50 protein-coding genes and 1 pseudogene (1 of these 51 cut by a window edge) are annotated in these 57,034 nt (G+C 66.5%); 22 read left to right on the top strand and 29 right to left on the bottom strand.

The genetic code is table 11. From position 1 onward, the window contains the following. Together ACSFCA_RS26155 and ACSFCA_RS26150 are read left to right on the top strand one after the other, a co-directional pair. Positions 1-510, top strand: partial view of an aminopeptidase gene (locus ACSFCA_RS26155; protein WP_435461625.1) — the final stretch only. It extends 624 nt beyond the left edge of the window; the window shows 510 of its 1,134 coding nt (coding positions 625-1,134); the start codon falls outside the window, past its left edge; the stop codon is at positions 508-510. Continuing rightward, positions 503-820: a polyhydroxyalkanoic acid system family protein gene (locus tag ACSFCA_RS26150; RefSeq protein WP_093053707.1), complete on the top strand. Its 318-nt coding sequence runs from the start codon at positions 503-505 to the stop codon at positions 818-820. The genes ACSFCA_RS26155 and ACSFCA_RS26150 overlap by 8 nt, the downstream gene beginning before the upstream one ends. Before the next feature lie 12 nt (positions 821-832). On the opposite strand, the gene ACSFCA_RS26145 is transcribed toward ACSFCA_RS26150, so the two are convergent. The 7 genes from ACSFCA_RS26145 to ACSFCA_RS26115 form a co-directional block, all read right to left on the bottom strand. Next, the gene (locus ACSFCA_RS26145; protein ID WP_435461626.1) at positions 833-1,570 is read right to left on the bottom strand and encodes an SDR family oxidoreductase; all 738 of its coding nucleotides are present in this window, start codon (positions 1,568-1,570) and stop codon (positions 833-835) included. Between the two features lie 286 nt (positions 1,571-1,856). Next, the gene (locus ACSFCA_RS26140) at positions 1,857-3,383 is read right to left on the bottom strand and encodes an FGGY-family carbohydrate kinase (RefSeq protein WP_435461627.1); all 1,527 of its coding nucleotides are present in this window, start codon (positions 3,381-3,383) and stop codon (positions 1,857-1,859) included. Positions 3,384-3,396: 13 nt separating this feature from the next. After that, a complete protein-coding gene (locus ACSFCA_RS26135) occupies positions 3,397-4,524 on the bottom strand; it encodes an alcohol dehydrogenase catalytic domain-containing protein (protein ID WP_435461628.1) in 1,128 nt (375 codons plus the stop codon). A 37-nt stretch (positions 4,525-4,561) separates the two neighbouring features. Further along, positions 4,562-5,542: an ABC transporter permease gene (locus tag ACSFCA_RS26130; RefSeq protein ID WP_435461629.1), complete on the bottom strand. Its 981-nt coding sequence runs from the start codon at positions 5,540-5,542 to the stop codon at positions 4,562-4,564. A 96-nt stretch (positions 5,543-5,638) separates the two neighbouring features. Further along, entirely contained in the window at positions 5,639-7,150 is a 1,512-nt protein-coding gene (locus tag ACSFCA_RS26125) for a sugar ABC transporter ATP-binding protein (RefSeq protein WP_435461630.1), read from the bottom strand. 25 nt (positions 7,151-7,175) lie between these two features. Then, entirely contained in the window at positions 7,176-8,096 is a 921-nt protein-coding gene (locus tag ACSFCA_RS26120; protein WP_258351704.1) for an ABC transporter substrate-binding protein, read from the bottom strand. 110 nt (positions 8,097-8,206) lie between these two features. Continuing rightward, complete coding sequence (locus tag ACSFCA_RS26115; RefSeq protein ID WP_435461631.1) at positions 8,207-9,097, bottom strand: helix-turn-helix domain-containing protein; 891 nt, start codon at positions 9,095-9,097, stop codon at positions 8,207-8,209. A 252-nt stretch (positions 9,098-9,349) separates the two neighbouring features. Between ACSFCA_RS26115 and ACSFCA_RS26110 the strand changes: the two genes are divergently transcribed. The 4 genes from ACSFCA_RS26110 to ACSFCA_RS26095 all read left to right on the top strand — a co-directional run bounded on the left by ACSFCA_RS26110 (position 9,350) and on the right by ACSFCA_RS26095 (position 13,522). Beyond that, positions 9,350-10,588 carry a CaiB/BaiF CoA transferase family protein gene (locus tag ACSFCA_RS26110; protein WP_435461632.1) on the top strand — a complete coding sequence of 413 codons (1,239 nt, stop codon included), beginning with the start codon at positions 9,350-9,352 and terminating at the stop codon, positions 10,586-10,588. A gap of 66 nt (positions 10,589-10,654) precedes the next feature. Further along, the gene (locus tag ACSFCA_RS26105) at positions 10,655-12,304 is read left to right on the top strand and encodes a S8 family peptidase (protein WP_435461633.1); all 1,650 of its coding nucleotides are present in this window, start codon (positions 10,655-10,657) and stop codon (positions 12,302-12,304) included. Next, positions 12,301-12,552 carry a hypothetical protein gene (locus ACSFCA_RS26100; protein WP_258351699.1) on the top strand — a complete coding sequence of 84 codons (252 nt, stop codon included), beginning with the start codon at positions 12,301-12,303 and terminating at the stop codon, positions 12,550-12,552. The genes ACSFCA_RS26105 and ACSFCA_RS26100 overlap by 4 nt, the downstream gene beginning before the upstream one ends. 55 nt (positions 12,553-12,607) lie before the next feature. Next, positions 12,608-13,522, top strand: coding sequence for a DNA/RNA non-specific endonuclease (locus ACSFCA_RS26095; protein ID WP_435461634.1), 915 nt, complete (start codon positions 12,608-12,610; stop codon positions 13,520-13,522). Between the two features lie 21 nt (positions 13,523-13,543). On the opposite strand, the gene ACSFCA_RS26090 is transcribed toward ACSFCA_RS26095, so the two are convergent. From ACSFCA_RS26090 to ACSFCA_RS26065, 6 genes are all read right to left on the bottom strand, one after another. Then, complete coding sequence (locus tag ACSFCA_RS26090; RefSeq protein WP_007835415.1) at positions 13,544-13,801, bottom strand: acyl-CoA-binding protein; 258 nt, start codon at positions 13,799-13,801, stop codon at positions 13,544-13,546. 66 nt (positions 13,802-13,867) lie between these two features. Further along, complete coding sequence (locus tag ACSFCA_RS26085; protein ID WP_435461635.1) at positions 13,868-14,707, bottom strand: tetratricopeptide repeat protein; 840 nt, start codon at positions 14,705-14,707, stop codon at positions 13,868-13,870. A gap of 5 nt (positions 14,708-14,712) precedes the next feature. Next, on the bottom strand, positions 14,713-15,435 hold the full coding sequence (locus ACSFCA_RS26080) for a TetR/AcrR family transcriptional regulator (RefSeq protein ID WP_435461636.1): 723 nt from the start codon (positions 15,433-15,435) through the stop codon (positions 14,713-14,715). A 146-nt stretch (positions 15,436-15,581) separates the two neighbouring features. Continuing rightward, positions 15,582-16,061, bottom strand: a complete 480-nt coding sequence (locus ACSFCA_RS26075; RefSeq protein ID WP_435461637.1) for a phasin family protein — start codon at positions 16,059-16,061, stop codon at positions 15,582-15,584. Positions 16,062-16,159: 98 nt separating this feature from the next. Beyond that, positions 16,160-16,609: an acyl-CoA thioesterase gene (locus tag ACSFCA_RS26070; protein ID WP_435461638.1), complete on the bottom strand. Its 450-nt coding sequence runs from the start codon at positions 16,607-16,609 to the stop codon at positions 16,160-16,162. Positions 16,610-16,710: 101 nt separating this feature from the next. After that, on the bottom strand, positions 16,711-17,607 hold the full coding sequence (locus tag ACSFCA_RS26065) for a LysR family transcriptional regulator (protein ID WP_093053751.1): 897 nt from the start codon (positions 17,605-17,607) through the stop codon (positions 16,711-16,713). Positions 17,608-17,728: 121 nt separating this feature from the next. Between ACSFCA_RS26065 and gtdA the strand changes: the two genes are divergently transcribed. From gtdA to ACSFCA_RS26005, 12 genes are all read left to right on the top strand, one after another. Further along, positions 17,729-18,790 carry a gentisate 1,2-dioxygenase gene (gtdA, locus tag ACSFCA_RS26060; protein WP_435461639.1) on the top strand — a complete coding sequence of 354 codons (1,062 nt, stop codon included), beginning with the start codon at positions 17,729-17,731 and terminating at the stop codon, positions 18,788-18,790. A gap of 66 nt (positions 18,791-18,856) precedes the next feature. After that, the gene (locus tag ACSFCA_RS26055; RefSeq protein WP_435461640.1) at positions 18,857-19,561 is read left to right on the top strand and encodes a fumarylacetoacetate hydrolase family protein; all 705 of its coding nucleotides are present in this window, start codon (positions 18,857-18,859) and stop codon (positions 19,559-19,561) included. Between the two features lie 31 nt (positions 19,562-19,592). Beyond that, positions 19,593-20,846, top strand: coding sequence for a 3-hydroxybenzoate 6-monooxygenase (locus tag ACSFCA_RS26050; protein WP_435461641.1), 1,254 nt, complete (start codon positions 19,593-19,595; stop codon positions 20,844-20,846). A 56-nt stretch (positions 20,847-20,902) separates the two neighbouring features. After that, positions 20,903-21,880 carry a Bug family tripartite tricarboxylate transporter substrate binding protein gene (locus ACSFCA_RS26045; RefSeq protein ID WP_435461642.1) on the top strand — a complete coding sequence of 326 codons (978 nt, stop codon included), beginning with the start codon at positions 20,903-20,905 and terminating at the stop codon, positions 21,878-21,880. Between the two features lie 83 nt (positions 21,881-21,963). Beyond that, complete coding sequence (locus ACSFCA_RS26040; protein WP_258351688.1) at positions 21,964-22,944, top strand: Bug family tripartite tricarboxylate transporter substrate binding protein; 981 nt, start codon at positions 21,964-21,966, stop codon at positions 22,942-22,944. Further along, a complete protein-coding gene (locus tag ACSFCA_RS26035) occupies positions 22,944-24,299 on the top strand; it encodes an FAD-dependent oxidoreductase (protein WP_435461643.1) in 1,356 nt (451 codons plus the stop codon). The genes ACSFCA_RS26040 and ACSFCA_RS26035 overlap by 1 nt, the downstream gene beginning before the upstream one ends. Before the next feature lie 30 nt (positions 24,300-24,329). Next, on the top strand, positions 24,330-25,043 hold the full coding sequence (locus ACSFCA_RS26030; RefSeq protein ID WP_435477455.1) for a hypothetical protein: 714 nt from the start codon (positions 24,330-24,332) through the stop codon (positions 25,041-25,043). Positions 25,044-25,133: 90 nt separating this feature from the next. Next, positions 25,134-26,024 carry an acyl-CoA thioesterase gene (locus tag ACSFCA_RS26025; protein ID WP_435461645.1) on the top strand — a complete coding sequence of 297 codons (891 nt, stop codon included), beginning with the start codon at positions 25,134-25,136 and terminating at the stop codon, positions 26,022-26,024. Between the two features lie 36 nt (positions 26,025-26,060). Next, positions 26,061-26,669: a glutathione S-transferase gene (locus ACSFCA_RS26020; RefSeq protein ID WP_435461646.1), complete on the top strand. Its 609-nt coding sequence runs from the start codon at positions 26,061-26,063 to the stop codon at positions 26,667-26,669. A gap of 304 nt (positions 26,670-26,973) precedes the next feature. Beyond that, a complete protein-coding gene (locus ACSFCA_RS26015) occupies positions 26,974-27,426 on the top strand; it encodes a lysozyme inhibitor LprI family protein (protein ID WP_435461647.1) in 453 nt (150 codons plus the stop codon). Positions 27,427-27,625: 199 nt separating this feature from the next. Continuing rightward, a complete protein-coding gene (locus tag ACSFCA_RS26010) occupies positions 27,626-28,339 on the top strand; it encodes an SDR family oxidoreductase (protein WP_258351682.1) in 714 nt (237 codons plus the stop codon). Between the two features lie 150 nt (positions 28,340-28,489). Further along, complete coding sequence (locus tag ACSFCA_RS26005; protein ID WP_435461648.1) at positions 28,490-29,101, top strand: class I SAM-dependent DNA methyltransferase; 612 nt, start codon at positions 28,490-28,492, stop codon at positions 29,099-29,101. A 46-nt stretch (positions 29,102-29,147) separates the two neighbouring features. Here ACSFCA_RS26005 and ACSFCA_RS26000 read toward each other — a convergent pair. The 13 genes and pseudogenes from ACSFCA_RS26000 to ACSFCA_RS25940 form a co-directional block, all read right to left on the bottom strand. After that, positions 29,148-29,798, bottom strand: a pseudogene (locus ACSFCA_RS26000) (ABC transporter ATP-binding protein); the annotation flags it as partial. A gap of 77 nt (positions 29,799-29,875) precedes the next feature. Further along, positions 29,876-30,631 (bottom strand): ABC transporter ATP-binding protein, encoded by a 756-nt coding sequence (locus ACSFCA_RS25995; protein WP_093053796.1) that lies wholly within the window; start codon positions 30,629-30,631, stop codon positions 29,876-29,878. After that, on the bottom strand, positions 30,628-31,605 hold the full coding sequence (locus ACSFCA_RS25990) for a branched-chain amino acid ABC transporter permease (RefSeq protein ID WP_435461649.1): 978 nt from the start codon (positions 31,603-31,605) through the stop codon (positions 30,628-30,630). The genes ACSFCA_RS25995 and ACSFCA_RS25990 overlap by 4 nt, the downstream gene beginning before the upstream one ends. Continuing rightward, a complete protein-coding gene (locus tag ACSFCA_RS25985; protein WP_258351677.1) occupies positions 31,602-32,522 on the bottom strand; it encodes a branched-chain amino acid ABC transporter permease in 921 nt (306 codons plus the stop codon). The genes ACSFCA_RS25990 and ACSFCA_RS25985 overlap by 4 nt, the downstream gene beginning before the upstream one ends. Positions 32,523-32,650: 128 nt before the next feature. After that, positions 32,651-33,856, bottom strand: coding sequence for an ABC transporter substrate-binding protein (locus tag ACSFCA_RS25980; RefSeq protein ID WP_093053805.1), 1,206 nt, complete (start codon positions 33,854-33,856; stop codon positions 32,651-32,653). A gap of 155 nt (positions 33,857-34,011) precedes the next feature. Further along, the gene (gene atpE, locus ACSFCA_RS25975) at positions 34,012-34,251 is read right to left on the bottom strand and encodes a F0F1 ATP synthase subunit C (protein WP_012745530.1); all 240 of its coding nucleotides are present in this window, start codon (positions 34,249-34,251) and stop codon (positions 34,012-34,014) included. A gap of 450 nt (positions 34,252-34,701) precedes the next feature. Next, positions 34,702-35,817: a serine hydrolase domain-containing protein gene (locus tag ACSFCA_RS25970; RefSeq protein ID WP_435461650.1), complete on the bottom strand. Its 1,116-nt coding sequence runs from the start codon at positions 35,815-35,817 to the stop codon at positions 34,702-34,704. Between the two features lie 468 nt (positions 35,818-36,285). Then, positions 36,286-40,998: an Ig-like domain-containing protein gene (locus ACSFCA_RS25965; protein WP_435461651.1), complete on the bottom strand. Its 4,713-nt coding sequence runs from the start codon at positions 40,996-40,998 to the stop codon at positions 36,286-36,288. A 183-nt stretch (positions 40,999-41,181) separates the two neighbouring features. Continuing rightward, positions 41,182-42,033: a class I fructose-bisphosphate aldolase gene (locus ACSFCA_RS25960; RefSeq protein ID WP_258351673.1), complete on the bottom strand. Its 852-nt coding sequence runs from the start codon at positions 42,031-42,033 to the stop codon at positions 41,182-41,184. A 46-nt stretch (positions 42,034-42,079) separates the two neighbouring features. Next, on the bottom strand, positions 42,080-43,060 hold the full coding sequence (locus ACSFCA_RS25955) for an aldo/keto reductase (RefSeq protein WP_258355383.1): 981 nt from the start codon (positions 43,058-43,060) through the stop codon (positions 42,080-42,082). A gap of 14 nt (positions 43,061-43,074) precedes the next feature. Beyond that, a complete protein-coding gene (locus tag ACSFCA_RS25950) occupies positions 43,075-44,109 on the bottom strand; it encodes an ABC transporter permease (protein WP_258351672.1) in 1,035 nt (344 codons plus the stop codon). Further along, positions 44,106-45,629 carry a sugar ABC transporter ATP-binding protein gene (locus tag ACSFCA_RS25945; RefSeq protein ID WP_435461652.1) on the bottom strand — a complete coding sequence of 508 codons (1,524 nt, stop codon included), beginning with the start codon at positions 45,627-45,629 and terminating at the stop codon, positions 44,106-44,108. The genes ACSFCA_RS25950 and ACSFCA_RS25945 overlap by 4 nt, the downstream gene beginning before the upstream one ends. Next, entirely contained in the window at positions 45,626-46,672 is a 1,047-nt protein-coding gene (locus ACSFCA_RS25940; protein ID WP_093076861.1) for a substrate-binding domain-containing protein, read from the bottom strand. The genes ACSFCA_RS25945 and ACSFCA_RS25940 overlap by 4 nt, the downstream gene beginning before the upstream one ends. Before the next feature lie 181 nt (positions 46,673-46,853). On the opposite strand from ACSFCA_RS25940, the gene ACSFCA_RS25935 reads away from it, so the two are divergent. From ACSFCA_RS25935 to ACSFCA_RS25925, 3 genes are read left to right on the top strand one after another with little or no spacing between them, the layout of a single operon-like run. After that, entirely contained in the window at positions 46,854-48,341 is a 1,488-nt protein-coding gene (locus ACSFCA_RS25935) for an FGGY family carbohydrate kinase (protein ID WP_435461653.1), read from the top strand. After that, positions 48,338-50,107 carry a glycerol-3-phosphate dehydrogenase/oxidase gene (locus tag ACSFCA_RS25930; protein WP_435461654.1) on the top strand — a complete coding sequence of 590 codons (1,770 nt, stop codon included), beginning with the start codon at positions 48,338-48,340 and terminating at the stop codon, positions 50,105-50,107. Before ACSFCA_RS25935 ends, ACSFCA_RS25930 begins: the two co-directional genes overlap by 4 nt. Next, positions 50,104-50,859, top strand: a complete 756-nt coding sequence (locus ACSFCA_RS25925; RefSeq protein WP_093053825.1) for a GntR family transcriptional regulator — start codon at positions 50,104-50,106, stop codon at positions 50,857-50,859. The genes ACSFCA_RS25930 and ACSFCA_RS25925 overlap by 4 nt, the downstream gene beginning before the upstream one ends. Before the next feature lie 19 nt (positions 50,860-50,878). Here ACSFCA_RS25925 and uvrA read toward each other — a convergent pair whose 3' ends face one another. Then, positions 50,879-53,995 carry an excinuclease ABC subunit UvrA gene (gene uvrA, locus ACSFCA_RS25920; RefSeq protein WP_435461655.1) on the bottom strand — a complete coding sequence of 1,039 codons (3,117 nt, stop codon included), beginning with the start codon at positions 53,993-53,995 and terminating at the stop codon, positions 50,879-50,881. Between the two features lie 18 nt (positions 53,996-54,013). After that, positions 54,014-55,402 (bottom strand): chloride channel protein, encoded by a 1,389-nt coding sequence (locus ACSFCA_RS25915; protein ID WP_435461656.1) that lies wholly within the window; start codon positions 55,400-55,402, stop codon positions 54,014-54,016. Between the two features lie 108 nt (positions 55,403-55,510). On the opposite strand from ACSFCA_RS25915, the gene ssb reads away from it, so the two are divergent. Continuing rightward, entirely contained in the window at positions 55,511-56,068 is a 558-nt protein-coding gene (gene ssb / locus ACSFCA_RS25910; RefSeq protein WP_093076866.1) for a single-stranded DNA-binding protein, read from the top strand. Between the two features lie 75 nt (positions 56,069-56,143). Here the strand turns inward: ssb and ACSFCA_RS25905 are convergent, their stop codons facing one another. Beyond that, positions 56,144-56,908: a FadR/GntR family transcriptional regulator gene (locus ACSFCA_RS25905; protein ID WP_435477458.1), complete on the bottom strand. Its 765-nt coding sequence runs from the start codon at positions 56,906-56,908 to the stop codon at positions 56,144-56,146. Positions 56,909-57,034 lie beyond the last annotated feature (126 nt).

The raw sequence follows: 57,034 nt of genomic DNA, 5'->3' as shown, positions 1-57,034 counted from the left end.
CGCATCGGCGGGGCGATGTGGCTGCAGCGCGAAGCCGGCGAGCAGGCCCGCCGCGAGTACGCCCAGTTCGATGGGCAGCGCCAGGACTTCCGGGCGTTGGCGCTCAACACGCGCCGCGCGCTGACGCAGGTCTACGAATCGCCCGAAGCCAAGGCCAAGGACTGGGCCAAGGTCGAGGTCATGAAGCAGGCGGCCATGGCCGATTTCCGCGAGCGCTACGCGAAGCTGAAGGAGGGCTGGTCCGGCCCCCGCCGCAACGCCTACGACGCCTGGGTGGCGCGCGCCAACAACGCGGCCTTCGGCGCGCAGGGCGCCTACGACGATCTCGTGCCCAGCTTCGAGAAACTCTTCGAACACGAAGGTCACGACTGGCCGCGCTTTTACACTGAGGTCCGGCGCATCGCCGCGCTGCCGACCACGGAAGAACGCCGCAGTGCCTTGCAGGCGGCGACCGGCATCATGCAAACCCATTCCAGCCCGGAACAAAAAAACGGAGATCACGGTGCCTGACATCCATATCGAACGCAACCACACGCTGGGCATCGCCGGGGCGCGCGTCGCCGCACGCCAGTGGATCAAGCAGGCCGAGCAGGAGTTCGGCCTCGAATGCGTCTACACCAAGGGCGAAGACCGCGACGTGGCAACCTTCACGCGCGCTGGCATCGACGGCACCGTCGAGGTCACGGCCAGCACCTTCACGCTCGATGCGACGCTGGGTTTCCTGTTCAGCAGCTTCAGCGAAATGATCGAGCAGAAGATCACGCGCAACCTCGACGCGTTGCTCGAATCCCCCCGGGGTGGCGGCACCCGTCTCGCCTGAGAGCCTTCGGCTTCAGACGATGGTGTAGCCGCCGTCCACCGGCAGCGCCACGCCGCTCACCATTGACGCGCCATCGCTCAGCAGAAAGAGGATCGGCGCCACCACTTCTTCCACCTGCGCGAAGCGGCCCAGCGGAATGTTCCTGAGGGCAGCAGCGCTCTTGTTCGCGTCGGCCCAGGCCTGTTCGGCCATTGGCGTGAGCGTGACGGTTGGGTTCACGCTGTTCACGCGGATGCCGTGCGGCCCGAACTCCAGGCACAGTGAGCGCGTGATGGCGTCCATCGCGGCCTTCGAGGCGCAGTAGCAGAGGTGCGCGTCGAGTGCGACCAGCGAGGCCTGGCTCGACACGTTGACGATGCTGCCGCGTATGCCGGCCGCGATCATGGCCTTGCCGCAGCGTGAGGCCACGAGTGCTGCGGCACGTGCGTTGACGGCCATGACGGTGTCGAAGCTCTCGGCCTTCATTTCGGCGGCAGATTCGAGCAGCGCGATGCCGGCGCAATTCACTACGAGGTCGAATGCTCGCAACGCAGCTAGCGCGTGCTCCAGTGCGGGAGCGTCGGCTACGTCGAGCACCAGTGGCGTGCAGCCGGCTTCGGCGTGCAGCGTCTTCAGCGCCGCGGCGTTGCGTCCCACCGCTGTGACCATTGCGCCCGACTGCGCGAGTCGCATTGCCACTGCGCGGCCTATACCGCTGCTCGCGCCGGTCACCAGTGCGCGTTGGCTGGAGAAGTTGAAGGAGGTTGTCATGTCAGTTGCTTCAGTGTTCGTCCGGGGTGCGTGCGAATGACACCGGGTACTCCCCTCCGCGAATGTCCCCCGCCTTCGGCTCCTCCTTTATTTCGCTGCGGGGAGCACCCGGTGCCATTCGCACATGGGCGCAGCGCTTATGCCGGCCGATCAACGAGTGCTCTGGGCGATCACGTCGATGGTGTGCTCTGCGCAGCGAAATAAAGGAGGAGGCCGCAGGCCGGGGGACATTCGCGGAGCAGAGCACGCCGTCGGCGTGATCGCACCCCCCGATCGCATCGAGCAGTCACGTCAGCCGATGCATCGCATCACGCAATGCTGGATAAAGAGATTTGTAGATCTCGAAGCGCTCTCGATACACAGCCTGTGCCGCAGGCTCGGGCCGCGCCCGCTCCACCAGCGTGACCCAGCCACGTTCAGCCGTTGCAGCATCGACCAGCTCAGCACCGAGTGCCGCGAGCATCGCCGCACCGAGCGCTGCCTCGACCTCCTGCTCGATGGTGAACACCGGATAGCCCGTGATGTCCGCCACGATCTGCATCCACAGGTCCGAGTGTGCCGCGCCGCCGACCACGATCAGCCGGTCGTCCAGCGGTTGCCCGCTTTGGCGTCCCGCCTCGATGTTGTGCTGCAGCGCGAAGCTCACGCCTTCGAGCACCGCGCGGTACAGGTGCGCCCGGCTGTGCGCGAGCGAGAGGCCGATGAAGGCGCCCTTGGCCTGCGCGTCCCAGATCGGGCTGCGCTCGCCCATGAGATAGGGCAGGAACACGAGGCCTTCCGCGCCGGGTGGTACGTCGACGGCCTTGCGTTCGATCAGCGCGTGCGCGTCTTCGCCGGTGCGCGCCGCCTCGGCCACTTCGGCCTGGCAGAAGGCTTCGCGGAACCACGTGATGGCCGCACCCGCCGTGATCGCGCCGCCGAACACATAGCTGCGGTCCGCACCGCGATACACGTGCGGCATGGTGATGAGCTTGTGCCTCGCATCGACCGTGGGGCTCACGAAGCCCCAGCACATGCTGGTGCCGATCATCGCCACGTGGTCGCCGCTGCCGGTAACGCCCGCGCAGAAGGTGGCCACCGCCGCATCGACACCGCCCGCCATCAGCGGCATGCCCTCGGCAAGGCCGAGCTTCGCGGCCCATTCGGTGCTCAGCCCGCCGACCACCTCGCTCGACTCGACCAGGCGCGACGGCATCATGCGCGACGGAATGCCGAGCATCTGCATCGCCTCTTCGGACCATTGGCGGCGCGCCGCGTCGTACACACCGCCGATGTTGCCGGCCGAACTGTGATCGACCGCCAGCTCGCCCGTGAGCCGCCAGTTGATGTAACTGTTGGGCGGCAGGAAATGGCGCGTCTTCGCCCATACCTCGGGCAGGTGCTCGCGCACCCACAGGATCTTGGTGAAGCCGTAGTAGCTGTCCACGCCGTTGCCGGTGATGGCTTCGAGGCGCGGCACGTCCACGTTCGCGTTCACCCATGCGACCTCAGCCGTGGCGCGGCGGTCCATCCAGATCAGGCAGGGGTGCAGCGGCTGCATCTGCTCGTCGACCGGAATGCCCGCGCCGCCATACAGGCTGCTCACGCACATTGCCGCGATGTCCGACGGCGCAACGCCGCTGCCGGCCACGCAGGCGCGCACGCTCTCACACACCGCGTCGAACCACACGGCGCAGTCCTGCTGCGCCCACAGCGGCTTCGGCGTCTCGGGCTGGTAGGCCACGCTCGCCTGTGCATGCACCTTGCCGTCGATGCCGACCAGCAGGCACTTGGTGCTCTGCGTGCCGATATCGACGCCGATCACGTATTTCATGATGTGTTGTCTCTCAGGATCGGGGCTGCGGCTTGAGCAGCACCTTGATGGAATCCAGCGAGTTTGCCAGCGCGAAGGCGCGCTCCCATTCGGTCAACGGAAAATCGTGCGTGACGATGCCCTTCGAGGTGACGAGGCCGCGCGCCAGCAGGTCGATGGCAACGGGGTAGCAGTACGGGCCCAGGTGCGCGCCGCGCACGTCGAGCTCCTTGCGGTCGCCGATGATCGACCAGTCGGCGCTGGTTTCCGAGCCGAACACGCTGAACTCGACGAAGCGGCCGAGCTTGCGAATCATCTCCAGCCCCTGCGTCACGCCGATGGGCGCGCCGGTGGTCTCGATGTACACGTCGCAGCCGTAGCCTTCGGTCAGGCCCTTGACGATGGCGTCTGCGTTCTCGGTCTTCGGGTTGATGACGACGTTGGCGCCGTATTGCTTAGCGAGCGCCAGGCGTTCCGGCACGGGGTCGATCACGATGAGTTTCTTCGGCGTCTTCAGCGCAGCGACCTGCACCATCATCAGCCCCAGCGGGCCGGCGCCTGCGATCACCACCACGTCGTCGAGCTGGATGTCGCCGCGGTTCACCGTGTGGATCGCGCACGACAGCGGCTCGATGATGGCCGCGTCTTCCAGCGAGATGCCGTCGGGGATCTTGTGCACGCGCGAGGTCGGCGGCAGGCGCATGTAGTCGGCCATGCCGCCATCGGCCACGATGCGCTGGAAGCCGAAGATGTTGTGCACTTCGCACATCCAGTATTTGCCCGAAGTGCAGAAGCGGCACTTGCCGCAGGGCACGATCTGCTCGGCGATCACGCGGTCGCCTTTCTCCACGCCGAAGTGTTCGCCCGCGCCTTCGCCAAGGGCCTCGACGTACCCGAAGAATTCATGGCCGGGGATGACCGGCGCCTTGACCCATGAGGGCTGGCCGTCGCCGCCCCAGAACATCTTCGCGCCCGAGTGGCACTTGCAGTCGGAGGCGCAGATGCCGCAGGCGGCGATGGAGATCAGCAACTCGTTGGGGCCGATGGCCGGCATGTCGACGGTTTCGAGGCGGTAGTCCTTGGGGCCGTGGCAGACGACGGCCTGCATGGCGAGCTGGGCGATGGCGCCGGACATACCGGGCTGGAGCTTTTGATAAGACATGAGGTTGGGGGAGTGGGGGAATGTGTCTGTTGCGAAGTCAGCGCTTGGCTTCGCGGCTGATGAAGATGGCGAGCAGGACGATCCCGCCCTTGATGATCAATTGCAGGTACGGCGACACGCCGATCATGTTGAGGCCGTTGTTCAGCACGCCCAGCAGCAGCGCACCGACCAGCGTGCCGACGATGGCGCCGCGTCCACCGGCGATGGATGTGCCGCCCATCACCACCGCCGCGATGGCGTCGAGCTCGAAGCCCACGCCCACGCCGGGCTGTCCGCTGGTCACACGCGCCGCCTGCACGATGCCGGCGATGGCGGCGGTGAATCCGCTCAGCGCATACACCAGCAGCTTGTAGCGCGACACGCGCACGCCAGACAGCCGGGTGGCTTCCTCATTGCCACCGATGGCATACACGTAGCGGCCGAACGGCGCCATGTTCAGCAGCACATACGCCACGAGGTAGGTCGCCAGCATGATGAGGATCGGCACCTTGATGCCGGCCAGCACGCCGCCGCCGAGAAAGGCGAAAGAATCGGGTAGCCCGTCGATGGGATAGCCGCCCGTGTAGATCAGTGCAATGCCGCGCGCAATGCCCATGGTGGCCAGCGTCACGATGATCGGCGGCATGCGCAGGTAGGCCACGCAGTAGCCGTTGAACAGGCCGATCACCACGCCAACGGCCAGGCCGAGCGGCACGGCCAGCATCGGCGGCAGGCCGAATTGCACCATCATTCCCGAGGCCAGCGTGCCCGACAGCGCCACCACCGCGCCAACCGAAAGGTCGATGCCACCGGTGAGGATCGCGGCCGTCATGCCCACCGCGATGATCGCGTTGATCGACGACTGCAGCGCGATGTTCTGCAGGTTGCCCCAGGAGAGAAAGTTGTCGGTCGCGACGATCATGAAGACCGAGATCGCGACCAGGCCTACCAGTGGGAGGAAGGCTGTGGAGCGGCGCAGTTGGGTGAAGAAGCCGCCTGCAGGTGCCGGTGGTGTGGGGTGGGTTGCGGTTGCGTTCATTTCATGTGCTCCACTGGGTATTGCGCGAAGACGGGATGCCCTGTGCACAGTGGGCGCTGTCGGCGTGATCGCACCCCGAACAAATCTCTGCCGCAGTCATTGAGCGCTCCCGGATGAAGTAGCGTGACGCATGATGTCGCCCGAGTTGATTGCGTCGCCTTCGAGCGTCGCCACGATGGCCCCGCCCGAGAACACGGCAACACGGTCACACATGCCGACGATCTCAGGCAGCTCGCTGGAGATCATCACGATCGATTTGCCCTGCCGAGTGAGCTCGCGCATCAGGCCGTAGATCTCGGCCTTGGCGCCCACGTCGATACCGCGCGTGGGTTCGTCGAAGATCAGCACTTCAGAGGCGTGGCCGAGCCAGCGCGCGATCACCACCTTCTGCTGGTTGCCACCCGACAGCGTCGCCACGCGCGTCTCGATGTTCGGCGCCTTCACACCTACGCGGCGCGAGAGTTCACCGGCCGCCTGCTTCTCCGACGCCTGGCTGACCAGCCCCGCGCTGCGGTGCCTGCCGAGGTTGTTCAGCGAGATGTTGAAGCGGATCGTGAAATCGGTGATCAGCCCTTCGACCTTGCGGCTTTCGGGCAGCAGGCCGATACCGTTCTCCAGCGCCTGCGTCGGGTCGTTCAGTCGCACGGGCTTGCCGTTGCGCAGCACCGTCTTGCGATGCACGCGGTCGGCACCCATCATGCCCAGCGCCAGTTCGGTGCGGCCCGAGCCGACTAGCCCTGCAAAGCCGAGGATCTCGCCTTCATGCAGTTCGAAGGCGTTGATGGGCCCGCCCTTCGCTAGCTGGATGTGCGGCACTTCGAGCACCTTGCGCCCGCGCGGCGCAGGCACCGGCTTCGGCGGAAAGTTGTGTTCGATGCGGCGGCCCACCATCATTTCGACCAGCGCATTCACATCGGTCGCGCCCACCTCGGCATGCCCTGCGTTGGCACCATCGCGCAGCACGCTGATGCGGTCGCACACCTCGAAGATCTCGTCGAGGTGATGCGAGATGAAGATCATCGCCACACCCCTGGCGCGCAGCTCCCTCATGATCTTGAACAGGTGCCCGGCCTCGTTCGGCGTGAGCGTGGCAGTCGGTTCGTCGAGCACCAGCAGGCGCGCCTTCAGCGACAGCGCCTTGCCGATTTCCACGAACTGCTGCTGCGCTACCGAGAGCCGGCAGATCGGCACGCCGAGGTCGATCTGTACACCCAGCTCGTCGAACAAGGCCTGCGCGGATCGCTTCATCGCCGCCTTGTCCATCAGCCCGAAACGGTTCTTCAGGTAGCGTCCGAGGAAGATGTTCTCCACCGCGTTCAGGTACGGGATGAGGCTGAACTCCTGGAAGATGATGCCAATGCCGGCAGCAATCGCATCGTTGTAGCCCGCGAACTTCCGCTCGCTGCCTTCGATGAAGATGCGCCCCTCGTCGGCCTGGTAGATGCCGCCGAGGATCTTCATCAGCGTCGACTTGCCCGCGCCGTTCTCGCCGAGCAGCGCGTGCACTTCGCCCTTGCGGATCGAGAGGTCGATGCCCGCGAGCGCCTTCACGCCCGGAAAGCTCTTCGAGACGCCTTCGAGCCTCAGCATTTCGGCGGTGTCGTTCATGGCCGTGCGCTGCTTCCGGCGTCGGTTACCAGGTGAAGGTCTTCGCGCCGTCGGCGTCGATCAGCTTCACGTCGACCGGCACCGCAGCGGGCACGTTGGCACCCCACTTCTTCGCCAGCGCGATGCCGATGGCCAGGCGGATCTGGTCGCGCGGGTACTGCGCGGTGGTGGCGATGAACTTCGAGCCGGGCTTCTGCATGGCCTTGATGGCCTCGGGGGCGCCGTCCACGCTGGTGAGCTTCACGTCCTTGCCGCTGGCTTCGATGGCGGCGAGCGCGCCCATCGAGCCGCCGTCGTTCACGCTGAAGATGCCCTTGAGGTTGCCGTTGGCCTGCAGGATGTTCTCGGTCACGGTGAGCGCGGTGGCGCGTTCCTGCTTGCCGTTCTGCGTGCTCACGACCTTGATGCCGGGGTACTTGGCGAGCGCTTCGCGGCAGCCCTTCACGCGCTCCAGGATAGGCACGACCGGAATGCCGTCGAGGATGGCCACGTCGCCTTTCTCGCCGATGCTCTTTGCCAGGTACTCACAGGCCAGGCGTCCGGCGTCGGTGTTCTTCGAGCCGACGAAGGAATCGACCGGGCCCTGCGCATTGGCATCAACCGCGACCACCACGAGGCCGGCCTTCTTGGCCGAGCGCACGGCCGATTGCACGCCGGTGGAGTCGGTCGGGTTCAGCAGCAGGATGTCGACCTTCTTCTGGATCATGTCTTCCACGTCGCCGATCTGCTTGGCCACGTCGTGCCGCGCGTCGGTGGTGACCACGGTGGCGCCGATGCTGGCGGCGGCCTCTTCGAGCGCCTGCTTCATCGTCACGAAGTAGGGGTTGTTGAGCTCCTGGAAGGTCATGCCGATGCGCAGCGGCTGCTTCGAGGCTTGCGCCTGTGCGGCGGATGCGCCGCAGATCAGCGCGGCGGTAAGGGCGGTGGCTTTGAGGATGTTCTTCATGGTGGCTGTCTCCTTGGGTTTGTGACTGTCGAAAAACGCGGACAAAGGCTCGCCCCACGCGGCGCCCGAAGGGCCGCGTCGGTGACGACACGGGGAACACGGAAGCCCGGCTACGGCGGGTTGGCGGCACGCGAGGCCGCGGCCTGCATGCGATGGAAATTGCGGAACTTGGTCGGCGGCATGCGCTTGTGCAGCAGGAATTGCCGGTTGAAGTTCGACACGTTGTTGAAGCCCACGTCCATGCAGACGTCGAGCACCGGCTTCTCGCTGTTGGTGAGAAGCTCGCAGGCGCGGCTGATGCGCAGCCGGTTCACGTAGCGCACGAACGATTGGCCCGTGTGCTTGCGGAAGGATCGCGAGAACGCGCTCGGGCTCTGGCCCACCAGCTCGGCCAGCATCGGCTCGCGCAGGTCGTCGCCGAGGTTGGCCGCGATGTGGGCCAGCACGTTGTTGATCGCGTGCGACATGAAAGCCTTGGGGTCGGGCTTGAATGCGGGGCTGGCCAGGCGCTGGCGGTCGCTGCCGTCGGCCAGCAGTTCGAGCAGCGAGAGCAGCAGGATCACGCGGCGCAGGCCGCGCGCCTCCAGCAGCGATTCCATGATCGGCTTGGCCGCGGCGGCGGTCTCCACCGAAAACAGCAGACCCGAGCCCGATTCGGCCAGCAGCGGCGCGATGCGCTCGAACTCCGGAAAAGTGCCGGCCATGTTCTGCACCAGCCCGGCCGGAAACTGGATCACGATGCCGCGCCGCTCGACGCTCTGGCCTGCGGGCACGTCGCTGATCCAGTTGTGCGGCAGGTCGGGGCCCATCATCACGAGGTTGCCCGGCTCGAAGTGGCCGACGTGGTCGCCCACGAAATACACGCCCTGGGTCTCGACGATCAGCTGGATCTCGTACTCGGGATGGAAGTGCCAGCGCACCGTGCGGTACGGGTAGCCGTGCGCCCAGCAGGTGAACGATTCGTCACCGCGGACTTCAACGATTTCCAGGTCGGGTTGCATGGGGCGGACTGTACGAACCGCTCCCGATGCCAACAACCAGAGAAGGCGTCCTGGATCGATACTTTTTTGACTTCCGGGGAGGCCTGAACGACCGATGCGGCGGCTTGCATTGCGCCGCAGCAAACCCCTTTCTCCTCGGGGAGAGCAGGGCAGCGGGCGGTATTTGCTGCGCTGCGGAAAGCGCCGGAATTGCGGAGTCAAGAATTCATAGGTGTTTTCCCGCCCCGGCAGGCCCGGGCACACTCTGGCGTCATGACGACAACAAGCTCCTCCCCTCCGGCAGCGGGCCCGCTGGCCGGCCTCAAGGTCATCGAGCTCGGGCAGCTCATCGCCGGGCCCTTTGCTGCGCGCACGCTGGGCGACTTCGGCGCCGAGGTCATCAAGATCGAGCCGCCCGGCGCGGGCGATCCGCTGCGCACCTGGCGGCTGCTGAAAGACGGCACCTCGGTCTGGTGGCAGGTGCAGTCGCGCAACAAGCGCTCGCTGGCGCTGGACCTGCGCGAACCCGAGGCGCAGGCCGTCGTGCGCAAGCTCGCGGCCGAGGCCGACGTGCTGATCGAGAACTTCCGCCCCGGCGCGATGGAAGGCTGGGGCCTCGGCCCTGACGAACTGCTGGCCGCCAACCCCGCGCTCGTGATGCTGCGCATCAGCGGCTACGGCCAGACCGGCCCGTATCGCGATCGCCCCGGCTTCGGCGTGGTGGCGGAGGCCATGGGTGGGCTGCGCCATCTCACGGGCGAGCCGGGACGTGTGCCGGTGCGTGTGGGCGTGTCGATAGGCGACACGCTGGCCTCGCTGCATGGCGTGATCGGCGTGCTGATGGCGATGCAGCACCGGCATGCGACGGTGTGTGCCGAATATCCGAAGGGCCGCGGACAGGTGATCGACGTGGCGCTCTACGAGGCCGTCTTCAACTGCATGGAAAGCCTGCTGCCCGAGTACGGCGAATTCGGCGCGGTGCGCGAGGCGGCCGGAAGCGCGCTGCCGGGCATTGCGCCGACCAATGCGTACCGATGTTCGGACGGTGGCTACGCGATCGTCGCGGGCAACGGCGACAGCATCTTTCGCCGGCTCATGGCGTGCATCGGCCGGCCGGACCTCGCGGCGGATCCTTCATTGGCCGGCAACACGGGCCGCGTGGCGCAGGTCGAAATGCTCGACGCCGCCATCGGCGACTGGGCCGCGCAACGCACGGTCGACGAAGTACTGGCCGCGCTCGACGCGGCGCATGTGCCAGGCGGCCGGATCTACACCATCGCCGACATCGCGGCCGATCCGCACTACGCCGCGCGCGGCATGCTGCAGCAGGTGCAGATGGCTGACGGCAGCGCGCTCGCGGTGCCTGGTTTCGTGCCCAAGCTCTCGCTCACGCCGGCCAGCCATCGGCACAACGCGCCGGCGCTGGGCGCGGACACCGATGCGGTGCTGAAGGAAATCGGCCTGAGCGCCGAGCAGATCACCGCGCTGCACGAGCGCGGAATAGTGGGCTAGCCGATACGGGCCATTCATGGGCCTGCAATGGCCCCCGTGCGATAAACCGGGCAACAAGGAGAGTCCATGGCAGCAGCGAACAGGCGACAGGAAGCCCCGAGGCGGAACAGCAGCACCCCTGCGCGTGAAACCGAACGCGTCTACGGGACTGCGAAATGGGACTTGTCGAAATCGGACTGCGAGAAGGTGGAGCACCTGCTGCAGCAACTGCGTCTGCGCCGCGTGGCTGTGGAGCCCAAATTCTCCGACGACGTCATCGTGTGGCCCTCCAGGAGCGCCGTGGCTGGTGGTGCAGAGATGGCGACACTGAGCGCAATCAATCTCGGCAACGCGGCGGAGGCGCTCGGCCAAAGAGTGGAAGGTCGCGGCATTCCCCGAATGAAGCTCATCAAGCAGCTCGACGACGTGTCCGTGATGCAGGCCAACTCGTCCGCCCTGCTGGCGATGCGCCGCAACACGCCGGGGCTGCGGGTGGCACCCGCCGCATGGGCTTACCTCCAGTACATCCGGCCGCTGGGCGATGAGATGGATTCCAGCGCGATCCAGGTTGCGCCGGGGGCCAAGGTCAAGAGCTTCGAGCTGCATCTTGCGGACCCGCAGGGCAAGCCCGTGCCGGGCGTCCGGGTCAAGGCGCTCGTGGATTGGGACGGCGCGCACGTGCCCGCGGTGACCGACAGCAAGGGAATCGCGAGCCTGGGAATTCCGGTGCTCTATCCGCGGGTGGAAATGATCCTGGTCGAGCCGGAACACACGCACTGGTCGGTCTTCATCAAGGGGTTCGACCGGGTCGCGGCACCGAAGCGATTGAACGTGCAAGCCACGCCGCTGGTGCCCGACAGCTTCCAGCTGCTGGCGAACTACGCGCCTTACGACCCCCAGGCGGGGGCGGGCGTGACGGTCGGCGTGATCGACAACGGCGTCGGGCCGCATGCGGACATCGCCGTGGCGGGCGGCGGCTGTTTCGTCACTGGCGAGAATGCCGCGGATTTTCTCGACAACGGCATCGGCCACGGGACCCACGTCGCCGGGATCATCGCGGGCAAGAAGGCTGCGGCCACCGGTATTTACGGCCTGGCGCCGGCCTGCCGCCTGCTGGCCTATCGCGTCTGCCCGAAGACCGGCGAGCGTGGACGCGCGAAATCGACCGACATTGCCAGCGCGCTCGAACGCGCCATCAGCGACGGCTGCAACATCGTGAACATCAGCATGGGCAGCCTGGAGCCGATGCCGGAGATGCCGGACATCCTCCAGAAGGCGCGCGATGCCGGCGTCGTGGTGTTCGCGGCCACCGGCAACGACGGCCAGCCCCTGCTGCGCTATCCGGCCCGCTACAGCCACACCCTGGCCGTTGGCGCGCTGGGGCGCGACGGAACATTTCCGGCCGACTGCCCCGAGAGCTTTCAGGAGAGCGAGATCCGCCGCAAGAAGGAGTTTGTCGCCGAGTTCTCGAACTACGGGCTTTCGACCGATTTCATCGGCCCCGGCGTGGCGGTGCTGTCGACGTTTCCGGGTGAAAAGTACGCAATGATGTCCGGCACCTCGATGGCCACGCCGTACTCCTCGGGCATGGCGGCCCGTCTGTTGTCAGGGAATTCGAAGCTGCTTAACATGCCTGACGGTCCTGAAAAGGCCGACGCCATCGTCAAGATGCTGTCTCAGACAGCGCAAAAGGTGGGTTGGCCAGCCGAATATGAAGGTTTTGGAGTTCTGAAGTGACAAGCGTCGTGTTGACCTACACAGGCAGCCCCGGCAAGAAATTGTCGGCGCAAGCACGGCTGCGTCGCAGCGTGCCGGGCGCGGTGCTCACGCCGAAGACGAGCACCCTGGTGGAAGCCCAGCTCGACGAGGAGCAACTGGCGGTGCTCGAACAGAACCCGGAATGGGCCGTGTCCCAGCCTACCTTCGCGGAAATCCGCAAACCTGTCTTCAATCTGAAAAACGCACGCGCCAAGCTCGCGAAATAGCCGCAAGGCGCCCATGGCCGCTGGTGGTCATGGAGTTTTTTGGATAGGGAGCTTCATGTCCGATACAGACATCCAGGTCGTGAGCAATTCATGGGCCGGAATCCAGCGCGTCGCCGCAACGCCGAAGCCGCCGGAATTCTTCAGGGGCCGTGAAGGCTACGCACCAGAGTTCTTCGGCGATGCCAACCGAGTGGAACTGCCGTCGATGGGCGACGCCATCTCCATGGACGACATCGCAAAGCTCGAAGACGGCTCCTTCGAGCTCAAGTACCAGCACTTCAGCACGGTGCAATGCATTTCCCGGCGCGTGCCGCTTTACTCGGCGTGCAACATCGACGGGTCGAAGTCGAAGAGCGTTCCGCGCCATGACACCTGGAACTACGACGGCCGCATCAGGAAGGAATACCAGATGCTGCGGGAGGCCTACGGCCCCGAGCAGGACAAGAAATTCTCCCGCGGCCACATGACGCGCAGGCAGGACCCGAACTGGGGCTCGCTGGCGACGGCGCAACGGGCCAACATCGACACATTCTTCGCCACCAACGCCTGCCCGCAATGGCAGCCTTTCAACGATGGGCTGTGGGGCGACCTCGAGGACTACATCCTCGGCAATGCCCAGGGCGACGACAAGCGCATCAGCGTCTTCACGGGCCCCATCCTCCGGTCGGGCGACCCGGAGAGATTCGGCATACAGATCCCGCGGGACTTCTGGAAGGTGGTTGCCTTCATCAGCGAGGCGACGGGCGAGCTGAGCGCCATCGCCTACCTGATGAGCCAGGGCACCTATCTCGATTCGGGGGTGGCGCGCGACCTTGAAGACTTCGACACATCGCAGCGTCCGCTCGCGTTCATCGAGGCGGAGACCGGGCTCAGGTTCGAAAGCCTCGAAGGGCGTGACGTGCTCGATGGCGTTGACATCGCGTTCGTCCAGCCCATCCGGCGCTACGCCGATACGAAGCTTCCGGCCTGACTGGAGCGAAGGCGCGGTCGATCAGCCGCGCAGGGATTCGATCAGGTCGATGTACTTCTGCTTGGCCTCGTCGGCGCTCGCACCCTTCTGGGCGGTCCACGCGTCCCACTTGGCGCGCGCGACGATGTCGCTGAAGCTGGGCTTCTTGGCGGTGTTGTCGCCTTCGGTCGCCTGCTTGAAGAGGCCGTAGATCTTCAGCAGCGTCGGGTTGTCGGGGCGCTCGGCGAGCAGCTTGGAGTTGGCCTGGGCGGCTTCGAATTGGGCGTTGAGATCAGACATGGCGGTCGAATTGAAGAAAGCGGAAACCGTGCATCTTAAATTGCACGGTACCCGGTGGTACCAGATTCAGTCCTTCAGCCCCGCCCGCGCCAGCTCCACATCGAGCCGCTCCCGCGCATCGGCCGGCTTCAGCCCTGCAGCCCTTTCATAGAGCCGCGTTGCTTCGCCCATGCGCGATTCGCCGTGCAGCATCAGCTGCGCACGGGCGTATTCCATCATTCCGGCGGCCGAATGGGGGTGCAGCTCGAGGCCGCGTTCGAACAATTCGAGCGAGGTCTCGGCACGCACGCCGTAGGTCATGCGCCCGACCAGCGCACCGACCTTGTCGATCACCTCGGCGTGGAACGAAGCCAGCGCGAGGTGCGCGTCCGCGTGCCGCGGCTGCAGCTCGATCACGCGCTCCAGCGCTCCCTTGAGCTTGCTGCCCAGTCCCTGCGCCAGCGCACGCGCCACGCTGATGCCCTGGCTGTAGCGGCCCAGTGCGTAGGACTGCCAGTAGAGCGCCTGGCAGTTCTCGGGCTCGGCAGCGGCCTGCGCGCTCGCGCGCTCGATCACCTGGCGGAACATCGCGAGCCGCACGGCCTCGCGCGGCTCGACGTAGTTGGCGTAGATCGCGGTCGCCTGGTTGGCCAGCGCCAGCCCTTCGGCGCCCTGCAACAGGCCGATGGCGGCGGCGCGTTCGAATTCGCCGCTGTGGTACAGCGCCCAGCCTTCGGCGAGCGCAGAGCTTTCGGCCGGCAGCGGCAACTCGTGGCCGGCATGCAGGCGCGGCCAGTGGAGCAGCACGCTGCGGGCATCGAAGCGAGGCACGTCGGCCCAGGGCAGGGGCGTCCAGGGGGCCGCGTCGGCGGTGGCAACCGGGCCGGCGGACATCAGCGAGAGCGGTTTGAAATCGGGGTGGGGCATGGTTGCTAGACCGCCATATCGACCGGGGAAGCCACGGCGCCGGCGCTGCTGCCGGCACCGCTGTTGCTGGAATCTTCGCCGTTGTAGGCATTGCTGAGTGTCAGCAGATGCCGCCGTTGTTCCCGCCCGAGGTAGGGCGCGAGCAGGTGCAGGGTGTGGTGGCCGCCGCGCATCAGCGCGCCCTGCGCATGCGCGGGCTCCAGCGCCTCGCGCGGGTTGCGCACGTATTCATAGCTGAGCCAGTAGGTCAGCACCACGACCATGCTCTGCGCGAGCGTGTCGACCTCGTGCGCGTCGATCTCGAGGTGGCCGGCGCGGCTCAGGCCGGCGATCAGCTGGCGGATGGCGCGTGCCTTGTTTTTCAGCACCAGCTGGAACTGGGTTTCCAGCCGCCGGTTCTTGCTGAGCAGGTCGTTGAGGTCGCGGTAGAGAAAGCGGTAGCGCCAGATCAGCTCGAACAGGCTGTGCATGAAGAACCACGCGTCCTCCACGTCGTGCACGCCTTCGCTCGCGTGCAGCAGTTCGTTGAGCTCGATCTCGTAGGCTTCGTAGAGCTTGTTGATCAGCTCTTCCTTGGCCGGGTAGTGGTAGTACAGGTTGCCCGGACTGATGTTGAGTTCGCCCGCCACCAGGGTGGTCGAGACGTTCGGCTCCCCGAAGCGGTTGAACAGATCCAATGCGGCTTCGAGGATGCGTTGCGCTGTGCGGCGTGGCGCCTTCTTTGCCATGTCGGTGCCCCCGGTTGTCTCGTGGTCTCTTGGGGGCACTCTAGCGCATGTGCACCGCACCATGAACGGTGCGGGACATGTTTTGCGGCGCTGAATTTTTGTGCAGTGCCGCAATACCGACCGGTCGGCAGACGGCGCGGGCTGGCTCAGCCGGCGTTGCTGCGGCGCAAGGTTTTCTTGGCGGCAGGCGCAGCCGTCTTGCGGGCCGCGGTCTTGCGGGGAGCGGCGGTGGCGCCCTGCGATTTCTTCAGCTGTGCTTCGAGCGCCTGGACGCGCGCCTGCAGCGCGGCCATGTCGGCGGCGCTGGGGATGCCGAGCTTTTCGAGCGCGCGCGCCACGCGTTCTTCAAAAATGTTCTCCAGCTTGCCCCACTGGCCAGCGGCCTTGGTGCCGAACTCGCTGGCGAAGCCGGCCATGCGCTGCTGGGCCTGGGACAGGGTTTCCTCGGCGGCCTGCTGGGTCTTCTTCTGCATGCCGGCGCCGTCCTTGACCAGCGCCTCGAAGGCCTTGCTGCCTTCCTGCTGCATCTTGGCGAAGGCGCCGAGTCCGGCAAGCCAGATCTGCTGGGCGGAATCCTTGATGCGGTCGGCGGCCTTGCCGTTGCTGTCGTCGTCCTGGGTAGCCATGCGAATGTTCCTTTGCAAACAAGCGGCTGACTCTAGCTGTTCGACGTGCTTTGCATTAGAGCTTCGCGTCTATGAGGCCAAGCCTCCCCGGGAAAGGCTCAGGGCGTTGCGCCCGCCGCGCGGCTCGCGTCGAGATGCGCCTTGGCGCGCTCGGCCAGAGCCATTTCACCAGGCGTGCCGGGCACAAAGGCTTCGACCGGCAGCGGCCGCCCGTGCGAGTCGACCGAGACGAACACGATCAGGCATTCGGTGGTCTTTTCCATCGAGCCGCCTTTCATGTCGCCGCTGCGCACCTCGACCGAGATGTTCATGCTGGTGTTGCCGGTGTAGGCCAGGCGGGCCTCCACCTCGACGAGGTCGCCGATCATGATCGGCCGGTGAAAGCGGATGCTGCCGATGAAGGCGGTGACGCAATACCGCTTGGCCCAGCTGGTCGCGCAGGCGTAGCCGGCCTCGTCGATCCACTTCATGACCGTGCCGCCGTGGACCTTGCCGCCGAAGTTGATGGTGCTGGGCTCGGCAAGAAAACGCAGGGTGATCGAAGACATGGGGCCGCCTTTTCGGATATGGCTATGAGGTGGGGAGCCGCGATTATGCGAGCGGGCGCACGCTTGCGGCTGCCGCCCGTCGTCCGGGCATGCACGCTCAGCTAGCTGCCGCTGAACAACTGCGCCAGGGTGCGCCTCAGCCAGGCATTGCCCGGGTCGGCATGAAAGCGCTCGTGCCAGTGCTGCTTCACGGCATAGGCCGGCAGCGTGAAGGGCGGCTCCAGCAGCTTCACCGGCTCCTGCGTGGCCAGCACCTTGCCGAGGATGCGCGGCACCACCACGATCAGCTCGGTATGCGCCACGATGCGCGCCACGCTCAGGAAGCTCGACAGCCGCACCACCACGTCGCGCTTCAGGCCCAGCCGCGCGATGGTCGTGTCGACGATGGCATGCCCGGTGCCCGAGGTCGACACCACCGCGTGCGCCTCCGCCTCGAAGCGCTTGCGCGTGAGCTTCGCGCCGATGCGCGGATGGTTCTGCGCCGCCAGGCAGACGAAGTTCTGCATGAACAGCGTCTGCTGGTAGAAGCCCGCGTCCAGCTGCGGCATGAAGCCCACGGCCAGGTCGACCTCGCCGTCCTGCAGGCGGCGCCCGCTGATGGTCGAGATGATCTCGGTTTCGATATGCACCCCCGGCGCCGCGCGCCGCAGGTGGTCGAGCAGGCCGGGCAGCAGCACCACCTCGCTGATGTCGGTCATGCAGATGCGAAAGCGCCGCTGCGCCTGCGCGGGCTCGAAGCTGCTGCGGTTGCCCTGGGCCTGAGCCAGCTGGGCCAGCGCCTCGCGCAGGTTCGGGTAGATGCGCTCGGCATGCGGCGTGGGCTGCATGCCCTGCGCGGTGCGGGTGAACAGGCGGTCGTCGAAGTGCGCGCGCAGCTTGTTCAGCGCGGTGCTGGCCGCCGCCTGCGCCATGCCCAGCCGCTCGGCCGCCTTCGAGACGTTGCCGGTCTTGTAGACCTCGTCGAACACGGCGAGCCATTCGAGATCGAGCTTGGACATCCGGGGCTCCTGCGTACGGTGAAAGACACCATTATCGAAATTTCGAATTCCGTGTATTGGCCACCGGTCTTGAGGAAATAGTGGTGCGGCTCAACAATGCCGCCACGGAGACATCCACGCCATGAAACCCGCGCCTTCCAATGCGGCAGAACGCCGCGACTACTACGCCCGCATCCGCCCGCTGAACCTCACGCCGCTGTGGGAATCGCTGCACGCGCTGGTGCCGCGCGAACCGCAGACGCCCTGCGTGCCCGCGCTGTGGCGCTACGACGAGATCCGCCCGCTGCTGATGGAGTCGGCCGAACTCATCACCGCCGAAGAGGCCGTGCGCCGCGTGCTGGTGCTCGAGAACCCGGCGCTGCCCGGCAACTCGTCGATCACGCAGTCGCTCTACGCCGGGCTGCAGCTCATCATGCCGGGCGAGGTGGCGCCTTCGCACCGCCACGTGCAGTCGGCACTGCGCTTCATCGTCGACGGCAAGGGTGCCTACACCACGGTGGGCGGCGAGCGCACCACTATGTACCCCGGCGACTTCATCATCACGCCCTCGTGGGCCTGGCACGACCATGGCAACGAAGGCATCGGCGGCACCGTGGAGCCGGTGGTGTGGCTCGACGGGCTCGACATTCCGATGCTTCGCTTCTTCGACGCCGGCTTCGCCGAGAACGACGACGCCAAGGTGCAGCACGTGTCGCGCCCCGAAGGCAACAGCCTCGCGCGCTTCGGCCACAACATGGTGCCGGTGCGGCACGACCACACATCGGCCACCTCGCCGATCTTCAACTACCCCTACGCACGCAGCCGCGAGGCGCTGGCGCAACTGCAGACGCAGGAAGCGCCCGATGCCTGGCTGGGCCACAAGCTGCGCTACATCAACCCGCTGACGGGCGGCTCGCCGATGCCGACCATCTCGACCAACCTGCAGCTGCTGCCAAAGGGCTTCGCGGGCAAGACGCACCGCGCGACCGATGGCGCGGTGTACAGCGTGGTCGAAGGCCATGGCACGGCCGAGATTGCCGGCCAGCGCTTCGCGTTCGGTCCGCGCGACACCTTCGTGGTGCCTTCGTGGGCGCCGCTGCGGCTGTCGTCGCCGGGCGAAGACACCGTGCTCTTCAGCTTTTCCGATCGCCCGGTGCAGCAGGCCATGGGCATCCTGCGCGAAGCCTTTCTCGAAGACGCCTGAAGCACGGGCGACCCTTCTTTTCTTTTTTTGTTCGACCGTGTGCCGCCACGCGCGGCAGGAGCCTTCATGTCCTTCGTCTTCACGCCTCCTTCCATCGTCGGCCTGCCCATCGTGGGCTCCGACCAGCAGTTCCCCGTGCGCCGCGTCTACTGCGTCGGCCGCAACTACGCGGCCCATGCACGCGAGATGGGCTTCGACCCCGACCGCGAACCGCCTTTCTTCTTCTGCAAGCCGAACGACGACGCTTCCGTGGTGCCGGTGTTCGACGGCAAAGGCGCGTCCATTCCCTACCCGCCGCTCACGAGCAACTACCACTACGAAGCCGAGCTGGTGGTCGCCATCGGCAAGGGCGGCAAGAACATCCCCGTCGACCAGGCCGCCAGCCACATCCACAGCTACGCCGTGGGCCTGGACATGACCCGCCGTGACCTGCAGATGAAGATGCGCGAGCAGGGCCGCCCGTGGGAAATCGGCAAGGCCTTCGACTTCTCCGCGCCCATCGCGCCGCTGCGCACGCTGGCCGACGTGGGCGAGATCAACGCCGGCGCCATCGTGCTCGAAGTCGACGGCCAGGTACGCCAGAACAGCGACATCACGCATCTGATCTGGTCGGTGAACGAAGTCATCGCCAACCTGTCGACGCTGTTCACGCTGCAGCCCGGCGACCTGATCTTCACCGGCACGCCCGAAGGCGTGGGCGCGGTGAAGCCCGGCCAGACGATCAAGGTGAGCATCGACCGCCTGCCGTCGCTCACCGTGCATATCGACTGATTGCCTTCACCGAGAAAAGCACAGGCCCGCCATGACACCATCGAAGAACCCTCCCGCCGTGCTGCTGGTCGGCGGCGGCATCGGCGGCATGGCCGCGGCGCTGGCGCTTGCGCGCCTGGGCGTTTCCATCGACCTGCTCGAACAGAGCGCCACCATCGGCGAGATTGGCGCCGGCCTGCAGCTCGGACCCAATGCCTTCGCCGCGCTCGATGCGCTGGGCGTGGGCGAGGCGGTGCGCCGGGGCTCGGTATTCACCGACAGGCTGGTGATGATGGACGCGGTCGATTGCGGCGAAGTGGCCTCGGTGCCGGTCGGCGAAGCCTTCCGAGCGCGCTTCAAAAATCCTTATGCGGTGAGCCACCGCGCCGACCTGCACGGCGCGATCCACGAGGCCGTGAAGCAGCATCCGCTGATCCGCTTCCATACCTCGGCACAGGTCGAGGCAATCGACATGGGCAGTCAAGGCGTCACTGCCGTCACGGGCGACGGCCGGCAGTTCAAGGCCGACGCCATCGTCGGCTGCGACGGCGTGAAGTCGGTGGTGCGCAACAAGCTCATCGGCGATGCGCCGCGCGTGTCGGGCCACGTGGTCTACCGCGCCGTGGTGCCCGCGGCCGACATGCCCGCCGACCTGCGCTGGAACGCGCCCGTGGTCTGGGCCGGCCCCAACTGCCATCTGGTGCATTACCCGCTGCGCCATGGCGAGCAATACAACCTCGTCGTCACCTTCCACAGCCGCGAGCACGAAGAGTGGGGCGTGACCGATGGCAGCAAGGAAGAAGTGCTCTCGTACTTCGAAGGCGTGCATGCGCGCCCGCGCCAGCTGCTTGATCGGCCCACCTCGTGGCGCCGCTGGAGCACCGCCGACCGCGACCCGGTCGAACGCTGGAGCGAGGGCCCGGCCACGCTGCTGGGCGATGCGGCACATCCCATGATGCAGTACCTCGCGCAGGGCGCCTGCATGGCGCTCGAAGACGCGGTGACGCTCGGCGAGGCGGTGAAAGCCTGTGGCTTCGACATGACCGCCGCGTTCAAGCTGTATGAAGCGGCACGCATCGCCCGCACGGCACGCGTGGTGCTCTCGGTGCGCGAGATGGGGCGCCTGTATCACGCCAAGGGCGTGGAACGCCTCGTGCGCAACAGCCTGTGGGTCGGCCGCTCGCCCGAGCGCTTCTACGATGCGGTCGAATGGCTCTATGCCTGGCGGCCCGAGCATTGCCTGGACGACGCGCCCGAGGCGCTGCGGCCATCTGCCGAAGCGGCCGCCGTGCTCTTGCCGCACTGACACCCGTTGCTTCCAACATTCATAACCATCGAGGCCCCAGGCCCAGGAGACAAGACATGAATTTTTCGCGCGCACTGCTGGCAGGCCTCCTTGCCCTGACGGCCACCACGGGAGCACTGGCGCAAGCCAGCGACTTCCCCAACAAGCCCGTGACCCTCGTCACGCCGTTCGCGGCCGGCAGCGGCCCCGACGCGGTGCTGCGCCTCGTCTCCGACAAGCTCTCGCGCCTGTGGGGCCAGCGCGTGCTGATCGACAACAAGCCCGGCGGCGGCGGCTTCATCGCCATCGACCAGGCCCGCCGCGCCGCGCCCGACGGCTACACGCTGCTGCAGCTCGACAGCGAGCACATCGCCGCGCTGCCGCACCTGTACAAGTCGCGCAACTTCGTGACGCTGCAGCACTTCGATCCGGTGGCCTCGCTGTTCCGCACGCCCTTCTTCGTGGCCGTGGCCACCGACTCGAAGTGGAAGAACATGAGCGACCTGATCGCCGCCGCCAAGGCCAACCCTGACGGCATCGTCTACGGCTCGTGGGGCGTCGGCAGCCCTGGCCACCTGGGCGCGCAGCAGCTCGAGGCGCTCACCGGTATTCATATGCGCCACGCACCGTACCGCGAGGTGTCGCAGCTGTTCTCCAACGTGGGCGCCGGCGAGGTGCCGTGGAGCTTCGCGAGCATTCCGTCGAGCCAGGGTATCTACAAGGCCGGCAAGCTGCGCTACCTCGCCATTGCCGCGCCCAAGCGCATTCCGCAGATGCCCGACGTGCCGACCATGGCCGAGGCCGGCGGCCCGGCTTCGCTGGAGGTGAATTCGTTCGTGTCGCTGCTCGCGCCCAAGGGCGTGCCGGCGGCCGTCAAGGCGAAGATCAATGCCGACGTGGCCAAGGTCATCGCCGACCCCGAAATCCGCGCCCGCTTCGACACCTTCGCCTTCGAGCCGCTGGCCTGGTCGCCCGAGGAAATCGAGCGCAACGCCGAGGCCAAGTCGAAGGTGTACGGCGAGCTGGTGCGCAGGGGCAACATCAGCTTGGATTAACGGGGGCGTGGCTTGCCCGCTGTCTCACTCGACAGTTAAGCTGACCCTCTTTGTTTTTTGACAACTTTTTCACACTTCTTTTCATGCAAGCCACCAAGAGAGCTCTCCTGATTGCCTGCGGCCTGGCTGCTGCCGCCGTTGCGCTGCCACTGAGCGCCAATGCAGAGAACGCCGCCTGGCCTACCAAGCCGATCCGCCTGCTCGTGGGCTTCCCGGGCGGCTCCACGCCCGACATCGCGGCGCGCACCATCGCCGAGCCGCTGTCGAAGGCGCTGGGCCAGCCGATCGTGGTCGACAACAAGGCCGGCGCCTCGGGCAACATCGCGGCCGACCAGGTGGCCAAGGCCACCGACGACCACACGCTGGGCATCGTCATCAACGGCAATCTCACGTCGTCGAAGATGCTGTACGCCAGGCTGCCGTACGACCCGGTGAAAGACTTCACCTACCTGTCGCTGATCGCAACCGCGCCGCTGGTGCTGGTGGCGCAGAACAACCTGCCCTCGGGCACTGCCTTCTTCGACGAGGGCCGCAAGGCCGGCGACAAGTGGAACTACGGCTCGGTGGGCATCGGCTCGGTCGGCCACCTGGGCATGGAACTGCTCAAGACCCGCGTGCCCGGCTTCAAGCCCGAGCACGTGCCCTACCAGGGCAACCCGCAGGTCATTACCGCGATGCTGGGCGACCAGGTGCAGATGGGCCTGATCCCGCCGGGCGTGGCCATGCCGCAGATCAGGGCCGGCAAGCTCAAGGCCATCGGCCTCACCGGCGGCCGCAGCGCGCTGGTGCCCGAGATCCCGCCGCTGTCGGAAGCCGGCGTGAAAGACTTCAATCTCGAAGTGTGGGTGGCGCTGCTCGGCCCGGCCAACCTGTCGAAGGCGGCGCAGGCGCGCATCAGCCGCGAACTCGAAGTGGTCATGAAGAACCCGGACGTGCGCCGCAAGCTCTTCGAGCAGGGCTGGCAGGCCGTGGGCACCTCGCCTGACGGCATGCGCACGCGTGTGAACGAAGAGGCGGCGATCATGAGCAAGATCATCTCGGCCCGCGGAATCAAGCTGCAGTAATGACTACGTCTCCCACAACATTGCATGAACCGGCGCGCGAGCTGCCGGTATTCGGCGAATACGACGTGGTGGTGGTCGGCGGCGGCCCCGCCGGCATTGCCGCTGCAGTGAGCGCCGCACGCCACGGCGCCAACACGCTGCTGGTGGAGCGCTACGGCTTCCTCGGCGGCATGGGCACTGCAGGCGGCGTTACCAACTTCGCGGGCCTGTACGGCAAGCGCCAGGGCGAGATGACGCAGCTGGTGCACGGCGTGGTCGACGAGCTGATCGACCGCATCGCCGGGCTCAACGGCATGAACCAGCCGCAGAACGGCATGGGCGGGCGCATCTGCGTGCGCTCGTACGACACCTCTGCCTACAAGCTGGCCGCCGACCAGTTGCTCGACGCCGCGGGCGTGAAGCTGCTGTTCCATGCGTACGCGGCCGCGGTGATTCGCGACGGCAGCCGCATCGCGGCGCTGGTGGTCGAGACCAAGTCGGGCCGCCAGGCCATTCGCGCCAACGCCTTCATCGACGCCAGCGGCGATGCCGATGTGGCTGCCTTTGCCGGCGTGCCCTTCGAAGTGGGCGACGGCCATGGCAGCGGGCTCTTTCCGACCACCATGTTCCGCATCGGCCAGGTCGACGCGCCGGCCGCGCTGGAGGCGGTGGGCGAGTTCAAGGCCATCAACGACTACATGGTGCGCACCGAGCAGCAGAAGCCGGGCGTCTACAAGTTCCCGCGCGAGGGCGCCATCCTGCGGCCCAACAAGGACCCGCGCGAATGGCGTGCCAACGTCACGCAGATCCGCAACGCCCAGGGCCGCGCGATGAACGGCGTCGATGCGCGCGAGCTTACCGAGGGCGAGCTCGAAGGCCGCCGCCAGATCAGCGAGTACTTCAAGTTCCTGAAGGCCGAGGTGCCGGGCTTCGCGCAGTCGTCCATCGTGGAGATCGCGCCGCAGGTCGGCATCCGCGAGACGCGGCGCATTCAGGGCCTCTACGCGCTCGGGCGCGAAGACATCCTCGGTTCGGCGAAGTTCGACGACAACATCGGCCTGAATGCCTGGCCGATGGAAATGCACGCCGACGGCCGCATCGAATGGGCCTTTCCGCGCGACGAAGCCAACGCCTACAACCACCTGCCTTGGCGCATGCTGGTGCCGCAGACGCTCGACAACCTGCTGGTGGCCGGCCGCTGCGCATCGATGACGCACGAGGGCCAGTCGGCCGCGCGCGCGAGCGGTGGCTGCTTTGTCATGGGGCAGGCCGCGGGCACGGCGGCAGCGTCGCTGGGCGGCGGCGCCTTCGCGAAGGTCGATGTGCCGGCCCTGCAGAAAAAGCTGGCCGCCGACGGCGCCGACCTCGACCGCTGAGCACGGCGGCGCGCTAGAGTCCGGGGCAAGATGAACTCGACCCCCGGACGAAACGTGAACCTTCTTTCGTTGTCGATCACCGCGCGCCGCGGCTTCCTGGCTCTTTCATGCGCCGCGCTCGGCCTGATGCAGTGGGGCTGCGCCAGTACGCCCGAGGGCGAGCCCGTTCATGGCAAGGACGCGATGGTGAGCTTTCTCGCGAGCAAGGACGGCCGCAAGCTCGTCATTGCCGGCGAGAAGTACCACTACGTATTCGACGGCGACCCGGGTGTGGCCACCATCCTGCGGTGGGAAGGTCGCACCAAGATCTCGCCCGCCCTGGTCGGCGAGTTGAAGGTGGCGCGCAACCAGAGCCTCGAAGGCCAGTACGTGCTGATGGTCTTCGACACCGACCTGACGCCTGACGACCAGGCCTTCCTGATCCAGACCGGCTTCGCGAGGACCGAAGTGAAATACGGCGACCGCACCGGGCCGGCGCTGCGCTACTTCGGCAGCGTCAAGGGCCGCCGCTACGAGGCCGGCGTGCTGAAGCAGGACGAGGCGGTCGACTTCTCCCGGACGCAGTACCTCAAGTACGTCGAGCAGGAAACGGCCAGCGGCCCCGCCGACAAGGCCGCGCCGACGCCGCTGTCCCGAGCCGCCGATGGCTCGCTGGTGCTGGGTGGGGCGCCGTTGTCCGTGGTGCAGGGCGGAACGGACTACAGCTGCCGGGCCCGTTTCATGGACGTCTGCTTTTTCAGATAGCGACTGCTGACCGGCCCGCGACAGCCCGCGGGCGCGGCCTTTGCTATGGTCCAGGGTTGCTTTCTGCCCTGTTTTGACAGCCTTCCCCCGATGACCACCGATTCCGCTACCGCCGCTCACCTCGTCAACGAACTCGTCGCGATCATGCAGCTCGAGCCACTGGGCAACGACCGCTTCCTGGCCCAGAGCGAGGACATCGGCACGCCCGCAGTGTTCGGCGGCCAGGTGCTGGGCCAGTCGCTGATGGCGGCCAGCCTCACGGTGGGCGCCGAGCGCCCGGTGCATTCGATGCACGCCTACTTCCTGCTGCCGGGCGAGCACGCGCCGATCGAATACAGCGTCGACCGCGTGCGCGACGGCCGCAGCTTCACCACCCGCCACGTGGTGGCGCGCCAGCAGGAGCGCATCATTTTTGAAATGTCGGCCTCGTTCCAGACCGTGGACGAAGGCGTCGAGCACCAGTTCGACATGCCCGAGGTGGCCGGCCCCGAAGGCCTCGTCAGCGAACTCGACCAGCGCATCGCCCTCGGCGACCGCCTGCCCGAGCCCTGGCGCTCCAAGGCGATCCAGCCGCACGGCATCGAATACCGCCGCGTCGACCCCGAAGACCTGATGGCACCGCTGCCGCGCCCGGCGGTGTCGCAAAGCGCCATCTGGATGCGCGCCATCGCGCCGCTGCCCGACGATCCGATGGTGCACCGCGCGCTGCTGGCCTACGCCTCCGACCACGGCCTGCTGCGCGCCGCGATGCTGCCGCACGGCCTGAGCTTCATGAGCGGCCAGGTGCGCCCCGCGAGCCTCGACCACGCGATGTGGTTCCACCGCGATTTCCGCATGGATGACTGGCTGCTGTACGTGCTCGATTCGCCCAGCGCGGGCGGCGCGCGCGGCCTGTGCCGCGGCAGCCTCTATGCGCGCGACGGCCGGCTCGTGGCCTCGGCCGCGCAGGAGGGCATGCTGCGCATCAGGAAGCCGGCGTAGCCACAGTTCACGCCCGAAACACAAGCCCTCATCAGCATGAAAATCTTCTTCTCTCCCGCTTCCCCCTTCGTGCGCAAGTGCATGGTCGTGGCGCACGAGCTCGGCATTGCAGACCGCATCGAGAAGCTGCCGAGCGCGGCCGGCCCCGTGAAGCGCGACGCCACCATCATCCCGAAGAACCCGCTCGGCCAGGTGCCGACCTTCATCACCGACGACGGCCAGGTGCTGTTCGACAGCCGCGTGATCTGCGAGTACCTGAACGCCACGCAGTCGGGCAAACTGTTTCCGGCAGACGGAACCGCGCGCTGGGCGCGCCTGACCGAACTCGCGCTGGCCGACGGCATGACCGGCGCAGCATTGCTCGCCCGCTACGAGAGCGTGCTGCGCCCTGAGGAACTGCGCTGGGCTGACTGGACCGATGGTCAACTCGCCAAGGTGCGCACTGGCCTCGAATGGCTCGAGACGGCTGCGCCTTCGTTCGGTGATCGTGTCGACATCGGCACCATCGCTTTCGGGTGCGCGCTGGGCTACATGGACTTCCGGTTTCCTGCCGTCGACTGGCGCGCTGAGGCGCCGAACAGTGCGAAGTGGTTCGAAGCATTCAACCAGCGTGCGTCGATGCGGGCTACTTTGCCTGCGGTTTAGGTTTCGTTCGTTCGGGGCGCGCTCACGCTGACGGGGTACCTTGCTCCGCGAATGTCCCTCGGCCTTCGGCCTCCTCCTTTGTTTCGCTGCGCAAGGCACCCCATCGGCGTGATCGTTCAGCGCAGTGGTTGGTCGACCAGCACTACAGCCGCGTCGGTTGGTTCCGTCATGAGGCGCCGGTAAAACGCGGGCCTTGGAATCACAACAAGGGAGCTTGAATGGCCAATGAAAATATGGCGATGAGTGCCAGTGGGCGCGCAGAACTTTGTCTCTGCGAGGAAGCATCGACGTTTCAGCCCACACGATGAAACGCGTGTTGGCAACGTTGCTGGCTGTCTTCGCAGTCTCGGGAGCATCCGCAGCATCTCCTGCGAAGTACGAGCCTGGTTTTCAGGAGGTATTGACCGCCTTGGCGCAACGCTCCGGGATACCTGCGGACGAATTGCGCGGCCTTCTGTCCCGCTGCGAGGCAAGTCAAGCAGCAATGAATATTTGCGCGTATCGCGATGTCGTTGCAGCCGACTTGAAACTGAAGCACGCCTTAGCCAGCAAGGTGCAGCAGTTGCCGGCCTGCAAGGAGCGTCTCGAAGCCAGGATCGCCCGCTGGGAAGTCGTGCGCGACCAGGGATGCAAACGCAACGCGGCGAAGGACTATGGCGGTGGATTGCTGGAGCAGACGGCGGAGTCCATGTGCGTTGAGCACGAGATCGTCCAGATGACGAAACAGGTTGAACGTCAGCGCACCTGCAAGCAGTAGGCCTTTGAATGTCTGCACAACGGCCGCGCCCATGTGCGAATGGCATCGGGTGCTCCCCGCAGCGAAATAAAGGAGGAGGCCGCAGGCCGGGGGACATTCGCGGAGGGGAGTACCCGGTGTCATTCGCACGCACCCCTGAATGGCAAGAAGCCTGATTCCTTGGCTAAATGCAGGTCTCGCATGAACCAAGGAATCCTGGATGTCTTCTGAAGAACAGAAAAAAGTAGCCATCGTCACCGCAGGTGGCAGCGGCATGGGTGCCGCGGCAGCCCGCAAGCTCGCAGACGACGGCTTTCGCGTAGCCATCCTCTCCTCGTCGGGCAAGGGCGAGGCACTGGCCGCCGAGCTGAGTGGCATCGGCGTGACAGGCTCGAACCAGTCGAACGACGACCTCAAGCGGCTCGTCGACAAGGTCGTAGCTGAATGGGGCCGCGTCGACGTGCTGGTCAATAGCGCAGGTCATGGCCCGCGCGCGCCGATCCTCGACATCACCGACGAAGACTGGCACCGCGGCATGGACGTCTATCTGCTGAGCGCAGTGCGCCCTGCGCGCCTCGTCGCGCCGCTCATGGCGAAGCAGGGCGGCGGCTCCATCATCAACATCTCCACCTTCGCTGCCTTCGAGCCCGACCCCGTGTTCCCCACATCGGGCGTGTTCCGCGCCGGCCTTGCAGCCTTCACCAAGCTCTTCGCCGACAAGTACGCGGCCGACAACGTGCGCATGAACAACGTGCTGCCCGGCTTCATCGACAGCCTGCCAGAGAAGGCCGAATTCCGTGGCCGCATTCCCATGGGCCGCTACGGCAAGAGCAGCGAGATCGCGGCCGTGATCGGCTTCCTCGCGTCGGAAGGCGCGGGCTACATCACCGGGCAGAACCTGCGCGTGGACGGCGGCATCACGCGCTCTGTGTGAGGCTGCCTGCTGCGGCAGGTATTGCCAACCCAGCCAGTTCATTGACTTCATCGGCAGTCCACTAGGTGATTTGCCCCATGGCCCGGGTGGCGTCTTGGGCCTAGCCTTTCCAGGTTCCGTCGGATGTCCGATGGTCCGGAAAGGCTGCTCATGAAAATCTCCGCACAGGCGCTGGAGAAATCGCACCGCACCGTCCAGTCCTACGAAGGTTCTGCTCGCGAGTACAACGCGATCGTGGCCGAACACCCGCTGCAGCCCGAAATCGCGGACGCGCTGCGGCGGATGATGCAGTTCGTGCCCACCGGCGGCACCGTGCTCGAGATCGGCTCTGGTCCGGGGCGGGACGCCGACTTCATCGAGTCCCTGGGCGGGGTCGTCAGGCGCACCGATGCGGCACAGGCATTTCTCGACCTGCAGGCGGAGCGCGGCAAGAAGGGCGAACTGCTCGACGTCATCACGGATGCGCTGGGCGGGCCCTACAACGCCATCCTCGCGATGTGCGTGCTGATTCATGTCGATCGCGCGCAGATCGGCCCGATCTTGCGCAAGGTCTTCGATGCACTCGAGCCCGGCGGTGTCTTCCTGGTCTCCATGCGCGTCGGCGAAGGCGAGACGAATGGCGACTGTCACACCGTGTACTGGGCGAAAGACCTGTTCGCCGCGCAGCTTGAAGAGGCCGGCTTGCACACGCACTGGGAGATGGAGCGCATCGGCCGCAACGAGGAAGCGTGGGTCTACTTCCTGGCGCTTCGTCCGCAATGAGACGCTGCGCCGTGAAGCCGCGCGAACCATGGGGCGAACGGAGGTCCTACACGCCCAGGTAGCGCGTCCAGAGCGACCGGTCGGCATCGAGCGCGGCCGAGTCGCCCTGCCACACCACGCGCCCGCGTTCGAGGATCACGTGGCGGTTGGCCAGCGGCAGCAGGCGCTGCACGTACTTGTCGACCACCAGGATCGCTTCGCCCTCGGCCTTGAGCGTGGCGATGCAGTGCCAGATCTCCTCGCGGATCACTGGGGCCAGGCCTTCGGTGGCTTCGTCGAGGATCAGCAGGCGCGGGTGCGTCGACAGCGCACGGGCGATGGCCAGCATCTGCTGCTCGCCGCCCGAGAGCTGGTTGCCCGCATTGGCCTTGCGTTCGGACAGGCGAGGGAACAGGCCGTAGAGCGCATCGAGCGTCCAGCGCGGCGCGCTGCCCGGACGCGGTCTTGCAAAGGCGCGCAGGTGTTCATCCACGCTGAGGTTCGGGAACACATGCCGCCCCTCGGGCACGATGGCCACGCCGCGCCGCGCGATGGCGTCGGGCCGCATCGATTTGTTCGGGCCGCCGATGGCCGCGCCGCCGAAGTGCACGCTGCCGCGCATCGGCGAGAGCGTGCCCGTCAGCACCTTCAGCAGCGTGCTCTTGCCCATGCCGTTGCGCCCGAGCAGCGCGAGCACTTCGCCGGGGCGGATGTCGAGGTCGATGCCGAACAGCACCTGGCTCGCGCCGTAGCCGGCTTCGATGGATTTCGCTTCGAGCAATGTGGATGCCGCACTCATGAATGGCCTTCTGCTTCCGTGCCGAGGTAGACGGCTTGCACATCGGGGTGGCCCCGCACTTCGTCGGCCGTGCCGCTCATCAGCACCTTGCCCTGCACCAGCACGGTGAGCCGGTTGGCCAGGCGGAACACCGCGTCCATGTCGTGCTCGATCAGCAGGATGGCCATCGATGCGCGCAGCGATTCGATCAGCTCCACCATGCGCGCCGATTCGTCCGGGCCCATGCCGGCCATCGGCTCGTCGAGCAGCAGCAGCTTGGGCTCGGCCGCGAGCGCCAGCGCCACGTCGAGCGCGCGCTGCGCGCCGTGCGGCAACGTGCCCGCGATGCGCTCGCGTTCGCTGCCGAGGCCGACGCGGTCCGCAAGCGCCACTGCGCGATCGACGAGATCTCGCTCCTTCGCGCGCGGCGCCATGAAACGCAGGCTGGTGCCCGCATGGGCTTGCGCCGCGAGCATCAGGTTGTCGTGCACGGTTTCTTTGGGGAACACACGCGTCACCTGGAAGCAGCGCGACATGCCGGCGGCCACGCGCTGGTGGTCTTTCAGCTTCGTGATGTCGGCTTCGTCGAGCAGGATGCGGCCGGCATCGGCTTTCAGCAGACCGGTGATCAGGTTCACCAGCGTAGTCTTGCCCGCGCCGTTCGGCCCGATCAGCGCATGCACTTCGCCGCGCTCCACCGTGAGGTTCACGTGGTCGGTGGCAAGCAATCCGCCGAAGCGCTTGACCAACCCTTCGATTCTGAAAAGGCTCATGATTTGCTCCCTCGCCCCTCTGGGGAGAGGGTTGGGGTGAGGGGCAAGCGGCGCTTGTACAGGGCAGCAAGCCCTTTGGGTGCCCATAACGCAACAGCGATCAACAACAACCCCAGGGGCATGTGCCAATGCTCTGTGTGCTGCTTCAAGACCTCTTCGAGCACCAGCCAGACAACAGCGCCCACCGGCCCGCCCCAGCTGCGCCCCAGCCCGCCGATGACGACCATCACCAGCAGCGTGGCCGATTGCGTCCAGTGCATCGTCGCCGGGCTCACGAAGCCGTTGCCGCCCGCGAGCAGCGCACCGGCCAGCCCCGCGATGGCACCAGCAATCGCGAACGCCACCAGCTGCAGCCGGAACACCGGATAGCCTAGCGCCCGCATGCGCGTCTCGTTGTCGCGAATGCCCATCAGCGCATGGCCGAAGCGCGATTGCGTCGCGCGGTGCAGCCACCAGAGCGCGAGCGCGACGATTGCCAGCACCACCCAGTAGAAGTTGGCTTCGTTGCCCAGGTCCAGTCCCGGCAGCAGCGTGGGCCGCGACATCAGCGTGTAGCCGTCGTCGCCGCCATAGCGGCGCAGCGACACCACCACGAAGTACAGCATCTGCGCGAAGGCCAGCGTGGTCATGATGAAGTACACGCCGCGCGTGCGCAGGGCCACAGTGCCGATCAGCGCGGCGACGAGGCCGCCCACGAGCGCGGCCAGCGGCCACATCACCCACGCCGACATCACGCCCGCATCGCTGAGCGCCACCACCGTGTACGCCCCCATGCCGATGAAGCCCGCATGCCCCAGCGCCACCATGCCGCCGAAGCCGAGGATGAAGTTGAGGCTTGCCGCAGCCAGCGCCACGATGAGCACGCGCCGCACGAAGCCGATGTAGAACTCGAGCCCGAAGAGGGGCGCGACCAGCGGAAACGCCGCGAGCAGCACGAAGAGCAGCCCGAGGCCGATGTAGCGTGAGGACTTCATGCGCGTGCCGAGAAAAGGCCCGAGGGCCGGAAGATGAGGACCACCACCATCAGCGCGTACATCGCGACTTCGGCGAACAGCGGCCCCAGGTCGGCTGCCGTGGCCGGCGGCAGCGTGGCACGCAGCAGCATCGGCACGAAGGCACGCCCCACGGTGTCGACCACGCCCACGAGCAGTGCGGCCACGAAGGCGCCGCGCACCGAACCGATGCCACCGATCACCAGCACCACGAGCGCTGGAATCAAAATGGCCTCGCCCATGCCGACCTGCACGGCGACGATCGGGCCCATCAGCGCGCCCGCCAGCGCGGCCAGTGCCGCACCGAGCAGGAACACGCCGTTGAAGATGCGGCCCACGCGCACGCCCATCAGCTCGGCCATCGGCCGGTCGGAGGCGCCCGCGCGCACCCGCATGCCGATGCGCGTGTGGTTCACGAGAAGGTACAACGCCAGCGCCACCAGCAGGCCACCGACGAGGATCACGAGGCGATAGGCCGGGTAGGGCAGGCCATCCATCAGGTTGACCGGCCCCGAGAGCGCGGCCGGCGTCGGCGCCATCACTGGCGAGGGGCCCCAAGCCATCGTGACGATGTCGTCGGCGACCAGGATCACGCCGAAGGTGGCCAGCACCTGCGCGAGATGGTCGCGTGTGTAGAGGCGGCGCATCAGCAGCACTTCGAGCAGCAGCGCGACCACGACGGTGACTGCCACCGCGATGACGATGGCCGCCGCGAACGAGCCGGTGCGCGTGTGCGCCTCGGCCGCCACGTATGCGCCGGCCATGAAGAGAGAGCCATGCGCGAGGTTCAGCACGTCCATGATGCCGAACACCAGCGTGAGCCCCGCAGCCAGCAGGAACAGCATCAGCCCGTAGCCGAGGCCGTTGAGCAGCTGCTCGAGAACAAGAATTCCACTCATAGGATCACAAGGATTGCTCGCGTTTTCATTCGAGGAACACCGAGGAGCCGGCTTTGCCGGGCCTCAGGTGTTGCCCCCGGTAGGGGGAAGGAGAAGCGACACGAAGTGCGCGAAGCCTGGGGGCGAGCCTATTTCAGGGGGCACTTGTCTGCGTAGCTGTCACCGTAGTTGGTCAGCACGGTGTTGATCAGCTTGTTCGTGACCTTGCCCTGTGCGTCCTTGCCGATCACGCGCAGGTAGAAGTTCTCGATGGGGAAGTGGTTGTTCGCGTACTTGAAGTTGCCGCGCGTCGATGCGTAGTTGGCCTTCTTCAGCGCGGCCACCACGGCTTCGCGGTTCTGCGCGTTGCCGCCGGACTGCTTCACGGCGGCGTCCATCGCGAGGATCGCGTCATAGGCCTGCGCGGCGTATACCGACGGGTAGCGGCCGTTGTATTCCTTGCGGAACGCGGCCACGAAGGCCTTGTTGGCGGCGTTGTCGAGGTCGTGCGCCCAGTGCGAGGTGTTGAACAGGCCGAGCATCGGGTCGCCCACGGCGCCGATCACGTCTTCGTCGGCCGAGAAGCCGCTGGTCACGAGCGTGATGTCCTTCGACAGGCCCGCGCCCACGAACTGCTTGATGAAGTTGATGCCCATCGCGCCGGGCAGGAAGAAGTAAATGGAGTCGGGCTTGGCCGCGCGCAGCTGCGCGAGCTCGGCGGCGTAGTCGATCTGGCCGAGCTTGGTGTAGAGCTCGTCGGCCACCTGGCCCTTGAACTGGCGCTTGAAGCCGCCCAGGGCATCTTTGCCGGCGGGGTAGTTGGGGGCGATGAGCACGATCTTCTTGAAGGCGCGGTCTTGCGCGAACTTGCCGGCGGCCTCGTGGAACTGGTCGTTCTGGTAGGCGGTGCCGAAGAAGTAGGCATTGCACTGCGCGCCCGCGAACTGGCTCGGGCCGGCGTTGGCCGACAGGTACGGCACCTTGGCGTTGAAGAGTGTGGGGCCCACGGCCAGCGCCACGTTGGAGCCGATGGGGCCGCTGAAGATGTCGATCTTGTCGCGCTGGATCATGCGGTCGACCAACTGCTTGGCCTGGTCGGGGCTGCCGGCCATGTCGGCCTGCACGAATTCGACGTCTTGTCCGCCGAGCTTGCCGCCCAGCTGCTTGATGCCCAGCGCGAAGCCGTCGCGCGCCTCGGCGCCCAATGCCGCGAAGGGTCCCGAGATGTCGAGGGCCAGGCCCACCTTGACGGGGGCGGCAGCGGCCGACACAGCGGTACCGAGGGCTGCGCCGCACAGCAGCAGCGAAAGCAGGGTGCGCGGCAGCGCGGGCGACTTCGGGGGCAGGTGGCTCATGGGTTCTCCGGCAGGGAAGGATGAAACAACGCACCGGCACCGCCCCATGCGGCACCGACGACATCAAACCGTTGATAGCTAAATACTTTAACTGTAAACAATTCGGTGTCAACAGTGCTAGCACGAATGGTGCCAGTGCGCCGCCTCGTTCCTGCTCAGCCGAAGGGGTTGGCGGTGGCGAACCAGAGGCCGATACCCGTGGCGATGATGAAGGCTCCGTCGGTCACGCCCGCCACCAGGAAGAACTTGGTCTGCAGCGTGTCGACCAGCTCGGGCTGGCGCGCGGTGCTCTCCAGGAACTTCTGGCCGACCAGCCCGATGCCGAGGCAGGAGCCGAGGGCCGCGACGCCGATCAGCAAGGCGACTGCGAGGGGAAGGATGTTGAAGCCGGTCATGGTGTTTTCTCCTGGTTGGTTGGTTGATTGATCGATTGATTCGATGGAGGTACTTTCCCAGAGCGGGTGCGCACGGTCCATGACGTGGGAGGTCATGTAGCAGGTGCGATGTTTTGAGCGTGGCTATACCGCGCCCGTCATGTCAAAAACAGGCGTGATCGGGATTGGCCTCGGGTGCGGCGGTTTCAGCAAACCGCAATCACTTGGAGGCCATTCATGGCTGGAATCACTCGCGCGTCCGCGCACGTCTCTTCGTTTCCCGAATCTTCTGAAGCCGCTAGCGCGGAATCACTTGCGCTGCAGGCATGCTGCGGCGTCGGATTGAAACAGCCGGCTCCACGATTCAGTCTTTGCGTGTTGCCTTGAGCGCAGGCGGTGCGCGATGAATGGTAAGCGGCCAGCCGTCCATTTCCGAACGTCGCAGCCTCGCCGAACGTTCGACGAATAACTTCAGCGACCGAACTTGCTCACTACCGCCGCCCAAAGACGACCAGGCTCGTCGCTCTGATCGATCGAGCTATCGACACCGGTCTGCACCATGATCAGCTTGGCCGTTGGGTCGATGAAGATGCGGTGGCCGTACCCGCCAAGAAGAACAAATTGGCGTCCCGAACCGGGAAGCAGCCACATCAAGTAGCCATAGCCAAGGGCTTGAGGGCCAGATACTCCGGGCGAAAGGTAGCGATCTGACGGGCGCGCTGTCGTTGCCTCGATCATCCATTGGGCCGGAATGATCTGTCTGCCTTCCCACTTTCCGTCATGCGCGAGCAGTCGTCCCAGACGTGCATAGTCCCGCAGAGCCGCGCCGAAGAACGTCCAGGCGACTTCGCTGCCTTGCGCGTTCACGAGCCAGGCGCCGTCGGCCTCGGTGCCTATCTGAGACCAGACTTTCTCGTGCAGGTAGTCGGACAGGGTTCGACCGGTCGCACGCTCCACGACGAGGCCGAGCACCGCGGGCTCCATGCTGGAGTAGTGGAATTCAGTCCCGGCCGGGGCAATGCGCTGGGTGAAGGCAGAGATCGTGTCGATGGTGCTGCGCTGCGGAGCGCCACGGCCGAGCAGCCTGTCGATCCAGGAGCGGTGGCCGAGAACCATCCCGCCCCACAATCGATCAAGATCTCGGTCGCCGTTGGCCTCTTCGCCGAACTTCACGCCAGAGGACATGTGCAGGAGGTCACGCAGAGCAGTCTTGCCGTACTCCGTGCCTTGGAGCTCCGGAACATAGCCCTGTACTGCGTCGTCTGCCGACCTGATCGACCCGTCTGCGACGGCAAGGCCAACCAGCAGGCCAGTGATGCTCTTTGCCATCGAACCCGAGAACAGGCGATCGCGGTCCGACCGACCGTACTGATAGCGCTCCTGCAGGATCGTTTGATCCTTGGCTATCAGCAGACCGGTGACCGGGTGCCGCGCCAGATAGTCCTCGATGGTTTGGTCGGCACCCTTGTAGCGATAGCGAACATCGGTGATCGCATAGGCAAAGCACCATGGGGCCGCTGCGCGAGCAACCCGGCGAGTGCGGTACTGGTCATCGAAGTGACTGAAGGCACCGACGCGGTACTTCATGTCCAGAGGTTCGCCTGGCTGACCACGCAGCAAGGGATCAGCGACAGGGAAACCTTCTCTGATACCGAATGCTTCTGCACGAGGCCCCGTCGGCGAGAAGGTGGGGCCGTTGCCACTGGCAGGCTCGTCACACAGCGAACGGGCGCTGCTTGACGTCGGCCGCAGTGCCGAGCATGCGGCTAAACCAAGCAGTACCGCGCGGCGCGATGGTGTGGGCATCCAGCTTCAATGGCAGAGGTGGCGATCCAGAGCTTTGCAGCGACTGGCAAGGGTCCGCACTTTCTACCTGAACGTCTGCGCGAGGGCAATTTCGCCCGGCTTGTAGACGGCTGCTCTTGACCGACCACGCGCTTGCGATGAATGCCTTCTATCGATGCACGGCTGCATCAGTCCAACAGAGCACAAAAAAGCCGACCGTCGAAACGGTCGGCTTCGAGAAAAGCACGGCCTTGCGGCCGCGCTCGTGCTTCAGGGAAGCTGCGTCCAGTTCTGGTTGTTGCCGCCGTTGCAGGTCCACGTGATGAGCGCGGTGTCTTGCGTCGTCGAACCGTTGGGCACGTCGAGGCATGAACCCGATGCGCGGTTGCGAACCGTTCCGCCCACCAGGCTCCACTGCGTCGTGTTGCCGGCAGTGCAGGCCAGCTGCACCACCGGTGCGTTCGTCGTCGCGGTGCCGTTCTGCGCCAGGCACAGGCCGCTGTGCTCCGCCACGAACTGCACGTAGCCGCCCGTGAGGCTGTTCACCGTGAACTTCTCGTTGCCGGCGTTGCCGCACGGCCATTGCACGGCGGTCGTGCCGCTGGTGGTCGCCGCGCCCTTGATGTTCACGCACATCGTGGGGTTCAGGTCGGAGCGGATGCGCGCGACGACGGCCGGCGCAGTGTCGAGCGAGCGCACGTACTCGCGGATCGCCACCTGGTCGGCTCCCGGCAGGCTGTTGGCGTTGCCGTGGCCGCTGGTGAGCACGTCCTGCAGCGTGGCCGCCTGGCCGTTGTGGAAGAACGCCGTGGTGTTCCACGTGCCCGACAGCGTCGGCGTGTCGAAGCCCACGCCCGCTAGCGGCTGGTTCATGCCCTTGCCCGACGATGCCTGGATCGTGCCCACGTCGTGCCGCAGGCCGTCGCGGAAGGTGCCGCCGCTGTGGCAGGTCACGCACTGCGCCGAGCTGAACAGCGTCTGGCCGCGCGTCGCATCCACACTCAGGCTGCCGTCCGCGTTGCGTGCCGGGCTGCGCATGAACTTGCTCAGCGAGCCCAGGTAGGCTGCCAGGTCGTCGAGTTGCGCGTTCTTGCCGGCCTTGGGCGCGCCCAGCGGGTCGGAGGTGGCCGCGAAGTCCGCATTCGTCAGGAAGCCGGTGCCACCGAACTCGTTGCGGATGTCGTTCTCGAAGTCCTGCACCTCGTCGAAGTTGGCCGTCCAGTGCAGCTTGCCGTGGCCTATGCCGCGCCGGCCCTGCAGGCTGATGGTGCGGCGCAGGCCCTCGCCGCGCTGGGTGAAGTCCCACACCATGCCGTCGTCGCCGCCGTCCGCATGGCAGCTCGCGCAGGAGATGTAGTTGTCCTTGCTCATGCGCCTGTCCGACGCGTTGTAGAACACCTGCTTGCCGCGCAGCGCCGCGGCCGCCATCGGCTCCTGCGCCACCGTCGACACGTTCTGCAGGAAGGTCGGGGCATTGGTCTCCGAACTCAGCACCGAGGCCACGTCGTGCACCGACACCGAGCGCGCCAGGAAGTTGTTGACGAACAGCCGCTTGCGCGCCGAGTCCAGGTACAGGCCGTGCGGCGCGCTGCTGGCGTTGATCTCGCCGCGCACCGCGCGGCTGTACGGATCGACGATGGCGACGCGGTTGCCCTCCATCTGCGCAACGAACAGGTAGTCGCCCGAGGCGGAGAACAGCGCGGCGCGCGCCGGTGCACGGTCGTCGAAGTCGATCTGCTCGTCGAACTTCTCCGCCGCCGCCTGCAGGTCGACCTGCGACAGGATGGAACGTACCGTCTGGTCGTGCACCAGGTTGTTGCCGTCCCTGAACTTGCCGCGCACGATGTTGTCCTTCTTCGAAGGCAGCACCGCCCGCTTGCCGTCCGGCGAGATCACGACCTGGCTCAGGTAGTTGGCCACGCCGCGCGCACGGCTCTCGGTGTCCACCGTGGTGGTGTCCACCGGCAGCGCGATGGTGGTCATGGCGCTCATGCTCTGCAGGTTCACCCTGTGCAACTGGCCACCCGTCATCTTCGACTTGAAGCGAGTGACGTAGGCCACCTGCGAGTCGGAGTTGACGGCAATGCCGCGCAGCGCGCCATCGAGCGCGACCGCGCCGGTGGTGGCGCCGTTGCTCGGGTCGAAGCTCATCAGCACCGACTTGCTCTCCAGCGTCAGCAGGCCCTTCGCGCCGTCTGGCGTGAAGGCAACGCCGTAGGGGCCGCTGCCGTAGGCGAGCGCCACGGTGGCGGAGATGGCGCCGTCTGCCGCGTTGAGCGCGACCAGCTTGTCCTCGCCCTGCACCGTGACCCAGATGCGTCCGTCGGGGCCGACGGCCAGCGTCTTCGGCTCCTCGCCCACGCGGGTCTCCCAGAGCTTGGCCAGGGTCTGTGCGTTGATGGCGGCGACCGCGCCGCTGTCGGGGTTGACCGAATACACCGAGTTCGCGTCGCCCGCGATGTTGGTGGTGTGCGTGGGCGCCCGTGCCGTGGTCGGAACGATCACGGTGAGGTTGTAGGTGTAGAAAGTCTCGCGGCCGCTGCTGTCCTTCACCGTCAGCGTCACCGTGAAGTGGCCGGGGCGCGTGTAGGTGTAGGTGTAGTTCGGCTGGCTCGAGTAGGCCGTCTGCGGAGTGCCGTCGCCGAAGTTCCAGCGGAACTGCGCGCCGCCGCTGCCCAGCGTGGCCGGGTTGAACACCAGCTGGCCGTTGACGATCTTCGGTCCGCCGCCGATGCCGGGGTCGCCGATGATGGCCTGGCCGCGCAGCGTGCTCACTTCGCTGTCGGAGAGCACGCGACCGTAGACGCGCACCTCCGCCAGCGTGCCCTTGAAGAGCGCCGCATTGCCCTGGATCTGGCCCAGCAGGTTGAACTTGTTCGACAGGCCCTTGTTGCCTGTGGGGCCTGTGGATGTGGTCTTCACGCCATCGACGTACACGGCCTGCGCACCCGAGGCCGCGTCGCGCGTCATCACAACGTGGTGCCAGCTGCCGTCGTTCACCACCGCGGTGGAGGTGGTGCCCGCATCGTTGCCGATCGACAGCTTGATGCGTCCACCGTTGTCGAGCCAACCCCAGAACACATCGTCCGCGCCGCCGGACTGGTCGCGCCCGAAGATGCCGGGCGCGGTCCACGAGTTCGGTCCGCCCGCCTGCGTGGTCTTCATGTAGAAGCTCAGCGACGCGGTGCCGCCGAGCACGGTGGCCACGCTGTCGTTCTTCAGCGGCACGCCGGCGGTGCGGTTCGCGAAGTTCATGCCGATGCTCTCGAACGCGTCGCCGCTGGCCGGAGTGCCGTTGTTGGCGCCGATCTGGTCGGAGAGGTTGCCCGCCAGCGTCCAGTAGTGCATCAGGTTGATGTCGGTCGCGTTGCCGGTGTTGAAGGTCGACTTGTAGTCCGCGCCGATGGCGTTGCCCGCATAGTCCTTCACGCCGTTGGCCGGCAGGAACACTTCATAGCTGGTGCCGGGCGAGAGTGGCTGCTCGGGGTGGAAGTTGATGATGCCCAGCTGCACGCTGTAGGTGCCGGCCAGCGTGTTGCCGCCCACCGGGCGCACGATGAAGGTGTTGGAGTTCACGCTCTCGGGCCGGATGTTGTCCGTCATGCCCAGGCCGATGCGCGATGTCAGCGCCTGCTGCTTCGCGCCGTTGGCGGGCGAGACCTGTTTCACCTCGGGCTTGGTGGTGTCGGGGTCCACCGAGTGCACGACGAAGCCGCTGCCCGAGCCGTGGTCGTTGCCCACGAAGACGAGATTGCCGAACATCGCGACCTGGCCGTTGTCCGAATGAGTGAAGTTCGGGTCGTCCTCGCGCAGGATGCTGCCGCGGCCCACCTCCACGTGATTGAGCGGATTGCTCACGTCGACCTTGTGGATGCGCGTCTGCGCGCCCTGGATGACGTAGTTGTCCTGCGTGGCGCAGTACAGCTGTTCGTCGATGACGAGCCGGTTGTCCTCGGCCACGAAGTGCGAGCGGTCGCTCAGGTCGTAGCTGTACATTTTGGCGCCGCTGTTGCGCGCGGAGGCATGCAGGTTCCTGCCGTCGAAGCAGGTCGCATAGTAGAACGGCGTACTGCCCACGATGGAATCGAGCACCTTGGGGTTGAGCGGGTCGGAGATGTCCAGGCTCGCGAAACCGCCGCTGCCTTCCATCGCGGTCAGCACCATGTGGTTGCCCATCGTGAAGATCGGGCCGATGCGAAAGCCGCCGAGTTCGCCGGTGGGCACCGGGTTGGGCTTGCCGGCGCCGCGGTTCGCGATCACGGCGTTCGCGGGGTCCGCGGCATTGACGATGAAGATGCCCCGGCCCGCCGACGCCACGTACAGGTAGGGCGCCTGCCACCAGAGCTGCCAGGCCACGTCCTCGTAGTCGCCGCCGTTGACGCCGGGCAGCGCCAGCTTCTTCACCTGCTTGATGTCATTGATGTCGGTGAAGTCCCAGAACTCGACGCCGTTGATGCTGGGCAGCACCACGTACGTCTTGCCGCCGATCTTCGCGGTGCCGAAGGAGTGCGTTTCGCGGAACTCCTTGGTGCGGGCCTCGGGTTCGTAGATCTTCTTGACGAGCTTGATCTGGCGCGGGTTCGACACGTCGTACAGCAGGAAGCCGCCCGGGCCCAGGCCGCTGTCCGGCGCGAAGGAGGTGAGGAAGTAGCCGTTGACCATGATGCCCGCGTTCATGCCGTAGTCCTTGCGGCCCGGGTAGGTGGCGGGCACTTCGCGCGATTCGTAGGCGCTGCTGTGCGCCGGATCGAGCGGGTGCGCGAGGCTCGTGATCATCGACACCGGCTTGAACAGCTCGGCCGACGTGTAGGTGAGATTGCCAAGGCCCGGCCCCTGCAGGGGGAGCGGGTCGGCAACGGCTTCGGACACCGCCGCCGCCATGTTGCTCAGGGTCGTCATCGGACTGACCCCGGTGATAGCCGCGTGCGTCAGCAGCGTGACGAACGGCAGCAGGAATGCCATCAAGTAATACCGGATTTTCATCGTCGCCTCCAGGTTGTTTGAAGTCCGCAGGGGAACCCTTTTTCTCGGCCAACTCGCTCCGTCTTTTTTTCTTCTGGCAAAAGCGCGCGCGCAGGACGCACCCCGGCGGGCGACGCATGCGTCGCCCGCCGTACAGCCTTTGCTTCCTCTTCTTCCCTCTCTCCTTGGTCGGGTGGCGTCAGCTCATCTCACGCCGCCCGATTCATAGATGTCCCACGCCTCCTTGGCGCTCGCGCCGCGGTGGATCATGGCCATCAGCGCATCGACCACCGCCGACGGATTGGCGTGCTGGTACACATTGCGCCCGTACACCATGCCGACGGCGCCTTCGTCCATCAGCACGCGCGAGCGCGCGAACACCTGCTGCAGGTCTTCGCGCCCGCCGCCGCGCACGAGCACGGGGCAGCGCGCGGCCTGCACCACGCGGTGGAAGTCGGCCGGGTCGCTGGTCGGGTCGGCCTTGACGATGTCGGCGCCCATCTCGCGCGCCAGGCGCACCAGCGTGACGATCTTCTCGGCGTCGCCGTCGACCATGTAGCCGCCTTGCTCGCTGTGCGGGCGCATCACCAGCGGCTCGATCATCAGCGGCATGCCGTAGCGGTCGCAGTCGGCGCGTACGCGCGCGATGTTCTGCACGCACTGGCGAAACAGGTCGGGTTCGTTCGGCAGCATGAACAGGTTGACGACCACGCAGGCCGCGTCGCGCTGCACGGCCGGCAGCACCGGGTCATGCTCGTTCTGCAGCACGGCCCACATCACGCGGTGCGCGGTGGCGTTGTAGGGGTTGCCCATGTCGATGCGCTGCACCAGCGCGGGCTTGTCACGGCCGGGGCGGTCCTGCAGCAGGTCGGCCTGACCGTAGTTGAGCTGGATCGCGTCGGGGCCGGCAGCGACCAGCTTGTCGATCACCTGCGGCATGTCCTCGAGCCCGTTGAGGAACGAGGGCTCGTTGCACACGCCGTGGTCGAGCGCGATGTCCAGGCAGCGCCCGTTGTTCAGCAGCCGGTTCAGGCGTGCGGTCTTGTCCTTCGACATACGAAAGAGATCCTTGCTTGTTTGGTTGTATGACAGAAAAGACAGGTCAGGCCAGCGCGAGCAGATGCCTGCTGGCCGCCGTGTCGATGAGCTGCAGCGCGTCGTCGCGCAGATGCACCGAGCCGGCGCCCGCGTTCTCGATGGCCTGTTTGCTGACGCGCGCGCCGCACAGCGCCACCGAGACGCTGCCGCGTGCCAGCGTCCACGCGATCATCAGTTGGCCGAACGAGCATTCGAGCTGCTTGCGCAGCGGCTCCAGCTCTTCGAAGAAGGCCTTGAGCTTTCCGCGGTTCCCGGCGCTGAAGCGCGGGTTGCTCGCGCGCTGGTCGTCGCCGTTGAACTTGCGCTCGGGGTCGATCGGGCCGGCGAGCAGACCAAGCGCCAGCGACGAATAGCCCAGCACCGCCACGTTGTGCTCGGTGCACAACGGCACCAGCGTCTGCTCGATCTCGCGGTCGATCAGGCTGTAGCGCTCCTGCGCCGCATCGACCGGGCCGTAGCGCAGGTACTCGGCGAGCGTCTCGGGGCTCACGTTGCTCACGCCGATGGCGCGGATCTTTCCCTGCTTCTTCAGTTCGAGCAGCGTGCTCATCGTCTCCTCGACCGGCGTGGTGCTGTCCTGCCAGTGCGTGATGTAGAGGTCGATGTAGTCGGTCTGCAGGCGCTTCAGGCTCTCTTCGCATTCATGGACGATCGACTCGCGTCCGAGGTAGCGATACACCGGGTGGCCGTCTTCTTCAAAGAAGTGCGTTCCCTTTTGCGTGTGCCACACCAGCCCGCATTTGGTGGCGATCACGGCTTCGTGGCGGCGGCCCTTCAGTGCGGTGCCGACGATGCTCTCGGAGCGCCCAAGGCCGTAGGCCGGCGCGGTGTCGATCAGGTTCACGCCCGCGTCGAGCGAAGCCTGTATGGCCAGCACGGCGGCGGCGTTGTCCCCGCCGCCCCACATCCAGCCGCCCATGGCCCAGGTGCCCAGGCCGATGGCCGAGCATTCGATGCCCGAGGGGCCGAGCGTGGTCTTCTTCATGGTCGATGCGTTGTTCATCGCTTGGTCTTTCTCGTGTTCAGGATGTGGTCGATGGTCACGGCTGCGAGCAGGATGAGGCCCTTGATCACGTCCTGCCAGTAAGGCGACACGTCGAGCAGGATCAGCGAGCTGGTCACCACCGACAGCAGCGCCAGGCCCAGCACCGCGCCGAGCACCGTGCCCGATCCGCCCTTGAGACTGGCGCCGCCGATCACCGCGGCGGCGATCACGTTGAGCTCCATGCCCATGCCGAAGGTCGGCGTGGCGGCGCCGAAGCGGGCCGTGTAGATCACGCCGGCAAGACCCGCGGAAGCGGAGCACAGCACCGTGACCCAGAACTTCACGTTGCCCACGCGAATGCCTGAATACAGCGCGGCCTTCTCGTTGCTGCCCGTGTAGAACACGCGGCGCAGCAGGGTGGAGCGGCGCAGCACGAAGTCGCTTGCCACCACGATCGCCAGGAAGATCAGGATCACGGCCGGAATACCGAACAGCGTGCCCTGGCCGATGAACTTGAATTCGGCCGGCAGCGAGAACAGCGACTGCGGCGTGCCCTGCGTGAGTGCCAGGCACAGGCCGCGCACGATCACCATGAAGGCCAGCGAGGCGATGAAGTGGTTCAGGCCGATGCGCGTGACGCAGCCGCCGATCATCGCGCCGATCAGCGCGCTCGCGCCGATGGCCACCAGCCCCGCCGTCCACGGGTCGAAGCCCATGAGGAAGAGCTTGCCCGTGACCACCATCGCGAAGCACACGACCGAGCCCACCGACAGGTCGATGCCGCCGACGATCAGCAGGATCGTCATGCCCACCACCACGATGCCCTCGATGGAGAACGACAGCAGCATCGCGCGCACGTTGTCCCACGTGAGGAAGTAGGGCGACGCGAAGCTCATGCCCACGCACAGCGCCGCGATGATGAGCAGCAAGCCCATCTCTCGCATGCTGCCGAGTTTGCTGGCGGGTTTCACGGGGCCTCCTCCTCCAGTCTGTGGTCGCGGCTGGAGGCCGGGGGCGGCCCCCGCATCGAGTTGTGCCGGGTAGTTCATGCTGTCGTTTCCTCTTCGCAAAGTCCAGAGGCCAGCCGCAGCAGCGCCTCTTCCGTCATTTCGTTGTCTCGCACTTCACCGGCCAGCCGGCCGTCGCGTATCACCAGTGCGCGGTCGCACAGCCCGATGATCTCGGGCAGCTCCGAAGAGATCACGATCACGCCCACGCCCTGGTTGGCCAACTCGCGCAGGATGTGATGGATCTCCGACTTGGCGCCCACGTCCACGCCGCGCGTGGGCTCGTCCATCAGCAGCACCGAGGGGTTGGTGGCCAGCAGCTTGGCGATGGCCACCTTCTGCTGGTTGCCGCCCGACAGGCTCGCCACGTCGATGTCGACCCCGTCCGATTTCAGCTTGAGCTTGGCGCCGAGCTCCACGGCCAGCCTGTGTTCGGCCGAGCGTTGAAGCAGGCCGAAGCGCGAGCTCACGCGCTTCAGCGCCATCGATGCGATGTTCTGCGCAATGGGCAGGTCGAGGTACACACCTGCCGCCTTGCGGTCTTCGCTGAGGTAGGCGATGCCTTCGCGCAATGCGTCGCTGTACTTGCGGATCGTGAGCTGCTTGCCGCGCAGGTGCACGGTGCCTTGCCGTGCGGGGCGCAGGCCGCACACGGTTTCGGCGAGCTCGCTGCGGCCGGCGCCCATCAGGCCCGCGATGCCGAGGATCTCGCCGCGCTTCAGCGTGAAGGACACGCCGTGCACGCGTTCGCCGTCGGCGATGTCGGTCACTTCGAGCACATGCTCGTTCGAGCTGCTGTCTTCCTGCTTCGGCGGGTAGTAGTTGCCCAGGTCGCGCCCGACCATGCGGCGCACCAGGTCGTCGGCGTCCAGTTCGGAGAGAGGGCCGCTGTGCACGTCGCGTCCGTCGCGCAGCACGGTGACGCGGTCGCCGTGCGCAAAGATCTCGGCCATGCGGTGGCTGATGTAGATGATGCCGATGCCCTGCGCCTTGAGGTCGTGCAGCACCCTGAAGAGCGCGGCCGATTCGTTGTCGGTGAGCGCGGCCGTCGGCTCGTCGAGGATCAGCACCTTGCAGTTCAGTGTGAGCGCCTTGGCGATCTCGATGAGCTGCTGCGTTGAAATGCTCAGGTCCTTCACCAGCGCGGAAGGATCGATGTCCTGCCCCAGCCGCTGCAGCACCTTGGCGGCGCGCTCGTTGAGGCTCGCGTAGTTCATCCACGCGTGCTTGCCGGCGTTGATCTCCGGCATGAAGATGTTCTCGGCCACGGTGGCGTCGCCACACAGGGCGATCTCCTGGTGCACCAGGCCGATGCCCAGGCGCATGGCGTGCGCCGGGCCGTCGATGACCACCTGCTGGCCGTCGAGCGAGATCGTGCCCTCGTCCGGCTGGTGGATGCCATCGATGATGTTCATCAGCGTGGACTTGCCCGCGCCGTTCTCGCCGCACAGGGCGTGGATCTCGCCGCGGTGCAGCGTGAAGTCCACGCCCGAGAGCGCGCGCGAAGCGCCGAAGCGCTTGCTGATCCCCTTCAGTTCGAGCAATGCGCTCACTGCGTTCACTCGCCGATTCCCTTGGTGCCGCGGCGGGCGAGGTACTTGTCCCAGTAGAAGTCGTCGGCGTTGGCCTTGCTGACCACTGCGAGCCCGTTGTCCAGGAAGGGCACGGCCATCGGGTTGGTGCCGTTGCGCTTGGCGTCGTTCATCGGGTCGATGAGCGTCGGGTTCTTCGCAAGGAACAGCATCATCATGCCCATGTAGCCCTGCATGCCCTGGTTCGGGTTGATGGCGCCGAACACGTCGCCCGACTTGATCATGTCGAGGATCTTGGCATTCACGTCGCAGCACATCACCTTGATGTTCTTCTTGGTCTCGACCTTGGCCTGCGCCGCGCCGAGTGCCGAGTTGGCCTCGGGCATGAAGAGCGCACCCAGGTTCGGGTTGGCCTGCGCGAGGCTCAGCACTGCCTGGTAGGCCTTGTTCGGGTCCTGGTTGCTGGCGGCGCGGCCGACCAGCTTCATGCCCGGGTGCTTGGCCTTCATGCGGTTCACGAAGGCGGCGATGCGGCGGTCGTGGTTGTCCTGGCCCGGGTTCTCCAGCACGGCGTATTCGCCCTTGCCGCCCAGCGATGCGGCGATGGCGTCGGCGGCCTGCGTGCCTTCGCGGTCGTTGTCGGACGTGATGAAAGAGGTGCGCTTGGAGTTCGGCGAGTCGGCCGCGAAGGTGACGACCGGGATGCCCATCGCCGCCGCGCGGTTGATGGGCTCGATGAACGGGTCGGGGTTCATCGGGTGCAGCAGGATGCCGGCGGGCTTGCGCGCCAGTTCCTGCTCGAACGATGCGAGCTGCTTGTTCACGTCGTACTCCGGCGTGCCGGTGTAGCGGGTGCGAACGCCCAGCGTGCGGCCGAGCTGCTTCATCATTTCGTAGACCGGGAACCAGTACTCGACCCCCGACACCATCACGTTCATCACGTAGACGTCGCTGGGGTTGCCGCGCAGTCCGCCGCCCGCGGCGGGTGCCGCGGCCTGCTGCTGCGCGAATGCGCTGGCGCCGGCCAGGCCGATGCCGGCTGCCGCGGCGGACTTCAGGAAATTACGCCTCATTTTTTGTCTCCTCACGTTGGGTGGGCTCAGCTTGCGATGCTGCTTTTCAGGGCAGCGCTTTGATCCTCTGTGTCACGACAGTTGTTATGACAGGCTAGAATGTACGCGCTGCCCGTTTGACGGGATAACTAGGGGAAACGCTACTGGCAACGCGCTTTTATTCCGCCGAAGCTGTTATGACATGAAGCCAAACATACTGATCGGCATCGACATGGGGTCGAGCAGCCTGAAAGCCCTGGCCCTCGAAGCCGGGAGCGGCCGCTCCATCGCCTTGTCCCGAATGCCACTGCCGCACGACCGGCTGCCTGGAGGGGGGTGCGAAGTGAGCGCGACGGCGATTCGCGCGGCCCTGACCCATGTGCTGCGCGATGTCGCCCACCAGCTCGGCGCCCGCGTGGCCGAGGTCCGCGCCATCGGCTGCACGGGCCACGGCGCGGGGCTCTATGCGCTCGATGCGCGCAATGAACTCGTGGGCGGACGGGCCGTGGCCTCGACCGACCAGCGCGCCGATGCGCGTGCGCGTTCGCTCTCGCTGGGCCATGGCGAGACGCTGTTTGCGGATGTGGGCTGCAGGCCGTGGCCGGGCCAGCCCACCGTGATCGCGGCCGAACTGCTGGGCACCGATGCCGTGCAGCGCGGCGCGGTGCGTCGGCTGCTGTTCGCGAAGGACTATCTCGGCTTTCTGCTGACCGGAGAGATCGCGACCGATGCCAGCGATGCGAGCACCGCCGGGTTGGTGTCGATCGCAACGGGCACGTGGTCGCAGGCGGCCTTCGATGCCTCAGGCATCGCGGACCTCGGCCCGCACGTTTTCGGGCCGCTGTTGCCGAGCGGCGAGGTCGTCGGCAAGCTGCGGCCTTCCGAAGCCGCTCTGTGCGGCCTGCCCGCCGGCATCCCCGTGGCGATGGGCGCCATCGACCTGCTCGCCTCGATGACTGCGATCTGTGCGGAAGGGCGCGCCCGTGCGGTGTCAGTCTTCGGCACCTGGTGCGTGAACGCGGTGATCGGCCCGGTGATCGAGCCCAAGCCCGACGTTGCCGCCGTCGTGAACTTCGGCCGCGAGGACAAGCGGCTCTACATGGAGAACAGCCCGTCGTCGATGGCCAACATCGCATGGCTGGCCGGGGTGCTGGGGCTGCCCGATTCGCGCGCTGTCGTCGACCTGGCGATGTCGGTGCCGCTGGGCGCGGGCGGCCTGCGCTTCCTGCCCTTCGTCAACGGCGGTGGCGGCGTGACGGCGGGCTTCGTCGGGCTCAAGAGCCACCACACGCGCGGCGACATGGCGCGCGCGGTGGTCGATTCGGTCGCCGCGCTGCACGCGCGGCACACAGCGCGCCTTGCAGCCTGCGGCCTGCCCGTGTCCGCATCGACCGTGCTCGGCGGCGGGGCCAGCGACACGCGCCTCGTGCGTTTGCTCGCCGGCTTCCTGGCTCATCCGGTCGAACGCTGCGCCGACGACGAAACCGGCGCGCGTGGTGCCGCCATCTACGCCGCCATGTCGCAAGGCATCGACCACGCCGCGCAGGGCAGCGCATTGCTCGCGCCCTGTGACACGGTCGAGCCCGATGCCGCCGAGGCACGCGCTCATGCCGATTTCAACGCCGGCTTCAACGAACTGATCGACACCATGTCTCCTGTGTTTTCCCATCTGTCGGGAGCTGCGAAATGAGCGCCTGGCAACTGCCCTTCGTGCGTCCGGCTTCTTTGGCTGACCGCCACTTCTCGACAGTCATCGTCGGTGCCGGCATCAACGGCGTGGGCGTGTTCCGCGACCTGTGCCTGCAGCGCGTCGACTGCCTCATCGTCGACAAGGGAGACTTCAGCGCGGGCGCCAGCAGCGCGCCGTCGCGCATGATCCACGGCGGCCTGCGCTACCTGGAGAACGGCAGCTTCTCGCTGGTGGCCGAGGCCACGCGCGAGCGCAACCTGCTGCTGCGCAATGCGCCGCACCTGGTGCAGCCGCTGAAGACGGTGGTGCCGTTGTCGAGCTTCTTCGGCGGGCTGATGAGCAGCGCGCTCAAGTTCTTCGGCCGCACACCGCCGCGGCGCACGCGCGGCCTGCTGGCCGTGGCGGCGGGCCTGCGCCTGTACGACCTGCTGGGCCGCCGCCAGCGCGTGATGCCCAATCACCGCATCAGCCGCGTGCCGCAGAACGACCGAAGCCTGTTCCGCGCTGCGGTGCGCTGGACTGCCACCTTCTTCGATGCATGGATCAGCCACCCCGAATGGCTGATCCTCGAACTCATCGGCGACGCCTGCCGCGACCAGCCGCGCTCGGCCGCCGCCAACTACTGCCGCGTGATGGGTTGCGCGGGCAACATCCTCACGCTGCGCGACGAGATCACCGGCGCGCTGGTGCGCGTGACGGCCGACACCGTGGTGAATGCCAGCGGTGCGTGGCTCGACCGCAGCACCGCTGTGCTCGGCGGCGCAGGCTCGCGCGTGATGGGCACCAAGGGCTCGCACCTCGTGCTCGACCATCCCGCGCTGCGCGATGCGCTCGAAGGCCGCATGGCTTATTTCGAGGCGGTGGACGGCCGCGTGTGCATCGTCTATCCCTTTCTCGACCGCGTGCTGGTGGGCTCCACCGACATTCCGGTGGACGACCCCGACCAGATCGGCACGGAGCCCGAAGAGGTCGACTACCTGCTCGACGTGCTGGCCGAGGTGTTCCCGAACCTGTCCTTCGGCCGCGGCGACGTGGTGTACACGTATGTCGGCGTACGGCCGCTCGCACGCTCTGATGCCGACAAGCCCGGCCAGATCTCGCGCGACCACTCGGTGGTGCTCGACCCGCCGAACGCGACGCGCGACATTCCCATCGTCGGCCTCGTCGGCGGCAAGTGGACGACCTTCCGTGCGCTCGCGGAAGAAGCCACCAACGAAGTGCTGCAGCAGCTGGGCCGCCCGCGCACCGCGTCGACCGAGCTGCTGCCCATCGGCGGCGGTGCTGAGCTGCCTGCCGATGCACAGGCGACGGAGCGCTTCGTCGATCGCATGGTTGCCACCTCCGGCCTGGGCCGCACGCGCGCACAGGTGCTGCTGCGCCGCTACGGATCGAAGGCGCTGCCACTGGCGCAGCGCCTCGGTGCCTCGGGCGACGTGCCGCTGCAGCACGCGCCCGATTACTCGGTCGCCGAACTTTCGTACCTTTGCCTCGAAACCGGCGTGGTCCATCTCGATGACCTCGTGATCCGCCGCACGCTGCTGGCGATTCGCGGGCTCGTCACCGATGCCGCGCTGGCCGAGATGGCTGGCATCGCAGCCGAGGCGCTCGGCTGGGACGCAGCGCAGGCGCATCACGAACTGCAAGCCTGCTCCGCCGCCCTGCGTGAGCGCCACGGCGTTCGGCTTTCGCCGGTGGTGGCCGATGCGCCGCCGTCTTTCGATGCATCATTGATGACTCCTCAGGCCTTGGGCCAGCCCTCAACGTGAACTCTTCGACCGAAACTTCGACCGTGCTCGACCGCGACTCCGAGTCGCCCCTGTGGGCCCAGTTCCGCGATGCGCTTCGACTGCAGATCCTGCAGGGCGCGCTGCCCATCGGCGCCAAGCTGCCGTCCGAAGCCGAGCTCGGCGAGCAGTTCGGCATCTCGCGCATCGTGGTGCGCGAGGCGCTGGCCGACCTGGTGCGCAACAACCTTATCTACAAGATCAAGGGCCGCGGCGCCTTCGTGTCAGCACGCGAACGCGACGAGGACTTCGTCTCTACCGTGCTCGGCTTCTCCGACGAGATGGAGCGCAAGGGTCGCTCGGTGCGCACGCAGATCCTCACGCAGGAGCTGCGCGCGCCCACCGAGCAGGAAGCTGCGTCGCTCGGCTTGAGTGACGACACGCAAGTTGTCGCGCTGAAGCGCCTGCGCAGTGTCGATGGCGAGCTGCGCCTGCTGGTCGAAACGGTGGTGCCCGCCGACCTTGCGCCGGGCCTGCACCGCACGCGCCTGGACGACCGCTCGCTCTACGACGTGCTGCGCCGCCAGTACGGCCTGCGCCTGGTGCGCGCCGAACGCTGGATCGACGCGGTGCTGCCAGACGCCGAGACCTGCCAGCTGCTCAACCTGCCGCAGCCCGAGCCGCTGCTGCGCATCGAATCGATCGCCTACGGCGCCAACGGCCGGCCGCTGGAGCACTACCGCGCGCTGCACCGCTGCAAGACCAGCCGCCTGCACGTGCAGACGACGACCTGAGGTTGATGACGAGAAGCGGCTACAGCAGCCGTTTCAGATAACGCCCCGTGTGGCTCGCCTCGTTCGCCGCGATGTCTTCCGGCGTGCCTTCGCCCACCACCATGCCGCCGCCGGCACCGCCTTCGGGGCCCATGTCGATGAGCCAGTCGGCCGTCTTGATGACGTCGAGGTTGTGCTCGATCACGACGATGGTGTTGCCCGCGTCGCGCAATTGGTGCAGCACCTTCAGCAGCAGCTCGATGTCGGCGAAATGCAGGCCGGTGGTCGGTTCGTCGAGGATGTACAGCGTGCGGCCGGTGTCGCGCTTGCTGAGCTCCAGCGCGAGCTTCACGCGCTGCGCCTCGCCGCCCGACAGCGTGGTGGCCGACTGGCCGAGCTTGATGTAGCTCAGGCCCACGTCGAGCAGGGTGCGCAGCTTGCGTTCGATGGTGGGCACGGCCTTCAGGAATTCGTGCGCGGTCTCGACCGTCATATCGAGGATCTGCGCGATGTTCTTGCCCTTGTAGAGCACTTCGAGCGTCTCGCGGTTGTAGCGCTGGCCGTGGCAGACCTCGCAGGGCACGTACACGTCGGGCAGGAAGTGCATCTCGACCTTCACCACGCCGTCGCCCTGGCAGGCCTCGCAGCGCCCGCCCGCCACGTTGAAGCTGAAGCGGCCCGGGCCGTAGCCGCGCTCGCGCGCGGTGTTGGTCTCGGCCATCAGCTCGCGGATGGGCGTGAACAGTCCCGTGTAGGTGGCCGGGTTGCTGCGCGGCGTGCGACCGATGGGGCTCTGGTCGACGTTGATGACCTTGTCGAAATACTCGATGCCCTCGACCGATTCGTGCGCAGCCGGTTCTTCGTGCGCGCGGTACAGCGTGCGCGCCACTGCCGTGTAGAGCGTGTCGTTCACCAGCGTCGACTTGCCCGAGCCCGAGACGCCCGTCACGCAGGTCAGCAGGCCGACAGGGAAGGCCACGCTCACGTTCTTCAGGTTGTTGCCGGTGGCGCCGACGACGCGAATTTCCTGCAGGTCGGTCTGCGTGGCCAGGTGCGCGGCTTCGCGTGCGGCGCGGCGCTCGGCCGCGGGGCTCGGCGGAAAGCGCGAGGCCTTCTTGCCTTCGTTGAACGCGGGCTTGTTCACGACGGGCAGCCACGCGGTGCGGTGCTTCGGCACTTCGATCTTGCGCGTGCCCGACAGGTACTGGCCGGTGAGCGAGTCGGGGTTGGACGAAACCTCGGCATACGTGCCCTGCGCCATCACCCGTCCGCCGTGCACGCCCGCGCCGGGGCCCATGTCGATCACGTGGTCGGCGGCGTGGATCATGTCTTCGTCGTGCTCGACCACGATCACGCTGTTGCCGATGTCGCGCAGATGCTTAAGCGTGCCGATGAGCCGGTCGTTGTCGCGCTGGTGCAGGCCGATGCTGGGCTCGTCGAGCACGTACATCACGCCCGTGAGGCCCGAGCCGATCTGCGACGCGAGGCGAATGCGCTGCGCCTCGCCGCCCGAGAGCGTCTCGGCGCTGCGGTCCAGGCTCAGGTAGTTCAGGCCCACGTCGTTCAGGAATTTCAGGCGCAGGCCGATCTCGCGCACCACCTTGTCGGCGATGTCGGCCTTGGCGCCGCGCAGCTTGAGCGTGTGGAACCAGGCGAGCGAATCGCGCAGCGTGAGGCGGCTGAGCTCGAAGATCGCCATGCGCGGTGGTTCGCTGCCGTCGGCGGGCCGGTTCGATTCGTCGACCAGGAACACGTTGCGCGCCTCAGGCCGCAGCCGCGAGCCGCCGCAGTCGGGGCAGGGCTGCAGATTGCGAAAGCGCGCGAGGTCTTCGCGCACCATCACCGAATCGGTCTCGCGGTAGCGCCGCGCCATGTTCGGGATGATCCCCTCGAAGGGATGCTTCTTCGTGAGCTTCTTGCCCGCGAAGTTGCCCGACTCCATGGTGTAGTTGAACTTGATCTCCTCGGCGGCCGAACCGTGCAGCAGCACCTGCTGCACCGAGGCCGGCAATGACTCGAAGGGCGCGTCGACGTCGAACTTGTAGTGCTTCGCGACGCTCTCGATCATGCTGAAGTAGTAGCCGTTGCGGCGGTCCCAGCCCTTGATGGCGCCGCTGGCCAGCGACAGCGAAGGAAAGGCCACCACGCGCGCCGGGTCGAACACCTCGCGGTGGCCGAGGCCGTCGCAGCTGGGGCAGGCGCCCACGGGCGAGTTGAACGAGAAGAGGCGCGGCTCCAGCTCCGACAGCGAGTAGTGGCAGATCGGGCAGGCGAACTTGGCGTTGAACAGGTGCTCTTTATCAGCCGCACCCTCGGCGCCCAGCTCGAGTGCAATGGCGCGGCCTTCGGCCAGGCGCAGCGCGGCCTCGAAGCTCTCGGCCAGCCGCTGCTGCATGTCGGCTCGCGCGCGCAGGCGGTCGATGACCACGTCGATGTCGTGCTTCTCGGTCTTCTTGAGCTTGGGCAGGTCGTTGTATTCGTACGTTTGCCCGTCCACGCGAAAGCGCACATAGCCGGCCGCCTGCATCTCGGCGAAGAGTTCGAGGAACTCGCCTTTCTTCTCGCGTGCCACGGGCGCCAGGATCATCAGGCGCGGTTCGCCCGGCAGCGCAAGCGTGGCATCGACCATCTGCGAGACGGTCTGCGCCTGCAGCGGCAGGTGGTGGTCGGGGCAGTAGGGCGTGCCGGCGCGGGCGTACAGCAGGCGCAGGTAGTCGTGGATCTCGGTCACCGTGCCCACGGTGGAGCGCGGGTTGTGGCTGGTGGCCTTCTGCTCGATGCTGATGGCGGGCGACAGGCCCTCGATCACGTCGACGTCGGGCTTGTCCATGAGCTGCAGGAACTGCCGCGCATAGGCCGACAGGCTCTCGACGTAGCGCCGCTGCCCTTCGGCATACAGCGTGTCGAAGGCCAGGCTCGACTTGCCCGAGCCCGACAGGCCGGTGATCACCACCAGCTTGTTGCGCGGAATGTCGAGATCGACGTTCTTCAGGTTGTGGGTGCGCGCACCGCGGATGCTGATGCGCTGCTGCGCGAGCACCGCGCCGAGGTAGGTGGCGCGTTCGCGTTCCGCATCGCGTGCGCTTTCGGCGTCGGCTGCGGTGTCTTCAGTGGATATTGAATTCAAGGGGGCGATCGTCCGAGGGCAACCGGACATGATAGACCGCCGCGCATTTCATGGCGAGTGGCCGGGCTCTGGAGGCTTGGGCGGATGCACCGGCTCGGTGCTGTCTCCGCTGCCCGTACTGCCCGTACTGCTTATGGCCCGGCCGACCATGTGCTCGGCCAGCGTGTCGTACAGCGGGCGGCTGATCATCCGCGAGACCAGGCTGGCCAGCATGGCCGCGGCCATCAGGCTCAACACCATCGAGTGGCCGTCGACCATCTCCATCACGATGATGAAGGCGGTGAGCGGCGCCTGCGTCACCGCCGCCAGGAAGCCGGCCATGCCCATGGCGATGAGCGCCGGCCCCTGGTCGCTGCTGGCCAGCCGCGCCACCGCGTCGCCGATGCCCGCGCCGATCGACAGCGACGGCGCGAAGATGCCGCCCGGCACGCCGCACCAGGCCGTGAGCCAGGTGGCGATGAACTTGAGCACGGTGTAGAGCGGCGTGAGCTCGTCATGGCCCTGCAGCATCTGCTTGACCGCCTCGGAGCCCGCGCCGAAGGTGACGCCGCCCGTCGCCAGCCCGATGACAGCCACGGCCAGCCCGCCGCAGGCCGCGAACCGCACCGGAAAGCGCGCCCGCCAGCGGTTGAAGCGCCCGGCCGCGCCCGTGAGCGAGGCAATAAGCAGTCGCGCGAACAGCCCGCCGGCCGCGCCGCTCAGCAGGGTGACCAGCAGGCCGGGCCCGAGCATGTCCCAGCCCAGCCGGGGTACGCGGATCACGCCGAAGTAGCTCGTGTTGCCGAAGGCCGACACAGCCACCAGGCCCGCCAGCACGATGGCCGTGATGATCAGGCCGCTGGAGCGCGCCTCGAGCCGGCCTGACAGTTCCTCGATGGCGAAGACCACGCCCGCCAGCGGCGCATTGAAGGCTGCCGCGATGCCCGCTGCACCGCCGGCAACCAGCAGCGCCCGGCCATCGATGGTGGTGTTGGGCGAGAGCCAGCGGCGCGCATGCTGCATCACTCCCGCCGCCACCTGGACCGAAGGCCCCTCTCGCCCGATCGACAGGCCGGCCGCGAAGCCCGCCGCGCCCAGCCCGATCTTGGCGACCGTGAGCCGCAGCGAGGCAAAAACGAAGCGCCGCTCCTCGGGCAGGGCCGGATTCAGGGCCGCCTTGATCTGAGGAATGCCCGAACCGCCCGCGCCGGGGAAGAAGCGCAATGTGAACCAGACAATGCCGGCCGTGAGAAGCGGCGTCGTCAGCAGCACTGCCCAGGGCCAGGCGCGGTAGAAGCGGTGGAACTCGCCAAAGACCCAGTCGCTGGCCAGCGTGAAGCCCACCACGAACAGCCCGGCCGCGATGGCGTAGCCCAGCACGATGGCCCGGTCGAGCCAGACGCGGCCGTTCGACAGCTCGGCGCGCAGATGCTCGAAAAAGTCTGGTTCGCGGTTCATCGGAGAGGCCCATTCTGGCACCTGACGGGAGTGCCGCCGGTCGCCTTGGGGCACAATTGAGGGTTCTTCTCAACCTCCTCCTTCATCTACTTATCAGGGGCAGTGCATATGGCATCGGTCAATAAAGTCATCGTCGTCGGCAATCTGGGGCGCGACCCCGAAATGCGTACCTTCCCGAGCGGCGACCAGGTCGCGAACGTCACAGTGGCCACCACCGATCGCTGGAAAGACAAGCAAAGCGGCGAAATGCGCGAAGCCACCGAGTGGCACCGCATCGTCTTCAACGGCCGCCTGGCCGAAATCGCCGGCCAGTACCTGCGCAAGGGCTCGCAGGTGTATGTCGAAGGAAGCCTGCGCACGCGCAAGTGGACCGACAAGGACGGCATCGAAAAGTACACCACCGAAATCCGCGCCGACCAGATGCAGATGCTCGGCAGCCGTCAAGGCCAGGGCGGCCCATCGGGCGGCCCCGAGGACGACGGCGGCTACTCGCAGGGTGGCGGCGGTGGTTATTCGCAAGGCGGCAATGGCGGTGGTGGTGGCGGCGGCGGTTACGCCCCGCGTGCGCCGGCAGCCGCTCCGCGCGCTGCGGCGCCGGCTCCGCGCCAGGCACCGGCCAAGTCGTCGTCGGGCTTCGACGACATGGACGACGACATTCCGTTCTGATCCGGACCTTCGCAGGTTCACGAGCAAAGAGCCGCTTCCCGAAAGGGGGCGGCTCTTTCTCTTTGGGCAGGCCCGTCACGCGTGGCGCCGACCCGCGGGCATCAGCAACTGCTGCACGCCGACATGCACTTCCATCTCGTGCATGTGCGTCTCGGCATCGACCATGTGCTCGGTCATCAGGCGATGCACGGCGTCGGCGTTCTCATCGCGGAAGGCCTGCAGCAGCTTGCTGTGAAAGCCCAGGTTGGCTTCGCCGAAGTGGCGGTGCTCCCACGCATTCTTGTAGACCATGAGGTCGCGCAGCAGGTCGTTGAGAAAACGGCACATGAAGGCGAGCAGGGCGTTGGGACACTTGTCCGCCAGCAGGTTGTGAAACTCCAGCTCGGCGACGCGTTGTGCACGCAACTCGATATCGTTGCGAGGCTCCTGCTCGCACAGGCGGATGGTCTGCTCGATCAGATCCAGTTGCTTCGCGTCGAGCCGGCCGACGACGCTGACCGCCAGTTCGGGCTCCAGGATCTTGCGCAGCTGGTAGATGTGATGCCCGTCCAGATGGTGGAAGTGCAGGAAGTTTCTCAGCGGCTCTGACGCGTGATCGAGCGAGACCTGCTGGAGATAGGCACCGCCGGCCGGGCCCGTGCGCGTCTTGATCAGGCCGCGCACTTCCAGTGCCTTCAGTCCCTCCCGCATCGTGCTTTTCGAGACGCCGAAAAGCTCGACGAGCTCTTTCTCGTTCGGTAGCCGGTCGCCCGGCTGCTTGCGCTCCGTAACGATCCAGCGCTTCACGTCTTCGACGACGAGGTCTGAGAGCTTGGGGCGTTTTCTTGCGCGTTGATCAATGGGGATGCGCTATGCATCATGTACCTGTTAGGCTGGGTACGCGGTTCGATGCTCCAGCCGTGATCCGTTACCTGGCACGAAACAAGTGGGGTGCAGATGACTTCTGTGAGATCTTCGATCGAGGTG

Source organism: Variovorax multivorans, assembly GCF_051216835.1.
Lineage (GTDB): Bacteria > Pseudomonadota > Gammaproteobacteria > Burkholderiales > Burkholderiaceae_C > Variovorax.
The sequence above is the reverse complement of the archived record's forward strand: the minus strand, read 5'-3'. Positions and strand labels throughout refer to the sequence as shown.

Coding starts and splice junctions, on each gene's coding strand:
- ACSFCA_RS26145 (WP_435461626.1), bottom strand. CDS start 1,570: ATGACAACCTCCTTCAACTTCTCCAGCCAACGCGCACTGGTGACCGGC.
- ACSFCA_RS26140 (WP_435461627.1), bottom strand. CDS start 3,383: ATGAAATACGTGATCGGCGTCGATATCGGCACGCAGAGCACCAAGTGC.
- ACSFCA_RS26135 (WP_435461628.1), bottom strand. CDS start 4,524: ATGTCTTATCAAAAGCTCCAGCCCGGTATGTCCGGCGCCATCGCCCAG.
- ACSFCA_RS26130 (WP_435461629.1), bottom strand. CDS start 5,542: ATGAACGCAACCGCAACCCACCCCACACCACCGGCACCTGCAGGCGGC.
- ACSFCA_RS26125 (WP_435461630.1), bottom strand. CDS start 7,150: ATGAACGACACCGCCGAAATGCTGAGGCTCGAAGGCGTCTCGAAGAGC.
- ACSFCA_RS26120 (WP_258351704.1), bottom strand. CDS start 8,096: ATGAAGAACATCCTCAAAGCCACCGCCCTTACCGCCGCGCTGATCTGC.
- ACSFCA_RS26115 (WP_435461631.1), bottom strand. CDS start 9,097: ATGCAACCCGACCTGGAAATCGTTGAAGTCCGCGGTGACGAATCGTTC.
- ACSFCA_RS26110 (WP_435461632.1), top strand. CDS start 9,350: ATGACGACAACAAGCTCCTCCCCTCCGGCAGCGGGCCCGCTGGCCGGC.
- ACSFCA_RS26105 (WP_435461633.1), top strand. CDS start 10,655: ATGGCAGCAGCGAACAGGCGACAGGAAGCCCCGAGGCGGAACAGCAGC.
- ACSFCA_RS26095 (WP_435461634.1), top strand. CDS start 12,608: ATGTCCGATACAGACATCCAGGTCGTGAGCAATTCATGGGCCGGAATC.
- ACSFCA_RS26090 (WP_007835415.1), bottom strand. CDS start 13,801: ATGTCTGATCTCAACGCCCAATTCGAAGCCGCCCAGGCCAACTCCAAG.
- ACSFCA_RS26085 (WP_435461635.1), bottom strand. CDS start 14,707: ATGCCCCACCCCGATTTCAAACCGCTCTCGCTGATGTCCGCCGGCCCG.
- ACSFCA_RS26080 (WP_435461636.1), bottom strand. CDS start 15,435: ATGGCAAAGAAGGCGCCACGCCGCACAGCGCAACGCATCCTCGAAGCC.
- ACSFCA_RS26075 (WP_435461637.1), bottom strand. CDS start 16,061: ATGGCTACCCAGGACGACGACAGCAACGGCAAGGCCGCCGACCGCATC.
- ACSFCA_RS26070 (WP_435461638.1), bottom strand. CDS start 16,609: ATGTCTTCGATCACCCTGCGTTTTCTTGCCGAGCCCAGCACCATCAAC.
- ACSFCA_RS26065 (WP_093053751.1), bottom strand. CDS start 17,607: ATGTCCAAGCTCGATCTCGAATGGCTCGCCGTGTTCGACGAGGTCTAC.
- gtdA (WP_435461639.1), top strand. CDS start 17,729: ATGAAACCCGCGCCTTCCAATGCGGCAGAACGCCGCGACTACTACGCC.
- ACSFCA_RS26055 (WP_435461640.1), top strand. CDS start 18,857: ATGTCCTTCGTCTTCACGCCTCCTTCCATCGTCGGCCTGCCCATCGTG.
- ACSFCA_RS26050 (WP_435461641.1), top strand. CDS start 19,593: ATGACACCATCGAAGAACCCTCCCGCCGTGCTGCTGGTCGGCGGCGGC.
- ACSFCA_RS26045 (WP_435461642.1), top strand. CDS start 20,903: ATGAATTTTTCGCGCGCACTGCTGGCAGGCCTCCTTGCCCTGACGGCC.
- ACSFCA_RS26040 (WP_258351688.1), top strand. CDS start 21,964: ATGCAAGCCACCAAGAGAGCTCTCCTGATTGCCTGCGGCCTGGCTGCT.
- ACSFCA_RS26035 (WP_435461643.1), top strand. CDS start 22,944: ATGACTACGTCTCCCACAACATTGCATGAACCGGCGCGCGAGCTGCCG.
- ACSFCA_RS26030 (WP_435477455.1), top strand. CDS start 24,330: ATGAACTCGACCCCCGGACGAAACGTGAACCTTCTTTCGTTGTCGATC.
- ACSFCA_RS26025 (WP_435461645.1), top strand. CDS start 25,134: ATGACCACCGATTCCGCTACCGCCGCTCACCTCGTCAACGAACTCGTC.
- ACSFCA_RS26020 (WP_435461646.1), top strand. CDS start 26,061: ATGAAAATCTTCTTCTCTCCCGCTTCCCCCTTCGTGCGCAAGTGCATG.
- ACSFCA_RS26015 (WP_435461647.1), top strand. CDS start 26,974: ATGAAACGCGTGTTGGCAACGTTGCTGGCTGTCTTCGCAGTCTCGGGA.
- ACSFCA_RS26010 (WP_258351682.1), top strand. CDS start 27,626: ATGTCTTCTGAAGAACAGAAAAAAGTAGCCATCGTCACCGCAGGTGGC.
- ACSFCA_RS26005 (WP_435461648.1), top strand. CDS start 28,490: ATGAAAATCTCCGCACAGGCGCTGGAGAAATCGCACCGCACCGTCCAG.
- ACSFCA_RS25995 (WP_093053796.1), bottom strand. CDS start 30,631: ATGAGCCTTTTCAGAATCGAAGGGTTGGTCAAGCGCTTCGGCGGATTG.
- ACSFCA_RS25990 (WP_435461649.1), bottom strand. CDS start 31,605: ATGAAGTCCTCACGCTACATCGGCCTCGGGCTGCTCTTCGTGCTGCTC.
- ACSFCA_RS25985 (WP_258351677.1), bottom strand. CDS start 32,522: ATGAGTGGAATTCTTGTTCTCGAGCAGCTGCTCAACGGCCTCGGCTAC.
- ACSFCA_RS25980 (WP_093053805.1), bottom strand. CDS start 33,856: ATGAGCCACCTGCCCCCGAAGTCGCCCGCGCTGCCGCGCACCCTGCTT.
- atpE (WP_012745530.1), bottom strand. CDS start 34,251: ATGACCGGCTTCAACATCCTTCCCCTCGCAGTCGCCTTGCTGATCGGC.
- ACSFCA_RS25970 (WP_435461650.1), bottom strand. CDS start 35,817: ATGAAGTACCGCGTCGGTGCCTTCAGTCACTTCGATGACCAGTACCGC.
- ACSFCA_RS25965 (WP_435461651.1), bottom strand. CDS start 40,998: ATGAAAATCCGGTATTACTTGATGGCATTCCTGCTGCCGTTCGTCACG.
- ACSFCA_RS25960 (WP_258351673.1), bottom strand. CDS start 42,033: ATGTCGAAGGACAAGACCGCACGCCTGAACCGGCTGCTGAACAACGGG.
- ACSFCA_RS25955 (WP_258355383.1), bottom strand. CDS start 43,060: ATGAAGAAGACCACGCTCGGCCCCTCGGGCATCGAATGCTCGGCCATC.
- ACSFCA_RS25950 (WP_258351672.1), bottom strand. CDS start 44,109: ATGAACTACCCGGCACAACTCGATGCGGGGGCCGCCCCCGGCCTCCAG.
- ACSFCA_RS25940 (WP_093076861.1), bottom strand. CDS start 46,672: ATGAGGCGTAATTTCCTGAAGTCCGCCGCGGCAGCCGGCATCGGCCTG.
- ACSFCA_RS25935 (WP_435461653.1), top strand. CDS start 46,854: ATGAAGCCAAACATACTGATCGGCATCGACATGGGGTCGAGCAGCCTG.
- ACSFCA_RS25930 (WP_435461654.1), top strand. CDS start 48,338: ATGAGCGCCTGGCAACTGCCCTTCGTGCGTCCGGCTTCTTTGGCTGAC.
- uvrA (WP_435461655.1), bottom strand. CDS start 53,995: ATGTCCGGTTGCCCTCGGACGATCGCCCCCTTGAATTCAATATCCACT.
- ACSFCA_RS25915 (WP_435461656.1), bottom strand. CDS start 55,402: ATGAACCGCGAACCAGACTTTTTCGAGCATCTGCGCGCCGAGCTGTCG.
- ssb (WP_093076866.1), top strand. CDS start 55,511: ATGGCATCGGTCAATAAAGTCATCGTCGTCGGCAATCTGGGGCGCGAC.